Consider the following 57,671-nt stretch of genomic DNA (forward strand, 5'->3'; position numbering starts at 1 on the left):
CTCAGGTAAAATTTTTGCTAATGCCGCCACTGTTTGACTACGATCACTTCCTCCATCGTGCAACAGTACAATATCTCCACTTTTAGCATTTTTCACAACATGATTTACTATGGATTCTGTACCTGGATTCGCCCAATCACGAGGGTCTTGATGCCATGACCATAGAACAATTTGATACCCAGCTCTTTTTGCCGTAGTAAATACAGCATCATTAATATATCCACCTGGTGGACGGAACAATAAAGGTTCTTTCACCCATTTTTCAAAATATTTCTTTCCATTTAAAATATCATGTTCTAATTTTTCATCTGATGAATTACTCGCATACAAATGATTCATCGTATGATTTCCGATTTCATGCCCTTCTTTCAACACTTGCTTTACTAAGTACGGATTACGCTGAACTCGAAAGCCAATCATAAAAAAAGTCGCTTCCGCTTTATATTGACGTAATAACTCTAATACTTGCGGTGTATAAGTTGGGTCCGGTCCATCATCAAATGTAATTGCGATAATTTTTTCATTATTTGGCACTTCCCATGTTACATAGCCAGTTGGCTCTAGCTCTTTTCTTAACAACATTTTAGCTTCCACTTTGTCCACTTGAAATATATGTACTGCACAAATTAAAGAAAAAATTGATAGAATAATTTTTCGTTTCAGCATAGTAGCACTAAAAGTAATGAGGTTGTTGAATTCACAACAACCTTTTTCACTTTTCTATTTGATCTACATTTCGCATAATATTTTGGAGATTACTTTCATATTGCTCAAGTTGTGGACGCTGCGTTTCTGATGCTACTTCAAGTGCATTTTGAATCTGTTCGTACGCCTCTTGCACTTCTTGGCGTAACTCTTTTAAATCATGGCCGTAATTCGGGTCATTTTTCACAATATTATTGAATATATTTTCCGCTTGAACGACCCCTTGCTGCGCGGCCTGAAAAGCCTGTTGCTTATCTTTATGATATGGCATAACACTTTCACCTTCCTATATGAGTTAGTCCTACTTATCTTTACCCGTTTCTCAAAAAACATTCTCGTATAAATTCGCAAACTTCTCTCATTCTAAATAGGGAGAGGAGGTGTAAAATACAATGGGTAAAAACAATAATCAATCTAATCGTCAAAACGAGAAAAAAGGGCAATCTTCTGGACAGCCCGAACCTTTAAGTGGATCTCACAAAGTTAAAAATCGTAATCATTCACGTCAAAAAAATCATGCACATCATGATATGTAAAGCAAAAGCATTCACACACACTGTATCTTTCACATAAAATGTTTATATTTTTCTATTTGTTCTTCACCTCTATTTCATTCATGCATAACATAGTATGAATTGAGATTTTACGGAGGGTGTCTTTCATGGGCAAGAAAAAGAAGGATTGTCTTTTTCATGTTGATGGTTTCGAAGAATGGATGGATCAATTTTGTTCTGATTCTTGTAGTAACTTTAGTTTTCCAAATCAAATTCATATTGACCTTTGTGAAACAGAACAAGAATACATTTTGGAAACAGATGTACCAAATGCAACTGCACAAAATGTACTCATTAAAAAGATGGAGACAGGCCTAAACATTTGTATACTTTATAAAAACACTTCTTTACAGCGGATTGTTCCTTTACCTACTAATATCATTTATAACAAGATGCTAGCCTGTTTAGAGAATGGATATTTAGCCATTCATATTTCCAAAAACGAAGTTGCCAATAAACATGAAAAGAAAGTTCTTTTTTCAAATTAAGGATTACTATAAACACAAACATGAGCCCGAGCAACCTTTTAGTTTGCTCGGGCTCATGTTATTTCGCATGTATTTCTATTTTAGAATTTCTAATATATCTTTTTTTCATTAAACCTTTTGTCACTAAAAGAACTGGGAACGCTACGCTTGAAAATATAGCTAATATTAAAAATACTATAAAGCCATTTTGATATCCATAATGATCGAGAAGTATCCCGCCAAACCAAGGACCAATTACTACTCCAATTCCTGAAAAGCCCATAGCTCCAAAATATGTCCCTTTCAAATGTGAAACAGCTATCTCATCAATAAATACATCTGTCATTGAAAACATTAATACTTCTCCGAATGTAAAAATAATTGTACATATAGCAGCCCCTAACATAGATTCTACTAGTCCAAATCCAAACAATCCCCCGCTCACAAATAACGTTCCAACCATAATAGATGCTAACGGCGTATACTTTTTACACATTTGAATAACAGGGTATTGAATAACTACTACTGTAATCGCATTTAAAGTTAGCATATATGAGAACAACTTTACTCCATCTTGAAATATATGTGCGTTTGCAAAATATTGAGATAGTGTCGTCGTTAAATGTGAAAAACCACTATTACTCAAAATGATTCCGACTAAAGCAACTAAAAATACTATGTCTTTTCGCAAAATCCGAACCGCACTTAACATTGTGACCGGATTTTCTGTAGTTACTTTCTTTTTATCAAGTGGATATTTCTTAAATTGAAACGCTAATATAACTGTATATAAAATGTACACTCCAGCGGCTACTAAAAAAGGAATCGTTGATTTTGCACTTCCAATCTGTAATCCAACAAGTGGACCCATCGCTACTCCAACATTTATTGCACCGTAACGCAAATTATATACGAGTAAACGATACTCTGGTTTCGTTAAATCTGATAATAAAGCTCTTGATGTCGGTTCAAAAAAAGAACGACATAATCCATTCAAAGCGTTTAATAGAAAGAAACTAAAAACATGATCTGCAACTGAAAATCCTATAAATACAAACACCCAAACAATCATGGACCATATTATAATCATCTTTCGACCAAATCGATCCGATAAATTGCCTCCAATAAAACTAGCAAACACTCCAACAAGCGCACTCGTTCCAATGATAGCACCGGTCATTCCAGCCGATACGTCTTTAACAGTCGTTAAATAAATCGCTAAAAAAGGAATGCTCATTGAAGTTGCAAACCTAGCAAATAATGTCCCTATAATGATACTCATTCCAAGTGGATGAATATGCTGTAACTTCCCCTTCATCTTTAAACCTACTCTCCCTTTTCCTACATAAAAAAAGAAAGCAAAGGATCTGCTTTCTTTTTCCTTTTTCTATACTTGAGATGTTTATACCCGAGCTGTTCTCGTTATTTCCATATCAATTCCATATGTAAACTGTAGTTCTTTACAAACATCTTTAATCAAAATAGCTACATTATACTTTTCATTAAATTCTAAAACAATGCTTTCTACTTCTTCATATGTATACTTATATTCGCCAGTAATTACACTTTTTAAATCAAAGCATTCATTAATACAAAGCTGGACGAGTAATTGTTCATACTTCTCTATGACATCTTCTTTTTTCCAAAGTAACTCCTTTACATATAACCGATCAAATTTCACACTTTCTCGATTACAATCCGTTAAAATCCGGGTCATCTCATTTAATTCTCGATATAATTCGGAAATATTTCTGCTTAAACTAAGCAACTTATCTACGCCGTTTTCATATGGCATTTTCATTCCCCCCCGCATTTTCTTCTTATTATAGCAAGAAAATTCTAAAAATAGTTTCTTTCTTCTGAAATATTAGGAAACTAATTTCAATTGCTTTACAATGAAACTAGCTAACACGAAAGGGGAAAGAAAATTGGAGAAAAAATTATATTACATCGACGCTTATAAGAAAGACTTTACTACTAAAGTTATAAAGCAAGATTATTGTACAGAGGGAAACTTATATGTTGTCTTAAATGAAACTGCATTTTATCCAACAGGCGGCGGACAACCACACGACACTGGAACTTTAAATGGTATTCCGGTAAGTAACGTTGAAGAAGTAAATGGAGAAATTCGTCATTTCATAATAGAACAATTACATACGGAAGAAGTAGAGGGTAAAATAGATTGGCAACGTCGTTTTGACCATATGCAACAACATACGGCTCAGCACATTTTATCCGCTGCTTTTTGGGATCACTTTAACATACCGACGATCGGGTTCCATCTTGGAAAAGAAACTATAACCATTGATTTAGAAACTGCCAATCTTTCTACAGAAACTGTTGAGAAGGCCGCACAAATTGCTAATCAAATTGTTTTTGAAAACCACCCTATTCGTATTGAATGGATGAACTTAGAAGAGGCCAAAGCATTACCCCTTCGCAAAGAACCAACTATGACAGAAAATATACGGGTTGTTATCATCGAAAACTATGACTACAACGGTTGTGGTGGAACACACCCGAAACATACAGGTGAAGTAGGCCCTATTCAAGTACTAGGATGGGAGCGCAATAAAGGTGGTATACGCTTAACATTTATCGCTGGTTGGCGCGCTCTTAAATTAATGGGACAACAGCAACAAATTATGAAAGATGTTTCTAAACAATTGAACAGTAGCGACACTGATATTCCAGCAAAAGTAGCACAACTTCTTGCTTCTCAAAAAGAAAACGAAAAAACAATACAAACAATGAATGAAAAATTATTATTTGCAGAAACAAATGAACTATTACAACAGCCTGCAGAAATACACGGTGGAATACTTATTTCTAAAGTATTTACAAACCGCCCTATGCAAGAAATTGCAAAACTGTCTGCTATTATTACAGAACAACAAGAACATGCAATTACATACTTCGTCATTGAAAACGAAGAAAAACTACAATGCATCCTTGCTTGTGGTAAAGCGGTTACACTAAATATGAATACACTTTTAAAAGATGCTCTTCCTTCTATTGAAGGAAAAGGCGGAGGAAATCAAAAGAGTGCTCGTGGCGGCGGTAAAGCGATTATGAGTGGGGATGAGTTTTTAAATCAACTTGTTTCTTCTTTACAATCTATAGTGTAGATTATTTTATGAAGTGGATGTCATTGAACTGTGTGACATCCACTTCTCTTTTTTGCTTCGTGCACGGTAGTACAGTAAATGAAATTATATGAACGACTCTGCAAATAGATCTATCACAACTCGCAATATATCAACGATTCTATAAGAAATACCGATTCACCGACAAAATACGAATATAAACACAACTTATAGAATAAGAGGAGGCTGCTGCACAATAACAGCCTCCTCCTATGTTTACAAACCAATATTTTGTTTTAATCCTTGATAACTCCCTGCATTCAGAAATCCCTCCGATACAAGTTTTATGAAAACCTCTGAAAACCCATAATTACTTAGCTTCTCTATCCCTACCATTTGCACATCATGAATCGGATTATGATCAAACTCGTTAGAAGGTAGCGTAATTTCACCTTCAATCCTTTCAAGCAGAAACGTAATATGCAATAAAGAAGGGCTAACATCCGGTTTATCACAAACATAGAGTAGCTTCTTAATTTTAACTTCTAACCCTGTTTCTTCTCTCATTTCTCGAATCATCGCTTCTTCTAACGTTTCACCATTCTCTACCCTTCCCCCAGGTAAAGACCAATTGCGATTAGCAACTTTTTGTTTTACTAGCAATACTTTTTCATCTTCAATTAAAATTCCCGTAACACGAACTTGCATTACATTTTCCATATGTAATCCCCTCTTCCCATTATATTTACAAATTAATCCTTCCACAAAAAGAACGTATGTTTTATAATTAAAGAAAATTATGGAAGAAAGAAGTTGTTACATCTATGCGTCCACCTTTAACAAATTCTATACCACTTGAAGATTTCCAAAACTATTATTGGTTAAAAGCAGAACTCCAAACATTTTGTCGTGAGCATGGTTTGCCAGCTAGTGGCTCTAAGATTGAAATAACCGAGCGTATCTCACATTATTTACATACTGGTAAAATATTAAAAAACAGCTCTGGTCAAAAGGTGAGTAAAGCTTCCCTCTCTTATAAAGACCTTTCTCTTCAAACGATTATTACTAACAATCACCGCTGCAGCGAAGATGTTCGTGCTTTTTTCAAAGAAAAAATCGGAGCAAACTTCCGCTTTACAGTAGCACTTCAAAAGTTTTTTAAAGAGAATGTTGGAAAAACATATGAAGACGCGATAACGTTTTGGTATGAAGAAAACGAACAAAAAAAAGACCCTACTTATAAAACAACTATTAGCGCGCAGTTTGAATACAATCGTTTTACTCGCGATTTTTTCGAAGATCCAAATAATAAAGGAAAATCAAAAGCTGATGCTATCGCTGCTTGGAACAAAATAAAAGCAAAACCTGGTAGTAATGCTTATGTTCCTCAAAAAGTAGAAAACTAGTCCCTTTCTAGTTTTCTACTTTCTCAAATAATAGCGCAAGCCCTATTCCACCACCAATTCCTAACGTCGTAATTCCATATTTCATATGCTCTCTTTGTGCTTGATAAAACAAACGTGTCACAAGCATAGCTCCAGACGCACCGTACGGATGACCAAGCGCAATCGCACCACCATTTACATTTAACTTTTCATATGGAATTTGTAACTCCTTTGCACAAGCAACAATTTTCGAAGCAAATGCTTCATTTATTTCAAAATAATCGATGTCCTCTACTTTCATATTCATTTCGTTTAATAATTTGTTCACCGCAAATATCGGACCAGTCCCTGGAAGATTTGGATCCACGCCAACTACAGCACTACGAACGAAACGAAGTACAGGCTTGTATCCTAATTTTCGGGCTTGCCCCTCTTCCATTACAAGAACAGCACATGCTCCATCATTTACACCGCACGAATTACCTGCCGTTACTGTACCATTTTTCAAAAATGCGGGCTTTGTTCTTTTAATCATTCTTTCATAATTCATTTCTCGTTTTATAGCTTCGTCAAAAGATCCATTAAACGAAAGTATTTCATCTTGTAAATATCCATTTTCTACTGCTTGCAGTGTCCTTTTATAACTAAGACAAGCGTATTCGTCTTGCATTTCTCGTGTTATATTATAGCGCTCTGCAACATATTCAGCCGCCACTCCCATATTAGGATCACCAATTGTTTCTGGTGAAAATCGCGCTCTATTTTGAAAAAGTGATGTACTTGTACTCTCTACTCCTCCTGCAATATAACAATTACCTGCGCCGCCTTGAATGAAATGACATGCGGTGCGAATCGCTTCCAATCCGGCACCACATTGCCGATCAATCGTTACACCAGGAATATGATAACCAAGTCCTGCCGCTAAAGCAGATAATCTTGCAACATTCCCTCCCGGCCCCACAATATTCCCTAATATGACATCGTCTATTTCTCTCTCAATTCCTTTACTTAAAAACGTAAGAAGCGGCGTTACTAATTGCTGAACTTCATAATCTTTCAACATCCCATTTTCCTTACCAATAGGTGTCCTTTTTGCTTCTACAATAACCGCTCTATTCATATATCTTCTCCCGGTTTTTAATCATATTTTTTGCTGCAATACGAGCGATTTTCCCGCTATTTGTATAAGGTATTTCATCTACAAAATGCCATTCTTTCGGTATTTTAAACGAGGATAATCGTTGTAAGCAAAAACTTTTTAATTGTTGCCTCGTAGCACTTCCTTTTACGATGGCGACAGGTTTTTCACCCCAGTAACTATCTTCTACACCAACCACAACTATTTCTTCAACAGCTGGATGTGTCTGTAATACCCTTTCTATTTCTTCTGGGAAAATATTGATTCCTCCAAATAAAATCATATTCTTCTCCCTACCAACAATATATATAAAGCCTTCTTCATCTTGGTAGCCCACATCTTGCACTGTCATCCAGCCACCTTCGGACAATTGCGGGATTATAGCTCCATCCGATACATAGCCCATAAAAAATTGATCACTTTTCACATACACAGTTCCTATCTCACCTGTCTGTACTTCTTCTCCTGCTTCATTACATATTCGAACTTGTACATTATGACAAGGTTTCCCTACTGAATTCGGTTTTCTTTCACTCTCTTCATCAACCAATGCCGTTACAAAGCTTAGCTCAGACGCACCATAAAACTCATATCTTTTTGCATAAGGAAACACATTCTTCATCTTCTCTTTTGCTTCAGCTTCCCATTTCGCTCCTGACGAAATAATTTTCATTTCACTTTCAATTACTTTATTTTCTTTATACAAAGACTCAAGCATTGTAGGAACTGTATACATTACAGAAATATTCTCTATCCTTATACTAGATAGCACTTGAACTGGTACAAACTTTCTCATTATGTGTACCGTTTGCCCTAAAAACAATGCACTTATTGCGCCGTATAAGAAAAGAGAATGAACGAGCGTCCCAGCTATTAAAATAGAATCTTCTTTTTTCATATGAAAGTCATGTATATTGCAATCAAAACTATGAACCCACGATTGTTGTGCACGTAAAAATGCTTTTGCCTTCCCAGTCGATCCTGATGTAAATCCCATATAAAACGGAGCATTTTGTACACTTTCTACAGGATTATATGTAGGAAGATAGTTCTCTATCATTCTTTTCCACTCATCAATTTCAATTACTCTTCCTTCTTCATCCGGTAGGTCATTTACCTTATATCGCTCTGTCACAATCACATCCGGATTACTAATTGCAATTCTTTCTTTGAGCTCATCCTCTTTCCACTTTATATCTAACGGCACACAAACCCATCCAGCCATCGCAGCACCAGCAAATAGTTGTAAAAACTCCATACTATTTTCTAATACAATTGCTATCGTTTTATTCTGCGATTCTTTTTCATTCAACCAGTTTGCTACTTTACAAACTGACTCCAACCATTCTGTATATGTTAATACTCTATCATTTTCTTTAATCGCTATTTTATTTGGTTGTAAAGAGGCATACTTTTTATATTCTTTTGTAATCCCCATATGAGACGTCCTTTCTTTACAAAATAATAAAAAGAAACACGCAAGTAACGTGTTTCTCCTTTTTCTTACCCTTTCTTACCCTGCATTTGTAATTTTTTTATTCTTCAAAGCAGGCGTAATAATATGTTTCAATGAACGATGTAATTTCGTTACAAGAATTGCTGCTATAGTCGCTTTTATGCAATCACCTGGTAAAAATACGGCACTTACTTTCATCGTCTGCCATATAGAAACATCCATAAAGAAAGCTTGTACAATAATACCAAATACATAAACTACGAAAATACCACCAATTATATTAATACATAATACCTTTATTATAGAAACTTCACGTAAACGCTCAATTAAATAACCAATGACAAACGCTCCAACGATATAACCAAGTAAATATCCTGCACTTGGCCCAACAAATACGCCTGGACCACCGCGTCCACCAGCAAGTAATGGTGCTCCAACTCCAACTATAAGTAAAAAAATAAGCTGACTTAACGCACCAAGACGTGAGCCTAACAACCCACCAGCAAGCATAACACCGAGTGATTGTAATGTAATCGGAACTGGTGTAATAGCAAGAGCAATTGGAGGTATTAACCCTAACACTCCCATAATAGAACTAAATAAAGCGACGAAAACTAAGTTTTTTGTATTCATGTTTGCTTCTCCTATTTGTAAACTTAAATTAGATTTTAGATAACATATTATAGGAGTTATCTTATCTTTCTATCTACTGTTTGTCAACCTTGTCTCCATATAAGTTTACAAACGTAAATTCAATTATTTCTCTTTATGCAAATGCTCAAGTTCTTTCCGAAGCGCCTGCTTTAAAAACTTCCCAACAGATGTTTTCGGAATTTCCTCCATAAATACAATATCGTCCGGTAACCACCATTTAGCAAACTGTGGTTTTAAAAACTCATATATTTCTTCTTTTGTAACCGTACTATTTTTCTTTTGAACAACACAGGCAACTGGGCGTTCTTGCCACTGCGGATGAGGAATTGCAACGACAGCCGCTTCAAATATAGCATCATGTGCCATTAAAGCATTTTCAAGATCCACTGAAGAAATCCATTCTCCTCCGCTTTTAATAACATCTTTCGTACGATCAACAATTTTCACGCAGCCTTCCTCATCAACTGTAACAACATCACCAGTATATAACCAACCGTCTCGGAATCCTTCGACAGTACGATCATCGTTATAATAGCTTTCAGCGATCCAAGGTGCTCGTAAACATAACTCTCCCATCTCAGTACCATCCCACTTCACTTCACCGTTTGTACCGACTACTTTCATCTCTACACCAGGGACAAGATATCCTTGTTTTGAGCGGATTTCTAATTGCTCTTCATATGATAATTCTGTTTCATAACTTTTTAAACGTGCAAGTGTTACGAGCGGGCTTGTTTCAGTCATACCATATGCATGTACGAAAGGAACATTATATTTTTGCTCAAATGCTTTAATAACGCTTTTCGGTGCAGCAGCACCACCGCATAATATTCTCGTTATACTAGATAAATCGTAACTATTATTTTCTAACTCTTGTAATACACCGAGCCAAATTGTCGGCACACCTGCTGCTATCGTTACTTTTTCAGCTTGAATCATCTCTAATAAAATTTTTGGAGTAAACATTGGTCCTGGCAGAACTTGTTTAGTTCCAAACCAAGTAGCTGCAAAAGGAAGCCCCCAAGCATTCACATGGAACATCGGTACAATTGCCATAGCCGCATCACTTTCCGATAAAGCAGCTGTATCGGCTAAACCGAGTGCCATACAATGCAAAACCGTACTACGATGCGTATAAACAACACCTTTTGGATTCCCTGTAGTCGCTGACGTATAACACATACCAGCAGGTGTATTTTCATCAATATCTTTTACAAATTGGAAATTGGGATCGCCTTCTTCTAATAGCTTTTCATAATGATATACAGGATCCAGTGTAGTTTTTGGAAGTTCGTCTTTATCAGTCATAATAATGTAGGCTTGTACAGTTGATAATTGTGATTGAATATTTTCAACAAGTGGTACGAGATCTTCATCAATAAGTAGAATTCGATCTTCTGCGTGCTGAATAATGTATGAAATATGTTGAGGAGATAAACGAATATTAATTGTGTGTAAAACGGAAGCAATACCTGGAATAGCAAAATACGCCTCCACATGTCGATGATGATTCCACGCTAACGTTCCTATACGCTCGCCTTCTTTAATTCCTAATTTTTTTAGCGCACTTGAAAGTCTTCTCGTCCTTTCACCTAACTGCTTATACGTTAACGTCGTAACTTTATCATGTGTCCGTGAAACAATTTCTTTCTTCGAAAACAGTTTCTCTGCTCTTTCCATCATAGAACTAATTGTTAGCGGTACATTCATCATCATATTGGTTATATCCCCCTTTAAAGCGTTTTCATTTTTTGTTTATTATAACAGACTTCTACAAATGATTACGATATTTTTTCTGTATTTTCTGAATTATTTCTTTGGAAATAATTCAGAACGATAAAAAACATGTTTTGAATACATTGATTCGAAACATGTTTTTTATTTTTTATAAACTATCTACCTTTTTTCTTACTTTCTTTTTCATTTTAAAAATAAAACGATTACTGTATTCCTTATTTTCTACTAAAATTCGATACATCTCCCACACTCCTACAACACGAACAAAAAGATAGACTCCAATAGCAATAAGTACAACACAGTACGGATAATACTGCACTAATTCTCCTGAAGTGATATGCTTTTTCTCAAATAAAAATGGTATCGCTCCTGCTGCTATAAAACAAAATCCAACGATCATTACTGCAGCATACTTCTTTTTAATAGTCGCATATCTTTTTGTCAATTCTTTTAAAAAGTTTGGATCAAATAGTAATTCTTCTTTTTTTAATACATTGTATCGACTCTCTTCTATAGTTACAGGTACCATCATTGCTCCAATTCCAAGGACAGCAATGATAATAACAAGGAATGTCGACATTGTTGCATTTTCTTTAAATAATAAATACGGTATTGTCGATAAAATGAGCAAGCTAAATCCTAATGCGATATATTTTGAAATCTTTTGTCCGTACACTATATACCCTTCTGCCATTTCCTTACTTACATAATAACCATGTTCAGTTTCATTACTTTGTTCAGCAGTTTCTTTTAATAAGTAATCAAGAGATACTTCAAATACATTTCCAATCATTATTAGTTTTTCGGTTTCAGGAAAACCTTGACCGTTTTCCCATTTACTAACTGCTTGCCTTGTTGTGTTTAATTTCTCAGCTAATGCTTCTTGAGAAAGGCCCTTTTCCTTTCTTAATTTAAAAAGCTTTTCACCAAATCCCATATGTGTGTCCCCCTTTGTTTTCTTAACTAAATTGTATGCAAACATTGCCCCTATCTCTATCTTCCTGCGGTTGCACTTTGTCAACTTACGGTTGCGATTGTGTTATATAGCGGTTTTCTATACGATTTAGCTAGTTTTCTTCTATGATTGTGGTATTAAGAAAAACAATATTTCTCAATAACCAATTATAACAATTAAAGGTAATTATTGTTATATGTAAAACAAAAACCCCCTTATTCACTTAAAGGAGTTTTCAATATAAAATATTTCATTGATTCATATATCTTTTCCTAGATATACAATACCTTTTCGTATCACGATACTTACCTTTAATGAACAAATCCTTTTGAATTATACAATCGTATTCCATATTCAAACGTTTCATTAATTTTTCAGATGCTTCATTTTCTGAATTACATCCTGCTTCAATACTATTAAGACGTAACTCATTAAAACCATAGCTAAAAAAAGCTGAAGCCGCCTCGGTAGCTAATCCTCTACCCCAATATTTTCGTGATAAGGCGTATGCAATTTCCGCTTTATGTTCAGTTACATCATATTTTATAAATCCACAAGTCCCTATGAGTTTTTGTTCCTCTCTTAATACAATTCCAAGGGGAGCTACTTTTTCTTTCTCATATTGACTCACAATTTCTTCTATATATTTTTGTGTGTCATGTAACGATTGATGAGCATCCCATACTGTATACGTTGACATTTCTTTATCTGAGGCATACTCATATATATGTAAAATATCACTCATATTAATTTCCCTTAATATAAGACGTTTCGTATACAACGCTGGATATGACCACTTCTCAACAATCATAGCGGCTTCTGCTTAAACCTTTCATAATTCCGTACCTTTAATGAAAGGATATTCCCGCAATCTGTACAAATATAAGCATCCACTGGTGAAGATGTGAACATCGTTTCCTTTTTCCGTATTTGTGCATAACCGATAAACTCACCTTCTCCTATGTTTTGAGAACCGCAATGAGAGCATGTCTGCACGTCTTTCTGTTTCATGAGAGCACCACCTTTAATCTGTTTCCACTCCCTTCGACAGTTCGCTTCCATTTCCCTTCCAAAAAACCTCTTATTCTCTTACATTTCAACAGGAATCTCAGAAGAAAAATCGTATATGTACTATGAACTATATTAATTGACGGAGGAATCGTATGAGTACAATTATGACAGTCAATACAGCACAAGAAATTGAAAACGCAGAAATACATATGCTTTCTTCTAGATTAGAGGCACTACAAACAATAAGCGGCAACCCAACGCAAGTACAAACGAAAAAGTTCGGGAGTGCCACTGCCTTTTCATCAAAAGTAATTGCTGGTCCTGCTTTTAACACAGTAAAAGGCGTTACCTTTACAAATACAGATGAGATAGATGAAATCATCTCTTATTATCAATCACTACAAATCCCTTGCCGTTTTGAAATTACACCAGCACAAGGCACAACTGAACTATTTCAATACTTATCTCAAAAAGGCTTTTACCAATCTAGCTTCCATACCGCTTTATATAGTATACCGGGACAAGATTTTTTGCTTCCCCCTTCTAACATTTCAGTACGCAAACTGAAAGAAAATGAGTTTCATACTTTTGCAGATATTTATGTACGTGGATTTAATATTCCATCCTTTACAAAATATGGTGTTCGTCAAAATAATGAAATTCTTTACAATAAACCAGGATGGCATTTTTTCATAGCCGAAGTTCAAAACACTCCTGCTAGTATAGGGGTACTTTATATAAATAAAGGTGTTGCTTCATTAGCTGCTTCTGCTACTTTGCCAGAATTTCAACGTAAAGGTTGTCATACCGCATTAATTCAAAAACGAATTGAGACCGCTGTTGCATCCAATTGCAATTTAATAGTTGGACAAGCAAGATTCGGTAGCGGCAGTCAAAATAATATGGAACGTGCCCATATGAAAATTGCTTATACAAAATCAATATGGACTGCGAAAGACATATAATTAACTTTCTTTTTCTTTCCATTACGAATGTATACATTTTATGACAATTACCTTTCTATCCTGTTACTCATTTGAATATTCAAACTAAATTTGTTACGCTATTACTAGATACATCATTCAACTTGCAATATGAAAAGAGAATTCTACTCAAACTACAAGGAGGAGAAATGTATGACTAAACATGATCATGGTTTAAAAGAAAAAGTAGAAGGTGCTATTGATAAGGTAAAGGGTGAAGTAAAGGAAGTTGTCGGGAAAGTAACTGACAATAAAAAATTACAAGCCGAGGGAAAATGGGATAAGGTGAAAGGCACTGCTAAAGATACTGTCGGTAATGTAAAAGAAAAAGTACATGAATATAAAGAACATAAAGAAAACAAATAAAAAAAGAGCCATCTGGCTCTTTTTACTTCCCTTCATTCTTCTCTAACACATACAAATCTTCTTCAATATTCGTTAATTTCTCACTTACAAGCTTTCTTGCATCTCCAATTGCTTGATTGTATGCAAATGGTCCAACTAATTTAATCATTTCCTCTATTAAACGTTCTGCTTGGAAACGTCCAATTTCATCTAAATCTTCTTCAACGAAAAATTGCTGAATTTGTGCTACAAGCTCTTCTTTTTTATCAGTCGGTATTTTTATGTTCATCATCATTCGTTACTCCTCTATATTTAAGATAATACTTTTCTTAACTCTACCATAGAAAAGCGATTTCCTGGACAAGTTTTTGTAACCCCTTCTAACTCCCTATGGCCGAGTATATTTCCTTTCTCTATGGCAAACTGCTTCATAAATATTTTACATAAAGAATATAATGAATTCATTTGTGCAGTAGTTGGATCATATTTATCAAAATTCCCCGTCATACATATTCCAATTGTATCACTATTATTATCTTTCGCATGTGCTCCAATATGTAAACCTCGTCCTTCGACTACACTTCCATCTTCTTCAATAAAATAATTGTAACCAATCCCGCTCCATCCTCTTACCTTTTGATGAAATTCGTGAGTTTTATACACATCCCAGCCATCTTCTGACGTATGGTGGATGATCAGTTTATTTACTTTTTCTAAAGGAACTAACTCATTTTGAAATGTTAAATTTACACATTTAATTTCCATATGAACATCCTCCTCTTACAAATCGATCATAATAACTGTTTTATCATCTGGTCTTATTCTATTTTCTCCTTCTAACCTTTCAATGATTGCTACATATTCTTTTATACTATTCTTTCTTATATATGCTACAGTTTGTTCTAACGACCACTCTGGGTGAAACAATCCGTCTGAACAAATAAAAACCCCACTTACTTCAGCTACCTGTAATTCACCATATTGTAAATAATCCATAGCTTCTTTCATCCCATTTGCAACTGAGTAGCCGTTTGGCATATTTGCAAGATAGCGATTGTATTTTAACTGCTCCCGAACATCTTGAAAAACGTGTTCCTCAGGTATAGGTAATCCCTTTTCTCTATCTTCCTCTCTCTTCTTTTTTGCACGTTTACTAATTCCTTGAACCGTATCTTTCGTTAATACTCTTATCGCTCCATCCTGAAGTATTGCAACGATCATACAATCACCTAATTGTGCATATTCAAGTTTATCGCCTTCTATTTGAACTGCTGCAATACATGTACACCACAGATGATCTTTTTTTCTCGTATCAACCTTGTACTCTAGCATCTTGTTTTGCAATAATTCATTCGCCTTTGCAACTTCATCTTGTAAACTATTGATCCCTCGTAGCGAAGTAAAATGACTTGCAAATAAATGTGACGCGATGTATGCTCCATTATGTCCTTCTTCATCACAAAATGGAACTAACGGTGTTGCTCCATCGCATACACCGTAAATCATTTTATCTTCATTACAAAAAGATGAATCCTCACACTCTTGTTTTAAAGGACTCTTCTGTTGATACGTCGTTATCTTCATATCTGTATCCCTCCCATTTTTTTCAAATACTCGAACTATTTAGATTAATCTAATTTTCCGAAATAAACTGTTTTCCCCGAAAACTTTCAATTTCATATATAATCTTGAAATAATATGATTATTTAGTGAAGGACGGAAAAGAGATGGTCAGATTTCTTGGTGTTATTTTTGGTTCTATTATTATCGCAATTGCCTTTAATCTTTTCCTTATCCCCCATAAAATTTTAAGTAGTGGAATTGGCGGAATTGCTATTATTTTAGGGATTGTAACCCCTGTAAACACAGGTATTATTAACTTTGTATTGAACTTACCTATCCTTATTTTAGGATACATAGGTCTTGGAAAAAAAGTAATTTTTAACACGGTTGTTTCTGTAATTGTATTATCTGTTGCATTATACTATGTTCCAGTAAAAGTCGTAGCAACAGATCCACTTTTATCATCTGTATTTGGCGGTGTCATCGCCGGAGCTGGTATCGGTCTTGTCTTTAACTGCCATGGTTCAACTGGTGGATTTGATATTATCGGTATGTTGTTATCTCGTAAGCGAGATATTAAACTTGGTGGATTCCTTATTGCATTAAATACTGTTGTTGTTGTCATTGCAGGATTTTTCTTCACTTGGGATGTTGCCCTTACAAGCTTACTTTCAATTTATGTAACTGGTAAAGTAATTGATGCCGTTCATACGAAACATCGTAAAGTTACACTTATGATTGTAACAAATCAAGCAGAAGAAATGAAAAAAAAGCTTCTTTCAACTGTAGTACGTGGAATTACGTTACTTGATGGTGAAGGTGCTTATTCAAACGAGAAAAAACGTGTACTTATGACAGTCGTTTCACGTGAAGAATTAGCAAGTATGAAACTAACGATTTCGGAAATTGATCCTCATGCATTCGTTAATATTACGGAGACTGTTGAAGTATTAGGATTGTTTAGAAAAGTGTAAAAAACTAGGTGGACCTTCACCTAGTTTTTATTTTCCATAAATTCAATTCGATTTCCAAACGGATCTGACACGTAAAATCTGATTACATCTGGTCGCGCATGATCATCTATTACTTCAATACCTTGCTTTATTAACCCTTGTTTAAATTCATTAATTTTCAAAACATAAAAAGCTGGATGCGCTTTTTTAGCTGGATTAAAATTTTGCTCAACTCCGATATGAATCTCTTGATTTCCACACTTAAACCAACACCCACCACGCTTCTTTAATTCCTCTGGCTTTGGGATTTCCTCCATACCAATTTTATCACCATAAAATTCTCGTGCTTCTTCTTCACATCCTACTGGCGCCGCTACTTGTACATGATCAATTCCTTGAATATAATTTTTCATATTCCTTCCCCCTCTTCTATTCTAATGTTATAACGAAAATACATTCATGTAACTTAGAAAATATTAATAAAGCAATATAAGATTCTCTTATTACTACCCTTTTTTACCTTCCACTAAAAATAAAAAAGAAAATTTATTATATAATTTCCATTTTTTATAGAAATACACATTGCACCTATATTATAGTTAGTACTAGATTCATCTTTTTTAGATGCTAGTTGTACGGAGGAAATATTATGAGTCGTAAAAAACATTCATCTACTCAAAAAAAGCGTCACCCAAACGTATCGGAGCGCTTGCGAAACCATATACAAAATCGTTCTTTAGCAGAAATGTATGCATCTCTTTTTGAACATAACCCTGATAGTATTATTTCATTGAATTTAGAAGGAGTTATTTTACATATTAACCCCTCTGCGGAAAGAATATTAGGTTATACTTCTAACGAATTAGAGCGAAAAACAATCACTTCTATTTTAGAAGCACATATTTCTGATCAAGTGCTACAATACATAAAAAATGCTGCAGCTGACAATCAAAAAGAGTATATCGTCTCTATTTATCATAAAGACGGATATTTACTAGATGTCGTAACAAAATTAGTTCCTATTTTTGTTAAAAACCGTTTAACAGGTGTATACGCCATTATGAAACCCCTTGAAAAATCAGAAAGAATTGAGAAAGTATTACAAGAGAGTGAGAAACGATTACGCACATTAATGAATTCAATGCCTGCATTTGTTATTTTTAAGGATCATGAAGGACGCTGGCTTGAAGCGAATGACTATGCGCTTTCTTGTTTCAATTTCCATAACGTTCCTTATCATGGAAAAAGAGATAATGAACTCATTCAATATAACGAAGCATACCGCGAATCTTTTTTGCATTGTGAAGAAGTCGATGAACTAACATGGCAAAAAGGACAAATTCTTCACGGAGAGGAATTTATTATACATAGAAATGATTTCGACCTAGTTTTAAGCATTTCAAAAGTCCCACTCTTCCATCCTGATGGCTCACGCAAAGGTCTTATAGTGATGGGAAGAGACGTTACCGAACTAAAAGAAACTGAAAAGTTATTACGAAAATCCGAAAAACTTGCAGTAGTAGGACAACTGACAGCTGGAATTGCCCATGAAATTAGAAACCCGCTCACTTCATTAAAAGGATTTTTAACGTTATTACATCCAGAAATAAATGAGGAAAATAAATGGTATGTGGACGTTATGTTGAGTGAAATTTCACAAATGGAATCTATAACAAGCCAATTTATGGCGATGTCTAAACCACAAGTGTTATCTATTCATACATGCAACGTACAAACATTAATTGAAGAAGTTGTAACTTTTATTTTACCAACAGCAATTATGCATAGCGTTCATATCATCATGGATCATTTCGATTATATTTCTGACATTCAATGTGACAGTAATCAATTAAAACAAGTTTTGATTAACATATTAAAAAATGCAATCGAGGCGATGCCTGATGGTGGTAACATATTCATTCAAACAGCTTCGTTAGAAAATGATTTTGTTTCAATACGCATTATGGATGAAGGTTGTGGGATTCCTGAAGAGCGCATGGCTCGTCTTGGCGAACCTTTTTATAGCTTGAAAGAAAAAGGAACTGGCCTTGGCTTAATGATGTGCTATAAAATCATTCAAGAGCATCACGGAAAATTATTCATTTCCAGTGAATTAAACATAGGAACAACTGTCGATATCCAATTACCGATTGCTACAGCTCATCCTGTAACAAACTCATAACTATGCTACATTAATATAGTAAAAGACATCTGTTATAAGTAGTCGGGTTATTGTGGAAAACATCTACACTAATACGTTAAAAAGCTCAAAGTCCCTATATGACTCTGAGCTTTATTTTTGTATACGATTTATTTTATTAAACCCACTCTTTTCCATGTTTACGAATAAACTGAATATCATTTTCATAATGTTCAAGATGCCCTTCATCTATCATCTTTTGGAAGTTCACATCGCCTTCTAGTGCTTTTCTTTTCATGTATTTACATAATCCTTCTAATCGTAGAAGTACCATCTCCAAATAATCCTCGGCGATGCCATCACTTTTATAGGACTCAAAAAACAATTTAACTCTTTGCTTTATGCGGTCTGCATGCTGTAATGAATTATAATAAACCGCCGCACCTGTTTCCTTATAATAAACTCTACTTAATGGGACACAAGTGTAAAGAGTATAGGCTATGTCCCAAAGTCTTGGTCCAGGACCAGCAACATCAAAATCAATAATACCTACTGGTTTTTCGTTATTAAAAATAATGTTGTATATTGCAAAATCATTGTGGCATACAACCTCTATTTTATTTGGAGTATTATCCATCGGTTTCCAATCATCTGATAACGGGAAATCACTCACAGCATCATGATAAAGACGGAGCATCTTCGCTATTTCTTTTAAAACATCATTAGACCACATGTACTCTTTTAAAGGGTAATTACCAGCTTCTCCTTCAATAAATGATAATATCTCTCTATCTTTATCATCAATACCTAAAAACTTTGGTGCATAACTAAAACCTTTGTTTTCCAAATGATTTAATAGCTTATGAATTTTGGTACTGCCTTGCTTTAATTCTCGTCGAACAGTATCTTCCGAACGATATACGTTTGAGACATTCCCTCCCGTTAGCATTTCTTCATTTTCGTAGTTTGACATCTAATAGTTCCCCTCCATTATTCTACATTTTCTTTATATTTTAACATAACTTTCCTATTCTCTTTTAACCCCTTAAATTGCAACAAAAAAATCGAGTATAAAATCTTTATGATTTTACACTCGATTTAGTCTACTATTTATGCATGTGAAAATATTTTTTCATACCATTCTGTTGCCTTCTCTACTTCATTCATCGTTAATTGATGTCCTCTATTTTCCCAATGCATTGTTACATTAGCATCTACATTTTCTAATAGCATCTTCAATTCCTCTGACTCAGAAGGTGAACAAATTGGATCATTTGTTCCAGCAGCGATAAATACGAATTTCTCTGCTAAATTAGGTAACTCTATTCCTCTTCTAGGCACCATTGGGTGATGAAGGACTGCACCTTTTAATGCATTTTCGTAATGGAATAATAAGCTCGCCGCAATATTTGCTCCATTTGAATACCCAACAGCTACGATATTATCTCTATCAAATTCATATGTTTTTGCTGCTTCATTTAAAAATTCATTTAATTCCTTCGTACGGAAAACAAGATCCTCTTCATCAAAAATACCTTCTGCTAATCGGCGGAAGAAACGAGGCATCCCATTTTCTAATACATTTCCACGAACACTTAATACAGAAGCTTTCCGATCAATTCTTTCTGCAAGCGGTAATAAATCTAATTCATTTCCTCCTGTACCATGAAGCAATAACAACACTGGTTTTGACGTATCTTTTCCTTTTTGAAAAACATGTTTCATCATATTCCTTTTCCCCTTTCAATCACTTTAATCTAGATTTCTCACTTCAAATGGTAAGAGTGTCTGTTCAATTTGTTTTCTATGTTGTTCATATCGATTCGGTAATTTTAACTCCTCACCCATCGTCTCTAAAGATTCGTCATGGGCAAAACCAGGAGGGTCTGTTGCAATTTCAAATAAGATTTCGCCGTGTTCTCTAAAATAAATTGCGTTAAAATAGTTTCGGTCTTGTACAGGGGTTACACCATATCCAAAGCGAGAAACATGCTCTTTCCAGTCTAATTGATCAGCATCATCACTCGCTCTCCAAGCAATATGATGAACTGTACCAACACCCATTTGCCCACGTCCAATTGTTGATAATCTCAAATCGATAATATTTCCAATATCAGCAGAAGAACGGAACCGCATAAACTCTCCCTCTTCTCCTACTTTCTCAAGACCCATAACATGCTCTAACAATTCAGCAGTTTTTTGAGGTTGTGCAGATAAAAGAACAGCACCGCCAAATCCTTTAATTGCTACTTCTGGCGTAACTTCCCCAAAAGTCCAATTATTTAATTCGCCCTCTTCTCTTTCAACTAATTCTATATGCAAACCATGTGGATCATCAAATTCTATATACTGTTCTCCAAACCGAGTCATTTTTGTATACGGTACGTCGAATTTTTCTAATCTATTTTCCCAAAACTCCATTGTACCTTTTGGTACGACATAAGACGTAATGCCTACTTGACCGTCCCCAATAATACCTTGACGAGCACCTGCCCATGGAAAAAACGTAATAATTGTTCCAGGCTTTCCTCCTGTATTACCAAAATAAAGATGATACGTACCTGGATCATCAAAATTCACTGTTTGTTTTACTAAACGCAATCCTAATACACCTGCATAAAAATCTACATTTTCTTGTGGGTGTCCTACGATTGCTGTAATGTGATGAATTCCCATTGTTTTCTTTTCCATTTTCTCCGCCCCTTTTTATTTCATTTTAAAAACTTTTATACATTAAAATTCATTATTCATTTTGTCCATACTGCAAAGTAAAATCCATCGTTATGATTTTATCTTTAATTCGAGATATAAGCTGTGAAATTACGCATTATCTTCTATATCACTGAATTCATCTCGAATTCGAGATAATTCCAAAAAAATATTTACTCCATCTGAAATCTTTATTCGGAAATAAATTATCTTGAACTCGATATTTATTATAAGTTACTTACTTTTAGTTGTCAATAAGCACTTATTTTCATTTTAAATCAAAAGAGAGTAAATGCTAGTTAGCATTTACTCTCTTCGCTAATTATTTCGTTTCCTCTTCCAACACTGCTTCCATCTCGTTAAATTCACGATGAATTGCTTTCACTGGTTCTTTCGTTAATAAACTTACAACTATAACAGCTAATAAACTACAGAAGAATCCAGGTACCATTTCATACATAGTCGCTTTTAAACTTGGAATTTGTACCCAAGTAATAACAACTACTGCACCTACAATCATACCAGCAAGAACGCCCCATTTGTTCGTTCTCTTCCAATATAAACTTAATAAAATGGCGGGTCCGAATGCTGAACCAAATCCTGCCCAAGCATAACCGACAAGTGTTAAAATTGTATCACTTGGATGATACGCTAAAACAACTGCGATCATAGCTACTACTAATACTGACAGTCTACCGATAAATACAAGTTCTTTATCACTTGCGTTACGACGGAAAAATGTTTTATAGAAATCTTCCGTTACAGCACTTGAAATAACGAGTAATTGCGAGGAAATACTACTCATAATCGAAGCCAAAATAGCTGACAATAAAAATCCAGTAATATACGGATGGAATAAAATGTTTGAGAATGTTACAAAGACCATTTCTGGGTCTTGTAATTTCTCATTATTTTTAGCGTAATAAGCAATACCAATTAGACCAGTAAGCATTGCACCTATAATTGAAATCGTCATCCAACCGATACCGATTCTACGAGAAGTTTTTAAATCTTTAACAGAGGTAATTGCCATAAAGCGAACAATAATATGCGGTTGACCAAAATACCCAAGACCCCATGCTAAAAATGAAATAATACCAAGAATTGTAGTACCTTTAAACATATCTAAATGCGATGCATCAACTTGCTTAATCGTATTGAATGTTTCTGTTACACCACCGACATCTGTAAAAGCTACAATTGGCACTAACACAAGAGCAATAAACATAATACAACCTTGCACAAAGTCGGTCCAACTTACTGCTAAAAAGCCACCGAATAATGTATAAGCAACAACGACACCGACAGTTATAAATAAACCAATTTTATAATCAAGATTGAAAGAATTCTCAAACAAACGTCCACCTGAAACTAAACCAGCTGACGCATAAAATGTGAAAAACACTAAAATGACGATAGCGGAGACAAAACGAAGTATTTTCGTACGATCTTTAAACCGATTTTCTAAAAAATCTGGAATCGTAATTGAATCATTTGCCATTTCTGTATACGTTCGCAAACGCGGGGCAAGAATTAAATAGTTTGCATAAGCACCTATTAATAAACCTATCGCAATCCATACACTTGATAATCCTGTTGCATACATCGCACCAGGTAATCCCATTAGCATCCAACCACTCATGTCAGAAGCACCAGCTGATAAAGCTGTAACTGCTGGACCGAGTCCCCTTCCGCCTAACATATAATCTGATAAATCGGATGTCTTCTTATAAGACCAATAACCGATATACAACATACCTGCCATATAAATAGCAAGCGAAACCATAATCTCAATCTTCACCAAATCTCTCCCTTAGTTATATAAGCCATTCAAAATTTCGAAAAATGACTTTTTCTATTTTCTTGTTTTCGCTTATGGTTCCCTACCTTAACAAACATTTTTTGTTCTTTCAAGTGAACAAGCCCTTTTCACTACATGTGAAAACCTTTATAAACGCCTTTATCCCAGTGGATTACCCGGTTTTTAAAAGAAATTAAAGTAAAAATATTCAGAAAACAAAATAGCGTTTTTTCACACCTTATTTTCATTCGTTTATTAGTTGAATTTTAAAAGAAAAAAGCCATACGAATGTATGACTTTTAATTTATTAAACATAGCTTATCTTCTATTTACTAGTAGGAAACAATTCTGAAAGAGGAACTATCCGCCCCATCTCATCTTTAAACACAATATGCTCTCTCGTTAAATGACGCGGGCTCTTTACCCCTGCTGCTGCCGCTAATGAAAACAAACTATATCTCATACTAATAACATAGTTCATTACTCGCCATTTTTTCTCATACGGATCTAATGCTTTTTGGTAGTGTGGATTCGTAGTTGCAACCCCCGATGGGCATTGCCCTGAATTACATTGAAGTGCCATAATACAACCGCTTGCCATCATAAATCCGCGTGCTGAATTTACGGCATCTGCACCGATAGCTAAAGCAATCGCCACTTTATCTGGCGTGATTAATTTCCCGGAGGCAAACACCTTTAATTTATCCCTGACACCGTAATGATTTGCTGTATCAATAAATGTAAGTAATGCCGGTATAAGCGGAAGCCCCATACTATCTGCCATCGATTTATATGTTGCCCCTGATCCACCTTCTGAACCGTCGATTGTAATAAAATCTGGATAGATGTTTAATTCTTTCATTGCTTTTAATAAATCTTCCAAAGGCTTCTGTTGACCAATTACAATTTTCATGCCCACTGGTTTACCACCGTTTTCTTGTAAATCTTGAATAAAATATAAAGCCTCTGCGGCACTACTAATAAATGAAAAACGATTTGGCGAATTAATCGTTTCTCCTTCTCGTACTTTCCGAACGGAAGCGATTTTCTCATTTACCTTCTGTCCTTCTAAATGACCACCACGTATTTTCGCACCTTGCCCAAATTTCAATTCAAACGCTTTAATATTACTTTCTTTCGCCTTCTCCATAAATTCCTTCATCGAAAAATTCCCGTCCTCGTCACGGTATCCAAATAATCCCGGACCAATTTGGGCAACGATATTTGCACCCGTATGTAAATGTTCCGGTATTACACCACCTTCCCCCGTATTAATCCATGAACCGCCAGCCATCTTCGCGCCAAATCCACTTGCCAAAATATAATTTTCGCCAATCGCACCGTAAGAAGTTGCTGATGCGCCAAACATGCCATACAGTTTCCACGGATATTTGCGGTTTTCACCGACGATAATTGCATCGTCTTCTTCATATAACCAAAGATTCGTTGTATCCGCTGTCAATTTTTCTCTTCGTGAAAATAACCCTTCTTTATGAATCACATACTTTTTCCCTTCACGTTCTTTCGTTACATTCACACTTAATTCATCTGTTAATTTCGGAAATAATGTATTAGCGATATAATATCCAGATGCATCAAAATCTCGTTTTGATCCAAAACCGAGTATTTCTGAACGGTATTTTGCTAGAAACATTACACTTTGAAAATCATAACGTGAAAAGGGCTTTCCATCCGTATCATGATCAAACCAATATTGCCTAAATTCCGGTCCTATCTTTTCAAGTAAATAACGCATCCTTCCTAAGTATGGATGTAACTTTAATATAGAATGATGCGTCCGTTTTTTAATAAAAAATGTAATAATAAAAAAAATGATTAATAGTAACATCAATAAGAGCAATATACTAATAATAACGAGTAGCGTTTCACTCATCCCGCTTCCTCCTATGAAAATCCATAATAAAAGGAGAACACCTGATGTGTTCTCCTTTTATCTTTATTCAAATTAATGTAGCAAGATGCTCTTTCGCGTCATATTCAACCAAACTTTCAGCATTTTTAATTCGCTGAACAAAATCTGGATTAGCGATTAATGGTCTTCCGAACGCCGCTACATCAATTGTTCCTTCTTGCAGTGCTTCTTCTGCCTCTTTCGGATTCAAATTACCTACTCCTACGATAGTACTATCCCAATACTTTCTTACTAATTGATGAAAATTCTTGCCGTCAGCAATAACTTGCGTATAATTCATCGTTGAAGGGTGAATCATCGTTAATCCAACTTCTTTAAACATATTTACAAACGTTTCAATTGCAAGTTCAGGATGTTCCCACATATAAGTAGGATTATCACCTTTAAAGGCAGAGAAGCGAAGAAGCGTTTTATCAGCTCCAACTGCTTCAATTACAGCCTGAACAACTTCTTTCATAAACGTTAACCTTTGTTTTAAGTCACCGCCGTATTTATCAGTACGCTTATTCGCAAATTCATAAGTAAATTGGTCAATTAAATATCCGTGTGCACCGTGAATTTCTACACCATCAAATCCAGCTTCTATCGCATTCTTTGCGGCTTGTGCATATTGACCGATAACTTCTTTTATTTCTTCTATTGTCATTGCTTCTGGTGTATCAAACGGTTTACGAAAACGCGGAACATTCCCCTCCGCAGCAATAGCAGACGGTGCTTGCGGCATTTGACCACCAATTATTTCGTGATGACTCATACGTCCAACATGCCATATTTGAGCAATAATCGTTCCGCCTTCTTTATGTACTGCCTCTGTAACAGGTTTCCAAGAATCAATTTGCGCTTGTGTATAAATACCTGGTACTCCCGGATTCCCTTTTGCTCTCGGGCTAATGACAATTCCTTCTGTAATAATTAATCCAATCCCATCAGCAGCACGCTTTTGATAATACTCTACTACATCAGTACCAACTACCCCAGTCTCATTATTTGCAAAACATCTCGTCATCGGTGCCATCGCTATGCGATTACGAAGAGACCAAGATCCAATTTGAATCGGATGAAATAACTTCGTTTCTTCAATATTTTCAAAAGACCCCCAAGCGTTTATATTTGTTCCTTCATAAATACTTGCCGCTTTATTATTTGAACTTGTCATTTTTCTTCCCCCTAAAAAAATCTAACTATAATCGCATCATACTTACTTTTAGATAGTAACGTCAATTTATACGCTCTTACGTAGGAATATTCGTATAATAAAACTAACCGTTTTTAACTTTAAGGATTCTGAAATTCAGGAATCTACTGTTTATTCTAATGTCCAGTAAGTGGATGAGGAAAATACTTATTAAGTGGATGTTTTCTTTTTTTCTAGTTTTATTACTATAGAATATATCGGTAATTAATTATTTAACTATTCACTAACCAAAAAGAACCTGTTTCCAATGTACTATGTTCAAACTTACACTAACGAGGTTTCAATAATTCATTTGTTTTTTAATTATACCAACGAAATTTTAGGAACTAATAAAAGACTCCTAGATAGTTGAAAGTATTTTTTCTTATTTAATTTTTAGAAAGAAGGATAACAATGAAAACAAAAGCTATCGTTTCTACACCTGAAAAAGATTTTAATATGCAAGAAGTATACTTAAACGATATTAAAGACGATGAAGTATTAGTAAAAATTATCGCTTCGGGTATATGTCATACAGATGCAACAGTTTTAGACGGTACAATGCCAACACCAAAACCAGTTGTTTTAGGACATGAAGGTTCTGGTATTGTAGAAAAAGTGGGAAGTAATGTAACATCGGTTAAACCTGGTGACCATGTTGTACTTGGATTTTCTTACTGTGGTCATTGTGAAAATTGCTTAGATGGTAATGCTGCTGCTTGCGAAAATATGATTGAATTAAACTTCTCTGGAAAAAACAAACGCCATGTAACACCTATACACGATCTTAACAATAATGACATTTCTCAATTCTTCGGCCAATCTTCATTCGCATACCATACCGTTGTTAATGAGAATAATGCTGTAAAAGTACCAAAAGATGTTGATATACGTTTGTTAGGACCACTTGGTTGTGGAATTATGACTGGTAGCGGTACGATCCTAAATTCATTACAGCCAAAACCAGGTAGTAGCCTAGTTGTATTTGGAACCGGTGCTGTTGGCCTTAGTGGCTTAATGGTAGCTAAAATTGCTGGATGTACTACAATCATTGCCATTGATATTCATGATAGTCGTTTAGAATTAGCGAAGGAATTAGGGGCTACACACACGATTAATAGCTTAAACGAAGATCCAGTTGCCAAAATTAAAGAAATTACAAACGGTGGAGCTAATTACTCCTTTGAAACAACTGGCGTAAATACTGTTACACTGCAATCCATTCAATGCTTACGAGTAAAAGGTACAATGGCAACTGTTGCTGTTGGTAAAAAGGATTTAACTTTAAACGTAACAAATGAAATTGTCGTAAAAGCTATTACAATTAAAGGGGTAGTTGAAGGTGATGCAGTACCGCAACTATTCATTCCAAAATTAATTAATTTCTATCAAAAAGGACTATTCCCATTCGATAAGTTTGTACAATTCTATTCTTTTGAAGAAATTGCTCAAGCATTTGAAGATTCTAAAACAGGAAAAACGATTAAACCTATTATCGTAATGGAGTAACATTTGTTTACTTTTTCCCGATAACTAACAAAACAAAAATATCCTGAAATGAAATAAATAAAATTAAAAAGGTTTCCTAAGTAGGAAACCTTTTTTAGTTGACCATATAAGGCTAACAATTCGTTTATCTCTTTTAAATAAAGAAAATAAACAATTATTATCTCCTCACATATGGAAAATCTCTTAACAATAGAAGTGGGAGTGGTTCAGTATTCTTCTAAAAATAATAACTTATATACCTAAAACAATGAAAGCCCTACCTCTCTTTCATCCTTACGGCTCCTCGTCCGTGCCAGTGTGAATCAGGATTGCAAAAATCAAGTAACTATTTTATCGAGTTATTTAATTAAACTTCGAACATTCGTAAAAGAAATTAAAAAATAAAAATGGATTAAATTGTAGTAATAACAAAAGAGGTTAATGCTCTAAAAGTGGTTTGAAAGAGTTGAATGTCTTTGAAATGATTGATTTTCTATAATTATATTCCCAAAAAATTCAAGATCTTTTTTGGGATGTAATACATTATCTACAATGAATCTTAACAAAAGCTTTTTATTTGATTTTCTGTGATACCTTCAATTAATCCCAGCTCACTAATCAAAAATTCATGTGCGTTATCTAACATTTTCTTTTCGCTTGCATTAAGTGCTTTTTCTTTCTGCATACGTAATAAATCACGTACAACTTCAGCACCTTCTTGTATTTTACCCGTTTTTATTTTATCAGTGTTTAATTTATACCTTTGTTTCCACGTAAGTAATCTATCTGATTCCCCATGCTGAAAAATATCTATTATGTTTGTTAATGCCTTTATATCTGTAACTGGTCGTATATTTGAACTCAATATTTTCCCCATAGGAATCATTACTTCCATATTACTAGCCGACATTTTTATAACATAATACTGTCTTTTTTCTCCTGAGATTTCCTTTTCTTCTATGGCTTTAATTATACCTGCTCCGTGCATTGGATAAACGATGTTATCGCCAATTTGAAACAAATAATCCACCTCCATATATGGTAACCTTCTCAATCTTAACACACATTTATTTTTTCAGCAAAATTTTTATAATATCACAAAATTATTTTCTATGTCAATTTATTTACACATAAAAATTCAAGCTGTACAGAAACACTAAAAAACCCGCGATTTTGTTACATTTCTACACCCATTTTCTCCAATTTTATATACCTTGTAAAACAAAAAAAAACACATCACTACATATAAGTAGCGATGTATTTTTATATAATGACAAAAACGGTTGCTTCAAAACTTCACACACGATCCTTCGCTTATATACTAACCTGTTTACTAATCGTTTCTCGCGCTAAAAGAAAACTCATAATCACTTGCGCAGCTACTCTACTCGTCATATCCCTAAAATCAAGAGTTGGATCAATTTCTACTATATCCATCCCTTGAACGAGTGGCTCTTTACCAAGGAATTCAATTGCATCAAGTAAAGTTGTACTATCCATCCCACCAGGGCCAATTGCTGGACAGCCCGGCGCAAACGCTTGGTCTAGTACGTCCATATCAAGAGAAATATAAATAGAAGTCACATCTTGTTTTCTTAATACTTCAATACTTTCTGAAATAAGATCTTTTATTTTTCGCTCTCTTACATCTTTCATTGTATACACTGTCACGCCATGCTCTTTTGCATATTCATGGTACGCTCGTGCATTTGAAAAATTACGAATCCCAATTTGAACGAGCTGTTTTCCTGTAATCACATCATTTTCTAGCAAACTACGGAACGGCGTACCATTTGATGGACCACCATCATCTAAATTACGTAAATCATGATGGGCATCAAATTGAATAATACCGACCTTCCCTTTACTATTTGCAAAACCAGTTATACTCGGAAAACTAATCGAGTGGTCACCACCAAGAACGATTGGTATCATTTTCGGATTTACTTTCGTCAAGTGACCAACTGTTTTCGCAATTCGGTTATGACTCTCTTTTATATCTGTCACATGCATCGTAATATCACCACAATCATGAAGAACACTTTCTTTCATATCGTGTTCTTCTGTAATTGCGTACGTGCTATATGCATCCAACATTGAACGAATTGTTTTTGGTGCAAAACATGCTCCTGAATGGCTAATAGATGGTTTAGAAAGGGGCGCTCCAATTAAGGCAGCACCGAATATTTCCACACCTTCCTCCCAATCTTTAATCATTTCGCTCCATTTCGTCACTTCCCGATCGATAAACTTTGCATTTTTCTTTAAATAGTGGCCGTGCTCCACGATTGTTCACCTCTTGTATATGCGATATTCCCATTCTTCCATACTGTATTTACATGACTTACGCCGTAATGGTACGGTACGTAAGCGTAATTATAAGCATCCCATAAAACTAAATCCGCCTTACGACCAACTCTAATTTTCCCAGCTACATCGCCTCGATTAATGGCATAAGATGAGTTCACTGTTACCGCATTCCAAACTTCTTCTGGTGTCATTTTCAGTTTCAGCATCGCAATGCTCATAATAAGCTGAATGTTTTCAGTTGGACAGCTACCTGGGTTAAAGTCTGTAGCTAAGGCAACTGCAACACCTTCATCAATCATTTTGCGGCCGCGTGCGAAGCTTTCTTTATTTAAATAGAAAGTTGTTCCTGGTAATAAAGTTGCTACTGTATTAGAATTCGCAAGCATTTCAATTCCTTTATCAGAAGCGCCAACTAAATGGTCCGCTGATGCTGCACCAATTTCAGCCGCTGCTTCCGCACCACCAAGAGGGTCGATTTCATCTGCATGAATTTTCACATCAAAGCCAAGCTCTTTCGCTTTTAATAAAAATTCTTTTGATTCTTCTACAGAGAACACACCTGTTTCACAGAAAATATCAACGAACTCAGCTAATTGCTTCTCTTTCATTTCTGGTAATAGATCTAGCATCCATTGTAAAAATTCTTTCGATCTTCCTTTATACTCTTTCGGAACTGCATGAGCACCTAAAAATGTTGAAACTAAATCAATTGGATGCTCTTTTTGTAATTGTGCAGTTGCCTCTAATTGTTTCCATTCTGTCTCATCATCCAATCCGTAACCACTCTTCGCTTCTACAGTTGTAACTCCGAAAGATAGCATACGGTCTAAATGGAATTTAGCTTTTTGAACAAGTTCTTCTTTCGACGCTTGTTTCGTTGCATTTACAGTTGAAAGAATACCTCCGCCTTGTTCTAAAATTTCCAAGTACGGAACTCCTTGTAGTTTTAGCGCGACTTCATTTTCACGAGATCCACCAAATACAAGATGAGTATGCGGATCAACAAGACCAGGAGACACCATTTTCCCGCCGCAATCAATAACCTCTTTCGCTTGTAATCCTTTAGCTTCTTCCGCTGTTCCAACAAAAGTAATTACACCATTTTCAATTCCAACCGCACCGTTTTCAATAACAGGAAGCGTATTCATCGCTTCCTGTCTTAACAAGCCATCTTCTTGATCCATCGTTAGTAATTGACCGATATTTATTAGTAAAGTGTCCAGCATGTTTCTTCCTCCTTATTTCATCATTGGGATGTTAACGCCTTTTTCTTTCGCAGTTTGAACCGCTAAGTCATAGCCAGCATCAACGTGACGAACAACACCCATACCAGGGTCAGAAGTTAATACGCGTTCAATACGTTTTGCTGCTGCTTCTGTTCCATCTGCAACGATAACCATTCCAGCGTGAAGTGAATACCCCATACCAACGCCACCACCGTGGTGAACAGATACCCAGCTTGCACCGTTTACACTGTTAATTAATGCATTTAAAATTGGCCAGTCTGCTACTGCATCACTACCGTCTTTCATAGATTCTGTTTCACGGTTTGGAGATGCTACTGATCCACAATCTAAATGGTCACGGCCAATAACGATCGGTGCTGATAATTCACCATTAGCCACCATTTCATTAATAATGCGGCCAAATTTCGCACGCTCACCATAACCAAGCCAACAAATACGTGATGGAAGACCTTGGAACTCAACTTGCTGACGTGCCATACGGATCCAATTACATAAATGCTCATTATCCGCGAACTCGCGTAAAATAACTTCGTCTGTTTTATAAATATCTTCTGGATCACCAGAAAGTGCTACCCAGCGGAATGGTCCTTTTCCTTCACAGAATAATGGACGGATAAATGCTGGAACGAATCCCGGGAAATCGAAAGCATTTTTTAATCCTTCATCGAAAGCAACTTGGCGAATGTTATTTCCGTAATCAAATGTAATCGCGCCTTTTTCTTGCATTGCAAGCATTGCTTCTACATGTTTTTTCATACTTTCTTTTGATAATTGTACGTAACGTTCTGGATCTTCTTCACGAAGCTTCGCTGCTTCTTCTACTGTGTAACCTACTGGAATATAACCGTTTAATGGATCATGGGCAGAAGTTTGATCCGTAACTAAGTCAGGGATAATATTACGGTTTACTAACTCAGGTAAAATTTCTGCTGCATTACCTAATAATCCAATTGAAATAGGCTCTTTCTTCTCTTTATATTCGTTTGCAATAGCCAATGCTTCTTCTAATGATTCTGTATACTTATCACAATATCTCTTTTCAATACGACGATCGATACTACGCTTATCTACATCAATAGCAATTACAACACCGCCGTTCATCGTTACAGCAAGCGGTTGTGCGCCACCCATGCCACCTAAACCAGCAGTAATCGTTACAGTACCTTTTAATGAACCATCGAAATGTTGACGTGCCGCTTCACCAAATGTTTCATATGTTCCTTGTAAAATCCCTTGTGTCCCAATGTAAATCCAGCTACCCGCTGTCATTTGTCCGTACATCATAAGACCTTTTTTCTCTAGTTCACGGAAGTGATCCCAGTTCGCCCACTTCGGTACTAAGTTTGAGTTCGCTAAAAGAACGCGAGGCGCATCTTCATGTGATTTAAAAATTGCTACCGGTTTTCCTGATTGAACAAGTAACGTTTCATCGTTTTCTAACGTTTTTAATGAATCAACAATTGCATGGTAGCTTTCCCAATTACGAGCTGCACGGCCAATTCCGCCATACACAACTAATTCTTCTGGTTTTTCAGCTACTTCAGGATCTAAATTGTTCATTAACATTCGAAGTGCAGCTTCTTGAACCCATCCTTTCGTTTGTAACTCAGTACCTCTTGCCGCACGAATTGTTTGTTGTACTTTTTCCATTTCAATCTCTCCCTTTTCTCGTTTTATAGTGCTGCATTTACATCCAATCTTTCCTTTATTGAATAATTCGTTTTTAACCAATGCGCGATATTTTCAATATCCGTTGAGAATATACGGTCATTTGTAATAGAAGGCACTTGCTGACGACCTTGATGATAGAACGTTTTTGTAACTGTACTCATGTTTTCAATTCCGCGATATTCTGCTGCTTGCATCGCACAGATCATCTCAATTGCAAGAACGCGTCTTGCATTTTGAATAATTTGATGCGCATGACGTGAAGCGATTGTTCCCATACTTACGTGATCTTCTTGGTTAGCTGAAGACGGAATTGAATCTACACTCGCTGGATGAGCTAACGTTTTATTTTCTGAAACGAGTGAAGCCGCTGCATATTGCATAATCATGGCACCTGATTGAAGTCCTGGTTCTGGACTTAAAAATGGTGGTAAGTCATTTAATTGCGGATTTACTAGGCGTTCAATACGGCGCTCTGAAATATTTGCAAGCTCCGCCATCCCTACTTTTAAGAAGTCCATTGCAAATGCAATTGGTTGTCCGTGGAAATTACCACCAGAGATTACTTTTTCACCGCCATCAAAAATAAGTGGATTATCTGTTGCTGCATTCATTTCAATTTCTAATTTTTCTTTCACATAATTTAAAACTTGCCAAGAAGCACCGTGAACTTGCGGGATACAACGAAGTGAATATGCATCTTGTACACGAAGTTCTCCTTGTTTTGTCACAAGTTTACTATCATGAAGAATATCACGAATTCTGCTTGCCACTTCGACTTGCTCTTTATAACCACGCGCTTTATGAACATTTTCATCGAATGCATCAATAATGCCGCGTAATCCTTCCATTGTCATCGATGCAATTAATTCTGATTGATAAGCACTTGCTTCAGCTTCTATATAAGAAAGAACCCCTTGCGCTGTCATTGCCTGCGTACCATTGATTAACGCAAGACCTTCTTTTGCTTCAAGTTCAATAGGTTCAAGTCCTTCTTCTGTAAGAGCAACCATCGCATGAACTCGTTTTCCTTTGTAGAACACTTCACCTTCACCTAATAAAACGAGAGCAAGATGAGATAAAGGTGCTAAATCACCGCTCGCTCCTAGTGATCCTTGTTGCGGAACGACTGGATGAATTTTACGATTTACAAACTCAAGAAGCATGTTTACAACAAGTGGTCTAACACCCGATACTCCTTTTAACATCGTATTAGCTCGTAAAATTAACATACCGCGTGATACTTCTTCAGGGAATGGATCGCCTATTCCGCACGCATGTGACTGAATTAAGTTGTGTTGAAGTGCTTTTACATCATCTTTTTGAATAAGCACATCACTAAACTTTCCAAATCCAGTTGTAATACCGTAAACGACTTTTCCGTCCTCTACAATTTTCTCGACAACTTCGCGGCACTCTGCCACTTTTTGCATACTAGTTGGGCAAGCTGTTACACCTTCACCTTCAAGTAACAACCTCTTCATTTCTTCAACTGTCAATGTGTGTCCTGTTAACGTAATCATTCTTTTTCCTCCTTATAAAGGCAAAAGGGGACCTTATCTTTTTAAGACAGACTTCTGTCCTAAAAAATAAGGCCCCCTTCTAACTAATAGACTATGGGCAAATCATATGTGATTAATTCCTAAACCAATCGCCTCATGCTCAGATCCTTTTACAGGTGCACCAATCGTTCCATAAAGTGCAACAGCAACCCATTCGCCTTCTTTTTTTCCGTCGTATGGTGTACCGCGCACAATCGCAAAGCGAAGTCCTACTGTACGAAGAACGTCTGCTAACTGAATTTGACCTCTCGTCACTCCGTACAAAGCTTCCATAATTGCATGATAAAGTGCATGTGTTTCTCTGTAAACATCTGTTTCAATAACTCGGTTGCTCTTAGCCGCTGTTTCCATTGCTGCTACTACTTTTTGCGAATTCATAGAACCAACTTTCCCAGTACAATATTTCCAACCTTTCGGAATAGATAATACGGGACTTTCATTCTCATCCGCAAGTGCCAACAGCATGGCCATACGACCAATTCGATGTGTTCCTTGAAGAAGCATGTGACTCTCTCATTTCTTTTGAATTATTTGAATATTACTTAATTTAAGAATATATGAAAACGGTTAAATCGTCAATAGTTTAAAATATTATTCAAGCAATTTTTTATCCCTCTCATACTTGTACTTGTGTACACAATTTATTTACAGATTTTTTTCAGACGTGCTATAGTCTCACTAACAGATGCAAAGGGGCGAAATTTCAGTGGCGAAGCGAAAAGATATTCATTTTCGAATTGAAGAAAAATTACTTACAAGGTTTGAAGACGCACTCCATTACGAAGGTTTAAATAAAACAGATGTATTAACACATGCGATTCAGCAATTTTGCATAAAGGTGGAATGTGAAAAAATGAATGATGTAAAACGCCAATACAACGTAAGTAACCATTTACAAACACGTATCGATACGCATAAACATTACGAAGAAAAACAAGTGAATGTAGATGAAGTCGTCATTGAACATTTACAACTCCAAGGTGAAGAAAAAATATTAGAGGTCGGGTGTGCTAACGGAAAATTTCTTTCCCTTTTGCAAACTAATGGTCATAAAGGACATCTAACTGGTTTTGATCAATCCGAAACTATGCTTTCTGAAGCTGCTATAACGAATAATATGATTGAATGGAAACTCGGTGACGCTAGTAAACTTCCTTTCGAAGCTAATTGTTATGACCTGCTAATCGCAAGGCATATGTTATACCACATGAAAGATGTCGAAAAAACTATTCAAGGATTCCATAAGATAATTCGTCCTGGCGGCGCCCTTTTAGCTACAACAAATTCTAAAGTTTCATTACCTCGTATAGATGAAATGTGTAACAAAATGTTAGTCACATTTGATTTACCAAAAACATCACCGTCAGTAGCTCCATTTTGTTTAGAAAATGGTAAAGATCTATTACACTCTGTTTTTTCAACTGTTGAAGAAACAATTATTCATAATGCACTTGTTTTTCATCATGCCACTCCAATCGTTAACTATATTTCTAGCATGTTCCCGTCGCTGAATATACCTGATAATATGTCCCTTCACACCGAAATGAAGGAATGGCTAAAAGAAGAAATAGAAAATGATTTATCATTTCATAACGGTATATGGCGCGATCCGAAAACGTTAGTGATTTATCGATGTAAAAAAGAAAAGAGCTAGCATTCGCTAGCTTTTACACGTTTTCCGGTAAAAGATTCTCCATCATTTAAATAAAAAATTGCATCCGAACGGCATTCTCTTAATTTATACAATTCATCTTTTAATTCTGTTTCTATACCCCACTCTTTCCCTATCATCTTCGGATAAAAGAGTGTATAAAATTCAATATCTTCTGGTCCACGATCAAAAATCACGACTGAGCTTTTCACATTTTGAAACTCTTTTATTTTTGCTTCAATAAACATTTTTTGATTTGTAATAAACCCCTCTTTTGAGTTCATATATAAATGTAATTCTTTTCTTTTTTCTACAATTGGATATGGATTTTCGTATATAATTGAAAGCTCATATTGCTCTAACCTTTTTGCCAATGTTGTTTTCCCACTTGCCATCGGTCCTTGGAGTGAAATTACGTATGTCATCCCTCTCATTCCCTTGTACTGTATTACATAAATAATAAACAGAATTTTGAAAACTATCAACAAGATATATATCATCTTGTTTCTTATTCTTATCTAACTTATAATAAAAAATAGAGATTATGACGGACGCAAAATAATGTAAGCTTGGAAATCCAAGCTTACATTATTTTTTGCTTTCCCTTTTCTTATAAAAAGAGTATACTAGATTAGAACGTATGTTCTTAATAATTACATACAGTAAGGAGATAGAACAATGGTATACGACACAAAAGCAATTTCTTGGAATGCATCTTTAAAACAACTTCAACGCCGCTATACAAACAAACAAGTTGACCGAAAAGAATTTGAAGATATTGAACTGATGGAATTCTTCCGCGATAACGACTACATTCCTTTACCTACACATATAAGCGGCCTATCAACAACACGTTTTACTTCTTACTCTATTTTCACAACTGAAGATAAAGATCGTAAAGTTGGCACACTCATCATTGAATATGTAGAAAATGACAATGATATTTTATGTGTTGAACAACTATACTTCGTTTAAATCACAACGCTTGGTCAAAATGATCAAGCGTTCTTGCTTTCTATGAATCTCATTGCTTATAATATAAATAAAATACAAAATATTGCTTTCGTTAAAGGAGGGCATACAATTGCTTGAAGGATGGTTTAGTTGGTTTATAGTCGTTTGGACTGTTGTATTATTAGGGCTTATGTCCATTGGTGGATATTTCATGTTCAGAAAATTCCTAAAACGATTGCCAAAAGAAGACGGTATGTCCATTTTGGATTGGGAAGATCACTATATTAATAAAACAAGACACTTATGGGCTGACGAACAAAAACAATTGTTAGAAGAACTAGTAAGTCCCGTTCCGGAATTATTTCGCGATGTTGCTAAGTCAAAAATTGCTGGCAAAATCGGAGAACTAGCATTACAAGAAAATGCCTCTAAAATTACACAAGATTTAATTATTAAAGGATATATCATCGCCACACCAAAGCGTGATCATAAATTTTTAGTTAAGAAACTACAAGAAAAAGAGATTGATTATTCTAACTATAAAACTTTACTTGCAAAGTAAGCCCATTATTCCTTATAAAAAAGATTGCTATTTTATAGCAATCTTTTTTATAAGCTCAACTTACAGTTACTGATTTTGTAGCAATTAATCTCGCTTTCGCTAAATCTATCTGTAACCCTACAGCACTCGTATAAATCGTATCACCAGTACCTGTAATATTTACAGAGATATATGTTGTATTCGCAGCAATTCATCCTGTTGCATTTATATTTGCAATATTAGATTCGGCTCAAGACACTTAAGCTAAGCGAAATTTCGTCATTAACATTCCACTTTCATGTTGTATCAGTACCATCAAGTGGAGTAATTGTTAATGAAGGAACGTCTCCTATACGATCCAACCTAATCTAACTTAGCCACCAATTACCGGTGATAAAACTTCAAACCAAATAGTATTCCTTATATCGGTCCATTCATAACGTCAAACTTAAATTGCTTCTTCGATGGTCGACAATTTATACATCACAACTAGAATTGAGGAAGTTACCTTTCAGTGATTAACAAAAAACAACGTCTAATCAGACGTTGTTTCTTTATACATATAACACTCTTTACGTTAACTTCATATCTTTTTCATTATAAAAACCGTCTTCTTTTTCCATTTCCTTCTGTAATTTCGTAAAGGAACGGTACATTGCAATTCTCCATGAAACGATCATTGCAAACGCAAGTAAGAAGAACATGCCACTAAGTTGTCCTAAATCAAGAGATTGGCTTAAGTATGTTTTAAATACAATCCGCACGACAAGTAATCCAATTAGTATAAAAACAAATGCTTTTGAACGCTTCAAATAAATCTCTTGTCCTCTAATTTCAAATTTAGATGTTTTAATAAGAAAAATAGAGAAAAACAAACCGACGCCAATTGCTTCTAACATTTCTGCTGGAGTTAATCGAAATTCAGGAAAAACAAACATCAACGCTCCCGTGCTCATAAAGAATGGGGGAAGTATAATTTTTTTCAATGTTGCAGGTTTCTTAGCTGCTTTTAAACGAATAAACATCGCACCGACAGCCATACAAACAGCAACGATACTTGATAACAGAACTATGTTCATATTTTCTCATCCTTTTTTATGGCTATATGCAAAATATAATTTTATTATATGCTTTTCCGTTAGTATTTCCAACATTTTCACAGAATAATACTAAAAACCGGTAAAACCACCAAATAAACTTGAGAAATATACGATAATTTTCGTCATCCAGTTAAAATATAGGAAGATACCCATGACAATCATAACGTATCCTCCAATCTTCATGAATTTCATACTATTTCTTTTAATCCAAGACATTTTCGTAATAAAGAATGAAAGTACGAAAAACGGGATAGCAAATCCAAGTATGTAAGCAATCATATAAATCATTGCCGATTCTGGATTTGTTGCTGCTAATCCAATGACAGACACTAATATAGGCCCAGTACAAGGTGTCCATCCAGCAGCAAAGGCCAACCCAATTAGAACGGATCCAAAATAGCCACTCGGACGATTTTTAAACGTAAATTTACGGTCTTGCATTAAAAACTTCGGCTTAAATACACCGACAATAATAAGACCAAACACGATGATAAATATACCGCCTAACTGTCTAATTAAATCTTTATAATTTGTAAAGATGCCTCCAATAAAACTTGTACCAAATCCAATTGCAATAAAAATAATTGAAAAACCAAGTAAGAAAAACGCTGTATGTATCATACTTCTTTTGCGAAGCATTGCATTTTCTTCTTTCAATTCAGAAACCGACATACCTGTTATGTATGATAAAAATGCCGGATAAAGCGGTAAGCAACATGGGGATATAAATGATAAGAACCCAGCTCCAAACGCTAAAAAAATACTAATATCTTGCATTATTCCACTCCTCTCCTCTTCAATATTGTAGCAAAAACAATTGAAAATACTATGGACATTTCATGAATTCACTTTTCCAACATGACAATAAGAAAAACTACCCTTTCACACATTTTCTAATAAAACGTTTTCATTCCCTTCTATTATATAGAAAAATCTCAATTGAATTATGAAACTCTTTCTAATTGTTACTAACATAACAAAGGTTCCACAGTTTCTCAAATGATTAGCACATTACAATTGACTTCACACCTATTGACCTTAAAAATTTTTTTCAAATGCTGTCTTTATACAACATAAAGCTGATTTTACAATACTTTAATTATTATTAATTTCAAGATTATGCATAAATATCATACTTTTATTATTATTCTATAAAATTTTGCACTTTTCTTTCATTTGACCCTTCATTTTTAATTTTGTATACTTCCCTCTAGTTATATATGTCCGTTACGGAACAATTTCATATAGATGGGAGGAATTTTTCATGCTTCGTTATTCTCTTTTAGTTTTATTAGGAGCGTGTAGTTATGGGGTTTTAGCTATTTTTGTTAAACTTGCATATGCAGAAGGGTTTTCACTTGGAGAGGTAATTGGTAGCCAGTATTTGTTCGGTTGGATTATTTTACTTGCTATTACACTTCTATTTTCTAGACATCGTGTTCCACTAAAACAAATGTTAATTTTATTCGTCGCAGGAACGTCTGCAAGTTTTACTGGAATTTTTTATTACGCTTCTTTAAAAACTGTACCAGCTTCTATTGCAATTATACTTTTATTCCAGTTCGTTTGGGTTGGAATTATCATTGAAGCAGTCGCAACAAAAACATTACCTTCAAGAGAAAAAGTTATTTCAGTAATCTTCTTACTTGCAGGTACATTTTTATCAAGTGGGTTATTAGAAACATCAGCTGGTGATTTCGATACGACTGGAATCATTTTAGGCTTATTATCTGCTATTACATTTGCAACATACATTTTCGTAAGCGGGAAAGTTGCCGTTGAAGTACCTTCTTTACCACGTGGTGTCCTTTTAATGGCTGGCGCTTTAACTTTAGTCATGATCGTATTCCCGCCAACATTTATTTTTAACGGGGCGATCTCTCAAGGCCTTTGGAAATACGGCTTAGGATTAGGAATATTTAGTATCGTTATTCCGTCCATTGCCTTTACAATTGGCATTCCAAAAATCGGTTCTGGATTAGCAACTATTCTTGGTGCAGCAGAACTACCAGTTACAACTATTATGTCTGTATTCGTTTTAAAAGAAGCTGTACTATCTTCACAATGGTTCGGTGTATCACTTATTTTAATCGGTATCGCAATCCCGCAAATTGCATACGCAATGCGTGGGCGTTATCGAAAACAGCATACTCATAAAAAAGTTGCAGCATAAAACGAGAGAGGATTTTCATTTGAGAATCCTCTCTTTTATTATTGTATAATTAATACAAATACTTCACTTAAGAAAGAGGGCATAATAAGTGGCATCTATTCCTGATCAATTAACAGAAAAACTTATTTCCATTCGTCGGCATTTACATGAAAATCCAGAACTATCATACGAAGAATTTGAAACGACAAAAGCGATAAAAAATTGGTTAGACGAGGCCAATATCACTATTATTGATTCCAATTTAGAAACAGGAGTTATCGCTGAAATTTCTGGTAATAAAAACGGACCGGTTGTAGCGCTTCGTGCTGATATCGATGCCCTTCCTATCCAGGAAGAAACTGACCTTCCATACACTTCAAAAATACAAGGTAAAATGCATGCTTGTGGGCATGATTTTCATACAGCTGCTGTATTGGGTGCGGCTTACTTATTAAAAGAAAAAGAAGCTTCTCTTAATGGAATTGTCCGCCTTATATTCCAGCCAGCTGAAGAAAGTAGTAATGGTGCTTGCAAAGTTATTGAAGCTGGGCATTTACGTGGCGTGCAAGCTATTTTCGGTATGCATAATAAACCTGATTTACCAGTAGGTACAATCGGTATTAAAGATGGGCCACTAATGGCCGGAGTTGATCGATTTGAAATTGAAATCCATGGTGTTGGTACACATGCAGCTGTGCCTGATGCCGGCGTCGATCCTATCGTTGCATCATCTCAAATCGTTATGGCACTTCAAACGATTGTAAGCCGAAATATTAGTTCTTCTCATAACGCTGTCGTAAGTATAACAAACATTCATTCAGGGAATACGTGGAACGTTATTCCCGAAAAAGCAATATTAGAAGGAACTGTCCGTACATTCCAAGCTGAAACACGTGAAAAGATTCCGGCATTAATGAAACGTATCATTAATGGCGTTTCTGATGCATTAGGTGTAAAAACAGAATTCCGATTTTATCCAGGTCCTCCTGCTGTTCAAAACGATAAAGTACTCACTGATTTTTCTATTCATATTGCAGAGAAAATGAATCTAAACGTTATCTCTCCTACACCATCAATGGCAGGAGAAGACTTTTCTTTTTACCAACAAGAAATACCAGGTTCATTCGTCTTTATGGGAACAAGTGGTACACATGAATGGCATCATCCAGCTTTTACAGTAGATGAAAAAGCATTGCCTATTAGCGCAGAGTATTTCGCCCTATTAGCCGAAGAAGCTATTCATCAATTATTACAAACAAAAAGCCGTTAAGTTACCCTTAACGGCTTTTGCTTATGCTGTTAAATCTCGTTTTATAAATACAGTATAGGAAACCCCTAAAAATACAGCTAAGTATAGAAGAAGCATACAAGAAGCAAATGGGAATGTTACTCCATCAATAAAGCTTCCACCCTTTAAAAGCCCATATAAATCTGTATTCGCTGGTAATAAATATTTCGCCCATTCATATCTTGCTGCCGGAATTAGCGCTATTCCCCCTGATAATGCAAGAAATAAAGAAATCCCGATTGCACCTCCGCTCGATCTCGTTAAAACGGAAATCATAAAGGCAAATGCAGCATACACAAGAGTTGGTAACCAAGATAAAATATAATATTTACTTGCTTCTACGAAAATATTTTGTTTTATTATATTTCCATTTTGAACGACAAATTCAGCCCAAGCTGGTTGTTGGAATTTATAAATAATCAACCCGCATAATACGGAAAAAATCATATTAAATATAAATAATAATGCCGCAAATATAACGATTGCCAAAAACTTAGATGTTAAAATTTTAAATCGGCTCGCTGGACGAATTGTTAAAAATTTATATGTTCCCCAGCTATATTCATTCGCAAAAATCGTACTCGCATATACGAGAATAAACGGAAGTAAAATTGGAAATACGATAAAACCTGTATCTCTCATAAATGAAAGCGGAGAACTACTTGCTGGCGCTGTATTCGTATCTAAATGCTTCATTTTAAGCTGGTATTCCTTTACAAGCTCGTCTCCTGACTTTTCTGTTAAAATATCCTCTTTTTTCATGCCGAGCTTTTTCTCAATTTCTACAGTGCGTTCTGTATAATCCGCTTTCCACCCTTTTGTTTCTGGCTCTAAATATTTTACCGTAACCCATCCTAATCCAATAATTAATACCGCAATAACTGCAAAAGGAATAATTGTTCGCTTTCGCTTAAATATTTTATACAGCTCGTTATAAACTAAATTAAACAATATCTTTTCCTCCTGTTAATTCTAAAAACTGCTCTTCTAGCGTTTTTCTTTCTTCATATACACGATAAACTTGAATGTTTTTCTCCATCAATGTACGAAGAATATTTGGAACTTCTTCATCTTTCACGTTTATAATTAATTCGTTTTCTTTTACTAAAACATCGTATTCTAAAACCTCTGCCGCTTTATTCGCATCATCTACACGTATATGTATTTCTTCTTTTTCTTCCTTTTTATCACTTTGAATATTTTGTGTTGCGACATATTCTCCATGCTGAATAATAATAACCCTGTCACACATTAATTCAACTTCTGAGAGTAAGTGACTAGAAACAAGAACAGCTTTTCCTTGTTCATGCGCAATTTTCTTTATGTACATCCGCATTTCATGTATACCACTAGGATCTAATCCGTTCGTCGGTTCGTCTAGTATTAATACATCTGGATTATGTATAAGTGCCTGAGCAATTCCTAAACGCTGTCTCATACCGAGTGAATATGCTTTTACTTTACGGTCAATTACTTGTCCCATTCCTAACAATTGCACTACTTCATCGATACGCTCTTCAGTCACATTCCCATTCATTCGTCCGAAATATGTTAAATTTTCATAGCCGCTTAAGAAAGGATAAAATTCTGGTGTCTCAATTACAGCACCAATTTTCGCAGCAGTTTTTTCAAATTGCTGTTTTACAGATTGACCATCAATCCATACTTCGCCTTCTGTCATACGAATCATTCCGACCATCATTCGCATTAATGTCGTTTTTCCAGCACCATTTGGTCCTAATAAGCCAACTACTTCACCTTTTTTCACTTCAAAACTAATATTTTCTACTAAAGTCTTTGAACCAATTCGCTTTGTTAATCGATCAACTTTTACGATCGCTTGCTCATTTATCATTCCATACAACCTTTCTTCTTAACTCTTTTTTTCAGTTCTTCCCACTGTATCATGATTAATAACATGTGTAAAATGAAGAAAAAGCCATGATTTCTCATGCCTTTCTCCTCGTTTCATATGACTTTTCACCCTTTAACCTTTGTGTAAACCTACAACATTGCCACATTGATATTATAATGACGGTTATCATAACAACTGCTGTTATCACTACCGCATACATCGTAATCGGTGCATTGGTTATCCCTTGGATTCCTACTGCTTTCATAAAAATAATAATAAATAATTTCAAAAATAACATACCATGAATTAATCCGAAAACAAAAGCTCCTCCGTAAGTTAATAATTGCTCCTGACATAATAAACATAACATTTCTTTTCCTGTCATATGCATCACTTCATTCGATGTAAACTCCTCTTTTCTTATCTGTAAAAGAGAAGCTGTCATTTTATATGTAATGAAAATACACACAAAAACTATAAATAGAAACATAGCATAAAACCACTTTACAAATATAGGTGTATATTCCGCTTTACTTATTACAACTTCATTGAATCGGAATGATATCATAAAAAAACAAAGCATTGTATTCATAGCAATCCACATAAATTGTTTTAACCTTTGGGCAGCAAATGTTTGTATATTTTTTCTCGCTAACCGAAATAAAGACATAATTTCCCCCTACCTTGCTTCATAACATACGCATTCTATACTACTAGTGTATAAAAATATGACATTTTAAACATCGCACTTCAATCGGAATCTTTACTAAGCCTTTAGTCCTAGAAACCACGCATATTGATCTCCTTAGCATTGAATAAAAAACAAAAAACGGAAATGCACTTTAGTTACATTTCCGTTTTTTGTTTAATGAGGTGAATATTTATATAACTTAATTTTCATGACTACCTTGTAACTTCATCAACTATTCAGCCTTCGCATCTTCCACTTCAATCCTTTTTTTCTCTCTTGCAATTTTCAAAAACTCTAACAACTCTGGATTGTTATTCATTTTTTTATAAGCCACTGACATTTCTGCAACAAAATTAGAATCACATAACTCTTTATATACAACTTCTGTTCTATACAATTTATTTGCGGATACAGGTATTACCGTAATTCCAATACCTGCCGCTACAAGCCCCATAACAGTTTGATACTCCGTTGCTTCTTGTACAATGTGCGGACTAAAGCCTACATCACGGCAAAGCGATAAAATTGTATCATATAACGCTGGCCATACTGGTCTCGTAATAAATACGAACGGTTCATCCCTTAAATCTTCGATATGTATTTCGTCCTTTTCAGCAAGAGGATGTGCCTTCGGTAAACATAACGTACATGAAAGTTTTTGAATTGGTTCTAACTCAAGTAATTGCGTTGGAATTGGCGGACGTAAAAATCCAATATCAATTCGATTATCATGAAGTGCATGCACCTGATCCGGTGTGGACAATTCATGTAATGCTACAGACACTCTCGGAAATTTCTTTCTATACTCTCTGACGATTGACGGTAAAATATCATATATCGCCGCACCTACAAAACCAATTGAAAGTGATCCAACTTCTCCCCTTTGAGCACTTTGTGCAACTTCTACTGCTTTTTCAATTTGTTCAAACGCTTTTTTTACTTCTTTTAAAAACATTTCTCCTGCTTCTGTTAATTCAACCTTTCTCTTCGTTCTTGAAAATAACATAACTCCCATTTCTTTTTCTAATTGCTGAATTTGTTGACTAAGCGGCGGTTGTGTCATTTGTAAACGAGCAGCTGCTCGTCCAAAGTGTAATTCCTCTGCCACTACAACAAAATATTGCAAATGCCGTAATTCCATTTTGGACACCCTTTTCACTTTCGATTAATACATCTAATATATTAATAACATATAATTTATATATTAGACAAATATTTCGAATGAACGTATAGTAGAAATTGTTAATTCTTTTTTACAATTTTTATGTAAAAAACAAAGAGGTGGTTACTGTATGAAATGGTGGAAGTTAAGCGGACAAATTTTATTATTATTTTGTTTCGCTTGGACAGGTGAATGGATTGCAAAACAGGCACACCTCCCAGTTCCAGGAAGTATAATCGGTATTTTTTTATTGTTAATCTCATTAAAATTTAATATAGTGAAAAAAGAATGGATACAAGACGGTGCAGACTTTTTATTAAAAGAACTTATTTTATTTTTCATCCCTTCTGCAGTCGCTGTCATTCGTTACAAAGATACATTATCACAATATGGAATCGATCTCATTTTAATTATCGTGATTAGTACACTTTGTGTTACTCTCGTAACAGGACTTTTAACAGAATTGCTATTAAAGCGGAAAGGATCAACACAATGATCGGCTTTCTTTGTTTACTATTAACACTATTCACATATTGGGTATCTAAAAAAATGTATCAACGCTGGAATTGGAGTCTGCTTTCTCCCCTTCTTGTATGCCCAATCATTTTAATAGCTTTATTACTTGGATTAGATACACCATACGAAACCTACGAATCTGGTAGTCATTGGCTAACAGAATTATTAAAACCTGCAACAGTTGCTTTCGCATGGCCAATATATAAACATTTTGATCTATTAAAAAAACACGGCACTGCTATTTTAATTAATGTCATTGTCGGTTCTTTTCTATCTGTTATTACTTCCGCACTACTAGCTAATTTTTTTCAAATTGACTCTACAATAGAACAAAGTTTAGCACCGCACATTGTAACAACACCTATTGCAATGGCTATTTCAGAAATGATTGGCGGCATGTCACAATTAACAGCAGTTTTCGTTGTATTAACTGCCTTAACTGGAGCGTTATTCGGTCCTACACTCATACGCATATGCCGTATTAAAACAGCGCTCGCAAAAGGTATAATGCTAGGTACTAGCGCGAATGGGACCGGAACATCAAAAGCATTTGAAATCGGTCCTGTAGAAGGTACAATTGCAAGTTTATCAATGCTTTTAACAGCTGGAGCTAGTTTAGTTATCGTTCCACTTTTCTTATCTTGGATACACTAAAAAGCAAGTATTTACACACTTGCTTTTTTATTTACATATCGGTATATTAGCTCGTAATCCTCTGGAAAAGCTAATGATAATTTTCCAACTTCATGTATCCCTTTCCAATCAATCTCATGTATTAACTCATCCGGATCTTGGATTTTCATATTACCGCCTATTTTTTTAACAAAGTAATAATGAACATACACCGGAATCCCGTATGTAATACCTTCTTTTTCGTATATTTTATTTACAACCTCCACATTGTAGCCTGTTTCCTCCCAAACTTCCCTGATACAACATTCTTCTAGTGTTTCTCCCTTTTCAAGTCCTCCACTTGGGACAGACCACCTTTTTTCTTCCCCTTCTTTTCCTTGCAATACCATTAAAATTTCATTTCTTTCATTCATACAAATAGCTGCCGTACCTATCCATCTCTCCATATACATCCCTCCCCTACTAAAATTCACCTTCTTTTTTATTTCCCCTTTGAAAAAAAGAGGAAATAAGTAAAAAGATGCCGAAAGTTTACATCAACTTCATGAGCAGTCCCTTCTTAGAAATTCAAACCGGAAGGATGAAATTATGATTTCTAAATATGTTGTGGAATGTGTTTTTTGTGAAGAAAACCGAAAACCTCGGCAAGCCATTGTCACAGTGCCTGCTACTTCTCAGCTACTAGCCATTCAAAAAGTACGAGCTGAATGTAAACGTCGCTTCGGAAAAACTTTATTATTGCAAACAGAAATTAAAGAAGACTTACTCATTGAACAAAAAGAAAGCTGACCATAAATTGGCCAGCTTTCTTATCCGATCATATTTTCACATGAAGATTAGGGGCATCCTCTTTAAGGATCGGGATTTACCCATTATGTGCGTTCCATAATGGTCATCGAACAATATATTTCTATACAATAAACTATTGAATAGAATAGGGCAAAACTTGTTCGCATTTTTAGAAAAGGGATAGGGATATAATTCAAGTAATACTTCGAATACTCGAACTTTATACTCATTATATTAAAGCAAATCCTTTTATATGAGAAATATGAATTACTTACATAATTCATTCGTAAAATATATTAATAGATTTCTATATATTCTCTTTAATCTACTAACAACATACATCCAGCTAATATTGGTGTCATAATCATCGAAAATCTTAGAAGCATGCGAGGTGCATAATTTGTAAACTTAGCTCCTATATATGCTCCTAACATTGTCCCGATTAAAACTTGTACTAATAATACATAATCTAAATACCCTTCCGAACTATATCCAAACCCACCTCCAATTGCGATTGGTAATATAACGAGCATTGTCGTCCCTACAGATTGACGGATTGTTAAACCTAATAGAACCATTAATCCGAGTTGGATAAAAGGTGCTGAGCCAATACCAAATGCACCTGCTAAAATTCCAGTCACCAATCCGAGGAATATACATTTAATCACGTTATCTTTCGAAAGTTCTTTATGCCCTTTTAAAGACGACTGTGATCTTTTTTGAAACATAATCAACCGAATAAACATAAAAATTGCCGATAAAAATAACATACCAGCTGTAAACCAATGCAACAGATGTGCTGGTATTAACGAACCAAACTTTGAACCAATAAAGGAACCAATCGCGCCAAATCCCCCAACAACTCCGCCTATTACAAGCACAACATTCCCTTCTCGGTAATGACTTACTACTCCAGATAATGTCGTAAATGCCATCGCAGTTAAAGATGTTGCAAGAGCAACATGAATAGGGATATGGAATACTAGAGTGAGTATCGCGATGATAAATCCTGCTCCCCCCGCTCCGACAAATCCTAATAAAACTCCCATTAATAACATTGTTATAATAATTGCCACATAATTCCCCTCCAATATCCCAATTATCTATCATATACACACTTCCATACAAACAAAAAGCACCCTAAGCGGATGCTCTGACTACTTTTCTTTATTGATAATATGTACTTAATCTTGATTAATTAAAATAACAGCTGGACCAGAAACAACTACTCCGGCCACTTCTATCTTTTCAAATTCCATCACTGTAATAGATATAACCCCTTCTCTTTCCATCAATTCCTTACTCAGGACTTCAGTCGGTATTGATTTCACCGTCCTACCTCCTTTTCATTTTATACAAAATTACAAAAAACTACCCAATGCATCTAAATATATGCATCACCTCCGCTTTCATTCCTTATTCCAGTCAAAATTCACATCACCTTTCTATAACATATTGAAAAATAAAAAAGCACTCGCCAAAGCGAATGCCTTTCCATTATTTACTCTCTATTACTTTTAACATTCTATTAATAAATGCTGCCGATTCCCCACGTGTTGCAGAACCTTTTGGCATAAACTCATTATTCTCATTCCCTTTTACGATACCTAACCCATAAACACGTTGAACCGCCTGTTTATCATACGCTAAATTTTGATCCGTAAATGGTAATGGAACTAAATTACCTTTAATATTTTTGAATTGCAATGCACGATCAATCATAATGACAGCTTCATCACGTTTAATCGTATCATTCGGAGCAAATATATCATTTCCTCGTCCACTTATAATCCCAGCACTAGCTGCACGATTAATACCATCTACTAGCGATGGATGAGCTGTGCTTAAATCTTTGAAATTCGATTTCCCCTCTGGTAATTGCAATGATCTTGAAACTAAATTCGCAAATTCACCACGTGTTACAAGACGTTCTGGCCAGTAAGAACCCTTCCCGTCTCCAACCATAATACCTCTTTTATCTAATTCACGAATATCTGCTTCATACCAACCGCCAGTTATATCATCTTTATGATTCGCATCATAATAAGCTTTCGTTCCCTGTAAAAATGGCTCCCACGCATTATTCCTTATCATAATGGCCGGACAATTCTTTCCGCTCCAAAATTGATGTTTTTTTACATTTTCTAAAGGAATATTTAATTCCCCCATTAAATAGGCTGCTAGTTTGCGAGCATTTTCCACAGCTTTATTATAATCACCATCTTGATTGACAGCAATTTCAATTGCAATTGATTCTCTGTTACCGCTTCCTTCTGATCCATCTCCAGCATGCCAACCATTTTCATTTAATGGTAGATGTTGATAAATTTCTTTATCATCTACTGTAAAATGCCAAGATGCTGAACGATCAGTCGTTCCTGTTGCTTGACTGTATAAATATTGTGCATGGTTTCTAGCATTTGCTCCAACACTATAATTATCTGTCTCATGAATTGTAATGTATTTTGGTTTCATCGCATAACCTGGACGAATATTTTCATTACCTGTTGGTACAATCATTTCCTTTAATGGTACACCGTAAATATCCGTTGTTTTCTCTTCTATTGGTGCAGTATACATAACCGCTGCACGTTTCGTACGAGTTGGAGTTGTGCTTTGAATAAGAGATGCTTTTGTACCCTCAAATTTTGCTGAAGGTGCATAAATCCATTTCACCTCATTATCTATTTGGACTTGGAACCACTCTCCAACTTGTCCAATTGCAATAATTGTTTGCGGTTGTAACACTTTCTCGTCTTTATATGAATTAAATGGTGCGGAATATGTAGCTGTCTCTTCATTAATTACTAATTTTTCGTTTGCCAAGTGATAAACTTCCTTAACCTCTACATTTCCTTCACTACTTTGTATCCACCCAGCTCCAGATTCTGTTTGTATATAGTAAGCGTTTCCTTTTTGTTTTTCGGCTTTCACTACTTGATTAGAAAGCTGAACACCTGTCGCTTTTTGTAACTCAGCAGAATCAAATAAAGATGCTGAACCTATTATATGTACAAAAAAATCTCCTTGTACTTCATTTGTTATTCCTTTGCTCTCTCCACGTCCATCTTCATCTTTCATATGGCTTTCAATACTTTTTAATGCTTGCTCGTCTGTTGAAATTGTTACGGTCTTTTCTACTGTGTCTGCATAGGAAAAACTTGGAATCGTTACCATACTAAATACAATTGATGCAGCTAAAACATTATAAAATTCTTTTTTCATACTAATTATTTAACACGTTTATATCTTAATTCGTGTTAACTTCCCTCCCTAATCTAAAATATTTAAGGCTATCTAGCAGACTTCTAAACTAAATAACCCTTTACAATATAACAAACTCTATCTCATTCGTATAGATAGGAATGACTACTATTTGCCTAATTTTTCTATATTGGAATATAGAAAAGAAGCTATAAAAGATATAGCTTCTCCTCTCACTATTTCAATCTCGTTGTACCTTATACTCTATAACTCTACCATCTTTATCAAATTGCAAAACAAGACATTCACTATCTATAGGAATGAAACCACGTTCATTCCCAAGATAGTATAGTGTAGTAATTCCCGTTTCCAAACTGCTTGTTTTCGTAGGGGCCCCTAACAATTTTGTAATTTCCTCGTTTGATTTCCCTATCAATTTATGCTCCTGTAATAGGTCATCTACCATATGTACTCGTTTTTCTTCATAATTTAACCACCGATCCTGATTAAAATTTGAAGTGTATTTATTTATACTTAATTGTACGGTGCATACTAGCAATGGAATGAGACCTACCATCATTATAGTGAACAGTTGTTTCTTACCTTTATCACGTCTTGCCGAAACATGTAAGATAGACTTTTGAATAATAACTAATAAAATAAAAGGCATTACTACCACCAAAATACTCATTACACTCAATGACACATGAACCATATCAATAACGAAAATAAACGCAATGTACATTAATATATGCAAACAAATATAAATGTACAACATTCCCCACAATATAGAGCTTTTACCTTTCTCCACCCAAATAACACCTACTTTATCCCGCTATTTGCGGGCAGTTAGACTCCCACCTCAAAATTCGGCTGTAAAGGGTAGAAGTCGGGTTGCCCATAAACCCCCACTAATTAAAGTTTTACTTTATTTTTCACTTCGCAACATAATTCATCTTGCCAATCATATCTCTAATCTTTTGTAGTTCTCGTGCTGTATATATTACTTTACTTGTTAAAACTTCATTTCTGAAAAACGTTACAATTTGCTCTCTATCTTTAAATCTCGGCAATTCTTCATTAGAAAGATCAATAACTTCTTTTCCACTCTCATTTTCAAAATATACAATTGGTTTTACTTTTTCCTTTACAATATCTACTTGCATTTCTTCCAAACAATTATATAAAGTTTGAGATAGCATTTTCGCTTTATACGCTGGATTCCCTTCATTTCTTACTTGCAAAGTTAATGAAGTTCCATCCGTAATAAATTCAAATGTCTCTTCTTTTTCAATTTCATGTTGATACTTACCAATTTCCTCAATCATAAATGAATATATACCCGCATTTTCTCTCGTTAAGCCATGGATTAATTTCCCGGTCCATTCTTTCGTCTCAAGTAGATAAATACCAGTTTTACATAAGATAAGGTGATGAATTCGATTATCATTTATGTCACGTTTATCTCTATATTTATTGCGTATCATAAAAACGTTCGGTATAATATGAAACTCTTCTTCTAGTATTATTCCTTGCTCAACGAAACCTCGCTTCATATAATGTAATGTTTCATGCGCATTCATTTCAGCACCATTTTTGGTATATTCTCGTAAATCCGCAATTAAATTTTGAAACATATGTATTTCACTACTATGCTTATCTTGCATTTCACTACGTTCTTTACTATGTTGAACAGCCAATTGATTTTTCATCATACGCATATTTTCAAGTTCTCTAGCTGTATTCACTTGTAAATCATTATATTTTTTCTGTTCCATATTCTTTAAAGTATCCTGTTGTTCTTTATGCCCTGTAATCGTAGCTGCAATCTCATTTTCATACGTTTCAATCGCTTGTTTCTTTTCAAACTCTACTTGCTGACTCTCTGATTCTAACTGTTTATTTTTATAAAACAGTACAAACACTACAGCTAATAATATTAAAACCCCACCTATTAGCACATACTCCATATTATTACTCCTTTATTTCATTTCCGATTATTTTTAAACATATATCAATTACATTATACTATGTTATCAATATATACTTTGTAAAAATTATATATTTTTCATAAAAGGCACCTCAGTCGAGATACCTTTTAGATTCACTTTATTGTACACCATACTGAATATAACTTGAATCATAGTATACCCATTGATTTGTCCCTAAGCAAAGCCATCCATCTTGCTTACTCCATACTCGATATGATTCACCATGATGTAACTGTCTTATAACATTCCCGTTTAATGATGGAGCATCTCGCAGATTCACATTATCGCCAGTAATAGTTGCTACATAATGTTTATACTGAATATAACTTGAATCATTATATACCCACTGATTTGTCCCTAAGCAGAGCCATCCATTTTGTTCTCCCCAAACTTCATATGATTCGCCACGATTCAATTGGCGAATTACACTAGACTGTAAAGATGGTCCACTTCGTAAATTCACATTATCTCCATTAATTACAGCAACTCCGTATACTGGAGTCGCATTATTAGGCGTGGAAACATTCCCTCCACCACTTGCTCCATTTCCTTGTAAAGCTTCTAATGAAACAGCTGCTGATACGTCACAATTTCCTACACCTGAAATTTGCCCAGAATCTGTGTACTGCCATGCTGTCCACTCTGTCCATCCACCAGCATCAGCAGGCGGTATACTAGAATATTTGGAAATCCAAAGTGGAATGTCACTTAACCCGCTAATTCCAAATTCATTAATATACCAAATTCCTGTATATAACATTACATCTTTCCCAGTAGCTTGTTTCACATAATTTACGAAACTTCTTGCCCAATTCGATATAGTCGCACCCGTTAAACTACTATTGCTAGTATCCGTTGGCGATTCTAAATCTAAAACAGGAATTAAGTCCGTCTGATTACTCTGTAATATACTCACAAAATATTTCGCTTCTGAAATTGCATCATTTTGTTCTGGATGAGCAAAATGATATGCACCAATTAATACATTCGCATTTCTCGCAGCTTGTACATTTTGAACGAAAGTGGGGTCAATATAGTTCACACCTTCCGTCGCTTTTGCGTACGCCGCTGGAATGCCAGATGACTTCACAGCATTCCAATTAATGTTTCCTTCCCAATGAGACACATCAATAAACGTAATATTTGAACTGGATCTATTTTGCATATAAAAGCTCCTATCAAATTTTGTTATTCTATATACAATATGTACAACTCTAGTTAAAGGACACGACAAACCTCTCACATATTTCGAAAATTTTATTACATTTTAATATCTGAGAGAATAGAAAAAAGACCTTGTAATTCTACAAGGCCTGTTGCAAACTCCCTTTATTTTGTAGCAAGTACATATTGTAGTAAAGTCCTTGTTTACTAAGTAACTCTTGATGTGTTCCGCTTTCTACAATTTCCCCTTCATGCATAACAAATATTTGATCCGCATCTTGGATTGTAGACAATCTGTGCGCAATCGCTATCGTTGTTCTACCTTTTCGCATTTGCTGCAATGCCGTTTGGATAGCCTCCTCTGTTTCTGTATCAATATTTGCCGTCGCTTCATCTAACACTAATACTTTCGGATTGGTTGCTATCGTTCTAGCAAAAGCAATTAATTGCCTTTGACCACTAGAAAATGCAGCTCCTCTTTCGACAACTTCTGTATCATACTGCTCTGGTAATTTTTCAATAAACGTATTCGCTTGCACAAACTTTGCCGCTTCCTCTATCTCTTCATCCGTAATCTCTTCATTATACATACGAATATTTTGCTTTACATTTCCAGCAAATAAAAATGCATCTTGCAGCACAAGACCAATTTTCTTTCGAATTTCTTGTTCTTCGAACTTCTCTAAATCTACTCCATCTATTACTATATTTCCTGATTTAATATTGTAAAATCTCATTAATAAATTCATAATCGTACTCTTTCCGCTACCAGTATGCCCTACGAAAGCAACCGTTTGCCCTGACTTTACGTGAAAAGATACATTTTTTAAAACGTCACGCTTTCCATCATATGAAAAAGTAACATCTTTAAACTGAATTTCCCCGTTAGCTACTCGTGGCTGTTCACTCCCCATTTGAACAGGAGCTAAATCTTTATCATCCATTAAATGAAATACACGCGATGATGAAACAAGCGCTTGCTGGAAGAAAGATAGTTTCATCATCATCTCATTTACCGGCTGGAAGAAACGATGAATATAGTTAACGAAAGCATATAAAACCCCTACTTCAACAGGACTCTTTAAAGCATCGATTCCGAATAAACCAAGTACTAACGCAATTGCCACAATATGAACAAGATCTGTTGCTGGACGTAAAAGTAATGCATCTAATTTCAAAGTACGACGTCCAGCACTAAAATGTTTATTGTTCACTTCTTCAAATTCTTTTCTCATCCGCTTTTCTTGCCGGAACACCTGAACAATATTCATACCTTGAATGGACTCATTTAACTTTGCATTTAATATACTCAGCTGATTACGTACCTCTAAATAAAAAGCTGCACTTTTCCGTTGATACAACACCATAATTGCAAACATTACCGGAATTAATATGAGCGAAAATAGCGCTAATTTTACATCTAATAAAAACATCGCTACTAAAATCCCTACTAAAAAGACTACATTTTTCACGAATGTTGATAGTACACTAACATAAAAATCCTTAATCGCTTCTGTATCATTCGTTATGCGAGATACGAGCGTACCAATCGGCGTACGATCAAAGAAGCTTAATGACAATTTTTGAACATGTTCATACACTTCAACTCGCATATCTTGGACAATCTTAAAAGCGATATTTTGAAAGTACAATAAGTCTAAATAAGTAAATAATACTTTTAATAAATGAGCAATAATATACACTACAAATAGGGTTACAAGTGCTGATTGTTCAAAGTTACCTGGCACTAAGTGTTCATCAAGAAATTGCTTAATTAAAAAAGGACCCATCATTTCAGTTACAGTTGCACCAACTAGAAATAAAAATGCTAACGCCAATAACCCTTTATAGGGCCTCATATAAGAAAGCAACCTTCTTAAATCACTCCGTTTTTTCTCAGCCATCATACGCCTCCTTTCTCTACTAATGCCTCTAACTGCTGGCTTTCGTACATTTCTTTATACCAACCATTTTCTTTCATTAATTGCTCATGTGTCCCTCGCTGCATAACCCTACCTTCATCAATAACAAGAATAAGATTTGCATGCTGAATAGCACTTAAACGATGGGCAGTAATAATCGTCGTTTTCTCTGCCCTTTCTCGTTTCAATGCAGTTAAAATAGTTTCTTCTGTTTTTGCATCTACGGCTGATAAACAATCATCTAATATTAAAATTTCAGCATTTGTTAATAATGCACGCGCAATAGAGATTCTCTGTTTTTGACCTCCTGATAGTGAAACGCCCCTTTCACCTACTACAGTGTCATACCCTTCTGGAAATTGAAATATATCATTATGAATACAAGCAATATCAGCAGCTCGGCTAATTTCTTTATATGTAGCATCGGCCTTTCCAAAAGCAATGTTCTCCCCAATACTCGCTGAAAATAAAAAGTGATCTTGCGGTACATATGAAATTGCAGAACGCACACCGTGAAGTGTTAAATCTCGAATATCCCGCTCCCCAACTTTTAATTCACCATTAAAATGATCATACTCTCGAATTAAACATTTTAATAACGTCGTCTTCCCTGCACCGGTACGCCCTACAACTCCTAACGTTTCACCTTTTCTTAAGTTAAAGTAAATATCTTTTAAGTTTAATAGTTCATTCTTTTTATAAGAAAACGAATCAACAGCAAACGAAACATCACCACTTGCTATAGCATGTATAGCATTTTCCTTATTCACTACATCTGAAGTTTGTGAAAATATTTTCTCCACACGATCATACGAAGCACGTCCACGCTCCATAATATTAAATAGCCATCCAAAAGCTAACATTGGCCATACAAGTGTCCCTAAGTACGTTGTAAATGTTACTAATTCCCCTACAGTTAATTCACCTCGTACGACTAATAATGATCCGTAACAAATTGCGATCAAAAATGAAAATCCGACAATTAGGGAAATCGTTGGATCGAATAACGAGTCAATACGTGCAACTAGCAT

At 35.1% G+C, this 57,671-nt stretch carries 60 protein-coding genes and 1 pseudogene (2 of these 61 only partly in view); 17 read left to right on the top strand and 44 right to left on the bottom strand.

Annotation, left to right across the window (positions count from 1 at the left end; genetic code table 11):
• Both pdaB and QCI77_RS18115 read right to left on the bottom strand, forming a co-directional pair.
• On the bottom strand, positions 1 to 666 hold the 5' portion of the coding sequence (pdaB, locus tag QCI77_RS18110) for a polysaccharide deacetylase family sporulation protein PdaB (protein ID WP_080019777.1). Its footprint begins 60 nt before the window's first position; 666 of the gene's 726 nt are visible here — the first part of the coding sequence; its start codon is at positions 664 to 666; its stop codon lies beyond the left edge, outside the window.
• A gap of 46 nt (positions 667 to 712) precedes the next feature.
• Positions 713 to 976 (bottom strand): hypothetical protein, encoded by a 264-nt coding sequence (locus tag QCI77_RS18115; RefSeq protein WP_002014282.1) that lies wholly within the window; start codon positions 974 to 976, stop codon positions 713 to 715.
• Positions 977 to 1,097: 121 nt separating this feature from the next.
• Between QCI77_RS18115 and QCI77_RS18120 the strand changes: the two genes are divergently transcribed.
• Together QCI77_RS18120 and QCI77_RS18125 are read left to right on the top strand one after the other, a co-directional pair.
• Entirely contained in the window at positions 1,098 to 1,241 is a 144-nt protein-coding gene (locus QCI77_RS18120) for a small acid-soluble spore protein P (protein WP_002014281.1), read from the top strand.
• A 125-nt stretch (positions 1,242 to 1,366) separates the two neighbouring features.
• Complete coding sequence (locus QCI77_RS18125; RefSeq protein ID WP_002087791.1) at positions 1,367 to 1,747, top strand: Hsp20/alpha crystallin family protein; 381 nt, start codon at positions 1,367 to 1,369, stop codon at positions 1,745 to 1,747.
• A gap of 58 nt (positions 1,748 to 1,805) precedes the next feature.
• Here the strand turns inward: QCI77_RS18125 and QCI77_RS18130 are convergent, their stop codons facing one another.
• A complete protein-coding gene (locus tag QCI77_RS18130) occupies positions 1,806 to 3,044 on the bottom strand; it encodes an MDR family MFS transporter (RefSeq protein WP_113769588.1) in 1,239 nt (412 codons plus the stop codon).
• Positions 3,045 to 3,128: 84 nt separating this feature from the next.
• A complete protein-coding gene (locus QCI77_RS18135) occupies positions 3,129 to 3,521 on the bottom strand; it encodes a hypothetical protein (RefSeq protein ID WP_002137716.1) in 393 nt (130 codons plus the stop codon).
• Between the two features lie 133 nt (positions 3,522 to 3,654).
• Between QCI77_RS18135 and QCI77_RS18140 the strand changes: the two genes are divergently transcribed.
• A complete protein-coding gene (locus QCI77_RS18140; RefSeq protein ID WP_353825317.1) occupies positions 3,655 to 4,857 on the top strand; it encodes an alanyl-tRNA editing protein in 1,203 nt (400 codons plus the stop codon).
• Between the two features lie 234 nt (positions 4,858 to 5,091).
• Here the strand turns inward: QCI77_RS18140 and QCI77_RS18145 are convergent, their stop codons facing one another.
• On the bottom strand, positions 5,092 to 5,535 hold the full coding sequence (locus tag QCI77_RS18145) for an NUDIX hydrolase (RefSeq protein WP_353825318.1): 444 nt from the start codon (positions 5,533 to 5,535) through the stop codon (positions 5,092 to 5,094).
• Between the two features lie 104 nt (positions 5,536 to 5,639).
• On the opposite strand from QCI77_RS18145, the gene QCI77_RS18150 reads away from it, so the two are divergent.
• Entirely contained in the window at positions 5,640 to 6,221 is a 582-nt protein-coding gene (locus tag QCI77_RS18150; RefSeq protein WP_060750810.1) for a DUF6434 domain-containing protein, read from the top strand.
• A gap of 7 nt (positions 6,222 to 6,228) precedes the next feature.
• Here the strand turns inward: QCI77_RS18150 and QCI77_RS18155 are convergent, their stop codons facing one another.
• The 7 genes from QCI77_RS18155 to QCI77_RS18185 form a co-directional block, all read right to left on the bottom strand.
• Positions 6,229 to 7,320, bottom strand: a complete 1,092-nt coding sequence (locus QCI77_RS18155) for an acetyl-CoA C-acyltransferase (protein WP_353825319.1) — start codon at positions 7,318 to 7,320, stop codon at positions 6,229 to 6,231.
• Positions 7,313 to 8,776, bottom strand: a complete 1,464-nt coding sequence (locus QCI77_RS18160) for an acyl-CoA synthetase (protein WP_060750812.1) — start codon at positions 8,774 to 8,776, stop codon at positions 7,313 to 7,315. The genes QCI77_RS18155 and QCI77_RS18160 overlap by 8 nt, the downstream gene beginning before the upstream one ends.
• 75 nt (positions 8,777 to 8,851) lie before the next feature.
• Complete coding sequence (locus QCI77_RS18165) at positions 8,852 to 9,427, bottom strand: biotin transporter BioY (RefSeq protein ID WP_060750813.1); 576 nt, start codon at positions 9,425 to 9,427, stop codon at positions 8,852 to 8,854.
• Between the two features lie 123 nt (positions 9,428 to 9,550).
• Entirely contained in the window at positions 9,551 to 11,164 is a 1,614-nt protein-coding gene (locus tag QCI77_RS18170) for a long-chain fatty acid--CoA ligase (protein ID WP_353825320.1), read from the bottom strand.
• A gap of 169 nt (positions 11,165 to 11,333) precedes the next feature.
• On the bottom strand, positions 11,334 to 12,122 hold the full coding sequence (locus QCI77_RS18175; RefSeq protein ID WP_131245310.1) for a helix-turn-helix domain-containing protein: 789 nt from the start codon (positions 12,120 to 12,122) through the stop codon (positions 11,334 to 11,336).
• 268 nt (positions 12,123 to 12,390) lie between these two features.
• Positions 12,391 to 12,951, bottom strand: coding sequence for a GNAT family N-acetyltransferase (locus QCI77_RS18180; protein WP_353825321.1), 561 nt, complete (start codon positions 12,949 to 12,951; stop codon positions 12,391 to 12,393).
• Positions 12,948 to 13,151 (bottom strand): hypothetical protein, encoded by a 204-nt coding sequence (locus tag QCI77_RS18185; protein ID WP_033708017.1) that lies wholly within the window; start codon positions 13,149 to 13,151, stop codon positions 12,948 to 12,950. The genes QCI77_RS18180 and QCI77_RS18185 overlap by 4 nt, the downstream gene beginning before the upstream one ends.
• 152 nt (positions 13,152 to 13,303) lie before the next feature.
• Here QCI77_RS18185 and QCI77_RS18190 point away from each other — a divergent pair, with 152 nt between their 5' ends.
• The gene (locus QCI77_RS18190) at positions 13,304 to 14,116 is read left to right on the top strand and encodes a GNAT family N-acetyltransferase (RefSeq protein WP_353825322.1); all 813 of its coding nucleotides are present in this window, start codon (positions 13,304 to 13,306) and stop codon (positions 14,114 to 14,116) included.
• Positions 14,117 to 14,287: 171 nt separating this feature from the next.
• Positions 14,288 to 14,500: a CsbD family protein gene (locus QCI77_RS18195; RefSeq protein ID WP_000160409.1), complete on the top strand. Its 213-nt coding sequence runs from the start codon at positions 14,288 to 14,290 to the stop codon at positions 14,498 to 14,500.
• Positions 14,501 to 14,522: 22 nt separating this feature from the next.
• Here the strand turns inward: QCI77_RS18195 and QCI77_RS18200 are convergent, their stop codons facing one another.
• Genes QCI77_RS18200 through QCI77_RS18210 form a run of 3 tightly spaced genes read right to left on the bottom strand, consistent with a single transcriptional unit; the run spans position 14,523 to position 16,063 of the window.
• Complete coding sequence (locus QCI77_RS18200; RefSeq protein ID WP_002087817.1) at positions 14,523 to 14,774, bottom strand: DUF2164 domain-containing protein; 252 nt, start codon at positions 14,772 to 14,774, stop codon at positions 14,523 to 14,525.
• A 17-nt stretch (positions 14,775 to 14,791) separates the two neighbouring features.
• Positions 14,792 to 15,244, bottom strand: a complete 453-nt coding sequence (locus tag QCI77_RS18205) for a peptidoglycan recognition protein family protein (RefSeq protein WP_060750817.1) — start codon at positions 15,242 to 15,244, stop codon at positions 14,792 to 14,794.
• Positions 15,245 to 15,259: 15 nt separating this feature from the next.
• Positions 15,260 to 16,063 carry a protein phosphatase 2C domain-containing protein gene (locus tag QCI77_RS18210; protein WP_060750818.1) on the bottom strand — a complete coding sequence of 268 codons (804 nt, stop codon included), beginning with the start codon at positions 16,061 to 16,063 and terminating at the stop codon, positions 15,260 to 15,262.
• A 143-nt stretch (positions 16,064 to 16,206) separates the two neighbouring features.
• On the opposite strand from QCI77_RS18210, the gene QCI77_RS18215 reads away from it, so the two are divergent.
• Positions 16,207 to 17,016 carry a YitT family protein gene (locus tag QCI77_RS18215; RefSeq protein ID WP_000251329.1) on the top strand — a complete coding sequence of 270 codons (810 nt, stop codon included), beginning with the start codon at positions 16,207 to 16,209 and terminating at the stop codon, positions 17,014 to 17,016.
• Positions 17,017 to 17,036: 20 nt separating this feature from the next.
• On the opposite strand, the gene QCI77_RS18220 is transcribed toward QCI77_RS18215, so the two are convergent.
• The gene (locus tag QCI77_RS18220) at positions 17,037 to 17,408 is read right to left on the bottom strand and encodes a VOC family protein (RefSeq protein ID WP_353825323.1); all 372 of its coding nucleotides are present in this window, start codon (positions 17,406 to 17,408) and stop codon (positions 17,037 to 17,039) included.
• A 236-nt stretch (positions 17,409 to 17,644) separates the two neighbouring features.
• Here QCI77_RS18220 and QCI77_RS18225 point away from each other — a divergent pair, with 236 nt between their 5' ends.
• On the top strand, positions 17,645 to 19,177 hold the full coding sequence (locus QCI77_RS18225) for a BA3702 family sensor histidine kinase (protein ID WP_113769579.1): 1,533 nt from the start codon (positions 17,645 to 17,647) through the stop codon (positions 19,175 to 19,177).
• Positions 19,178 to 19,313: 136 nt separating this feature from the next.
• Here QCI77_RS18225 and QCI77_RS18230 read toward each other — a convergent pair whose 3' ends face one another.
• The 6 genes from QCI77_RS18230 to QCI77_RS18255 form a co-directional block, all read right to left on the bottom strand.
• Complete coding sequence (locus tag QCI77_RS18230) at positions 19,314 to 20,108, bottom strand: phosphotransferase (RefSeq protein ID WP_353825324.1); 795 nt, start codon at positions 20,106 to 20,108, stop codon at positions 19,314 to 19,316.
• Positions 20,109 to 20,245: 137 nt separating this feature from the next.
• On the bottom strand, positions 20,246 to 20,860 hold the full coding sequence (locus QCI77_RS18235; RefSeq protein WP_353825786.1) for an alpha/beta hydrolase: 615 nt from the start codon (positions 20,858 to 20,860) through the stop codon (positions 20,246 to 20,248).
• Between the two features lie 27 nt (positions 20,861 to 20,887).
• A complete protein-coding gene (locus QCI77_RS18240; RefSeq protein ID WP_012261418.1) occupies positions 20,888 to 21,826 on the bottom strand; it encodes a ring-cleaving dioxygenase in 939 nt (312 codons plus the stop codon).
• Between the two features lie 340 nt (positions 21,827 to 22,166).
• A complete protein-coding gene (gene putP / locus QCI77_RS18245; RefSeq protein WP_353825325.1) occupies positions 22,167 to 23,645 on the bottom strand; it encodes a sodium/proline symporter PutP in 1,479 nt (492 codons plus the stop codon).
• 325 nt (positions 23,646 to 23,970) lie between these two features.
• A complete protein-coding gene (locus tag QCI77_RS18250) occupies positions 23,971 to 25,539 on the bottom strand; it encodes a glutamate synthase-related protein (protein WP_353825326.1) in 1,569 nt (522 codons plus the stop codon).
• A gap of 67 nt (positions 25,540 to 25,606) precedes the next feature.
• Positions 25,607 to 26,734: an alkene reductase gene (locus QCI77_RS18255; RefSeq protein WP_353825327.1), complete on the bottom strand. Its 1,128-nt coding sequence runs from the start codon at positions 26,732 to 26,734 to the stop codon at positions 25,607 to 25,609.
• A gap of 432 nt (positions 26,735 to 27,166) precedes the next feature.
• Here QCI77_RS18255 and QCI77_RS18260 point away from each other — a divergent pair, with 432 nt between their 5' ends.
• A complete protein-coding gene (locus QCI77_RS18260; protein ID WP_353825328.1) occupies positions 27,167 to 28,261 on the top strand; it encodes an NAD(P)-dependent alcohol dehydrogenase in 1,095 nt (364 codons plus the stop codon).
• A gap of 538 nt (positions 28,262 to 28,799) precedes the next feature.
• On the opposite strand, the gene QCI77_RS18265 is transcribed toward QCI77_RS18260, so the two are convergent.
• The 6 genes from QCI77_RS18265 to hutP form a co-directional block, all read right to left on the bottom strand.
• Positions 28,800 to 29,261 carry a CarD family transcriptional regulator gene (locus QCI77_RS18265; RefSeq protein WP_170935206.1) on the bottom strand — a complete coding sequence of 154 codons (462 nt, stop codon included), beginning with the start codon at positions 29,259 to 29,261 and terminating at the stop codon, positions 28,800 to 28,802.
• Between the two features lie 293 nt (positions 29,262 to 29,554).
• A complete protein-coding gene (gene hutG / locus QCI77_RS18270) occupies positions 29,555 to 30,526 on the bottom strand; it encodes a formimidoylglutamase (RefSeq protein ID WP_033709347.1) in 972 nt (323 codons plus the stop codon).
• Positions 30,505 to 31,776, bottom strand: coding sequence for an imidazolonepropionase (hutI, locus tag QCI77_RS18275; RefSeq protein WP_002190400.1), 1,272 nt, complete (start codon positions 31,774 to 31,776; stop codon positions 30,505 to 30,507). The genes hutG and hutI overlap by 22 nt, the downstream gene beginning before the upstream one ends.
• Positions 31,777 to 31,788: 12 nt before the next feature.
• Positions 31,789 to 33,447, bottom strand: a complete 1,659-nt coding sequence (hutU, locus tag QCI77_RS18280) for a urocanate hydratase (protein WP_002033512.1) — start codon at positions 33,445 to 33,447, stop codon at positions 31,789 to 31,791.
• 23 nt (positions 33,448 to 33,470) lie between these two features.
• Entirely contained in the window at positions 33,471 to 34,988 is a 1,518-nt protein-coding gene (hutH, locus tag QCI77_RS18285) for a histidine ammonia-lyase (protein WP_002033511.1), read from the bottom strand.
• Between the two features lie 102 nt (positions 34,989 to 35,090).
• On the bottom strand, positions 35,091 to 35,531 hold the full coding sequence (gene hutP, locus QCI77_RS18290) for a histidine utilization transcription antiterminator HutP (RefSeq protein WP_000926519.1): 441 nt from the start codon (positions 35,529 to 35,531) through the stop codon (positions 35,091 to 35,093).
• Between the two features lie 181 nt (positions 35,532 to 35,712).
• Between hutP and QCI77_RS18295 the strand changes: the two genes are divergently transcribed.
• Positions 35,713 to 36,681 (top strand): class I SAM-dependent methyltransferase, encoded by a 969-nt coding sequence (locus QCI77_RS18295; protein WP_085960791.1) that lies wholly within the window; start codon positions 35,713 to 35,715, stop codon positions 36,679 to 36,681.
• Positions 36,682 to 36,725: 44 nt separating this feature from the next.
• Here the strand turns inward: QCI77_RS18295 and QCI77_RS18300 are convergent.
• A pseudogene (locus tag QCI77_RS18300) lies at positions 36,726 to 37,103 on the bottom strand (AAA family ATPase); the annotation flags it as partial.
• Positions 37,104 to 37,356: 253 nt separating this feature from the next.
• Here QCI77_RS18300 and QCI77_RS18305 point away from each other — a divergent pair.
• Both QCI77_RS18305 and QCI77_RS18310 read left to right on the top strand, forming a co-directional pair.
• On the top strand, positions 37,357 to 37,653 hold the full coding sequence (locus QCI77_RS18305; protein ID WP_002033506.1) for a hypothetical protein: 297 nt from the start codon (positions 37,357 to 37,359) through the stop codon (positions 37,651 to 37,653).
• A gap of 109 nt (positions 37,654 to 37,762) precedes the next feature.
• On the top strand, positions 37,763 to 38,194 hold the full coding sequence (locus tag QCI77_RS18310; RefSeq protein WP_088293336.1) for a DUF2621 domain-containing protein: 432 nt from the start codon (positions 37,763 to 37,765) through the stop codon (positions 38,192 to 38,194).
• 551 nt (positions 38,195 to 38,745) lie between these two features.
• Here the strand turns inward: QCI77_RS18310 and QCI77_RS18315 are convergent.
• Positions 38,746 to 39,252, bottom strand: coding sequence for a CcdC family protein (locus QCI77_RS18315; protein WP_002014224.1), 507 nt, complete (start codon positions 39,250 to 39,252; stop codon positions 38,746 to 38,748).
• Between the two features lie 90 nt (positions 39,253 to 39,342).
• Positions 39,343 to 40,050, bottom strand: a complete 708-nt coding sequence (gene ccdA, locus QCI77_RS18320) for a cytochrome c-type biogenesis protein CcdA (RefSeq protein WP_001152684.1) — start codon at positions 40,048 to 40,050, stop codon at positions 39,343 to 39,345.
• Positions 40,051 to 40,537: 487 nt separating this feature from the next.
• Here ccdA and QCI77_RS18325 point away from each other — a divergent pair, with 487 nt between their 5' ends.
• Both QCI77_RS18325 and QCI77_RS18330 read left to right on the top strand, forming a co-directional pair.
• On the top strand, positions 40,538 to 41,446 hold the full coding sequence (locus QCI77_RS18325) for an EamA family transporter (RefSeq protein ID WP_002128551.1): 909 nt from the start codon (positions 40,538 to 40,540) through the stop codon (positions 41,444 to 41,446).
• Positions 41,447 to 41,534: 88 nt separating this feature from the next.
• Entirely contained in the window at positions 41,535 to 42,695 is a 1,161-nt protein-coding gene (locus QCI77_RS18330; RefSeq protein WP_113769573.1) for a M20 peptidase aminoacylase family protein, read from the top strand.
• A 21-nt stretch (positions 42,696 to 42,716) separates the two neighbouring features.
• On the opposite strand, the gene QCI77_RS18335 is transcribed toward QCI77_RS18330, so the two are convergent.
• The 4 genes from QCI77_RS18335 to alsR form a co-directional block, all read right to left on the bottom strand.
• The gene (locus QCI77_RS18335) at positions 42,717 to 43,664 is read right to left on the bottom strand and encodes an ABC transporter permease (protein WP_002128553.1); all 948 of its coding nucleotides are present in this window, start codon (positions 43,662 to 43,664) and stop codon (positions 42,717 to 42,719) included.
• A complete protein-coding gene (locus QCI77_RS18340; RefSeq protein ID WP_002167820.1) occupies positions 43,657 to 44,568 on the bottom strand; it encodes an ABC transporter ATP-binding protein in 912 nt (303 codons plus the stop codon). The genes QCI77_RS18335 and QCI77_RS18340 overlap by 8 nt, the downstream gene beginning before the upstream one ends.
• 94 nt (positions 44,569 to 44,662) lie before the next feature.
• Complete coding sequence (locus tag QCI77_RS18345; RefSeq protein WP_002185137.1) at positions 44,663 to 45,238, bottom strand: FtsX-like permease family protein; 576 nt, start codon at positions 45,236 to 45,238, stop codon at positions 44,663 to 44,665.
• A gap of 253 nt (positions 45,239 to 45,491) precedes the next feature.
• Positions 45,492 to 46,400: an acetoin biosynthesis transcriptional regulator AlsR gene (alsR, locus tag QCI77_RS18350; protein WP_002128558.1), complete on the bottom strand. Its 909-nt coding sequence runs from the start codon at positions 46,398 to 46,400 to the stop codon at positions 45,492 to 45,494.
• A 151-nt stretch (positions 46,401 to 46,551) separates the two neighbouring features.
• On the opposite strand from alsR, the gene QCI77_RS18355 reads away from it, so the two are divergent.
• Together QCI77_RS18355 and QCI77_RS18360 are read left to right on the top strand one after the other, a co-directional pair.
• Positions 46,552 to 46,917, top strand: coding sequence for a CidA/LrgA family holin-like protein (locus tag QCI77_RS18355; RefSeq protein ID WP_000872360.1), 366 nt, complete (start codon positions 46,552 to 46,554; stop codon positions 46,915 to 46,917).
• Complete coding sequence (locus tag QCI77_RS18360; RefSeq protein WP_002137763.1) at positions 46,914 to 47,591, top strand: LrgB family protein; 678 nt, start codon at positions 46,914 to 46,916, stop codon at positions 47,589 to 47,591. The genes QCI77_RS18355 and QCI77_RS18360 overlap by 4 nt, the downstream gene beginning before the upstream one ends.
• 11 nt (positions 47,592 to 47,602) lie before the next feature.
• On the opposite strand, the gene QCI77_RS18365 is transcribed toward QCI77_RS18360, so the two are convergent.
• Positions 47,603 to 48,016, bottom strand: a complete 414-nt coding sequence (locus tag QCI77_RS18365) for an NUDIX hydrolase (protein WP_002137764.1) — start codon at positions 48,014 to 48,016, stop codon at positions 47,603 to 47,605.
• Positions 48,017 to 48,158: 142 nt separating this feature from the next.
• Between QCI77_RS18365 and QCI77_RS18370 the strand changes: the two genes are divergently transcribed.
• Positions 48,159 to 48,359: a DUF3903 domain-containing protein gene (locus QCI77_RS18370; RefSeq protein ID WP_002137765.1), complete on the top strand. Its 201-nt coding sequence runs from the start codon at positions 48,159 to 48,161 to the stop codon at positions 48,357 to 48,359.
• 320 nt (positions 48,360 to 48,679) lie between these two features.
• Here the strand turns inward: QCI77_RS18370 and QCI77_RS18375 are convergent, their stop codons facing one another.
• The 8 genes from QCI77_RS18375 to QCI77_RS18410 all read right to left on the bottom strand — a co-directional run.
• Complete coding sequence (locus tag QCI77_RS18375; protein WP_002137766.1) at positions 48,680 to 49,435, bottom strand: sulfite exporter TauE/SafE family protein; 756 nt, start codon at positions 49,433 to 49,435, stop codon at positions 48,680 to 48,682.
• Positions 49,436 to 49,543: 108 nt separating this feature from the next.
• The gene (locus QCI77_RS18380) at positions 49,544 to 49,690 is read right to left on the bottom strand and encodes a BC1881 family protein (protein ID WP_002014405.1); all 147 of its coding nucleotides are present in this window, start codon (positions 49,688 to 49,690) and stop codon (positions 49,544 to 49,546) included.
• 166 nt (positions 49,691 to 49,856) lie between these two features.
• Positions 49,857 to 51,584, bottom strand: a complete 1,728-nt coding sequence (locus tag QCI77_RS18385) for an S-layer homology domain-containing protein (protein ID WP_353825329.1) — start codon at positions 51,582 to 51,584, stop codon at positions 49,857 to 49,859.
• 220 nt (positions 51,585 to 51,804) lie between these two features.
• Positions 51,805 to 52,374 carry a hypothetical protein gene (locus QCI77_RS18390; RefSeq protein WP_113769570.1) on the bottom strand — a complete coding sequence of 190 codons (570 nt, stop codon included), beginning with the start codon at positions 52,372 to 52,374 and terminating at the stop codon, positions 51,805 to 51,807.
• A 124-nt stretch (positions 52,375 to 52,498) separates the two neighbouring features.
• A complete protein-coding gene (locus QCI77_RS18395; protein WP_113769569.1) occupies positions 52,499 to 53,533 on the bottom strand; it encodes a nuclease-related domain-containing protein in 1,035 nt (344 codons plus the stop codon).
• Between the two features lie 139 nt (positions 53,534 to 53,672).
• The gene (locus tag QCI77_RS18400) at positions 53,673 to 54,719 is read right to left on the bottom strand and encodes a GH25 family lysozyme (RefSeq protein ID WP_002142760.1); all 1,047 of its coding nucleotides are present in this window, start codon (positions 54,717 to 54,719) and stop codon (positions 53,673 to 53,675) included.
• 139 nt (positions 54,720 to 54,858) lie between these two features.
• Positions 54,859 to 56,622: an ABC transporter ATP-binding protein gene (locus QCI77_RS18405; protein ID WP_060750835.1), complete on the bottom strand. Its 1,764-nt coding sequence runs from the start codon at positions 56,620 to 56,622 to the stop codon at positions 54,859 to 54,861.
• Positions 56,622 to 57,671: the 3' portion of an ABC transporter transmembrane domain-containing protein gene (locus tag QCI77_RS18410; RefSeq protein ID WP_002033485.1), read on the bottom strand. 702 nt of this gene lie beyond the right edge of the window; only the last 1,050 of its 1,752 coding nucleotides appear in the window; the start codon falls outside the window, past its right edge; its stop codon occupies positions 56,622 to 56,624. The genes QCI77_RS18405 and QCI77_RS18410 overlap by 1 nt, the downstream gene beginning before the upstream one ends.

The organism is Bacillus cereus group sp. MG9, from assembly GCF_040459995.1.
Lineage (GTDB): Bacteria > Bacillota > Bacilli > Bacillales > Bacillaceae_G > Bacillus_A > Bacillus_A mycoides.

Bases quoted from the DNA above. Each gene is read 5' to 3' on its own strand.
- QCI77_RS18115 (WP_002014282.1), bottom strand. From the start codon at position 976: ATGCCATATCATAAAGATAAGCAACAGGCTTTTCAGGCCGCGCAGCAA.
- QCI77_RS18120 (WP_002014281.1), top strand. From the start codon at position 1,098: ATGGGTAAAAACAATAATCAATCTAATCGTCAAAACGAGAAAAAAGGG.
- QCI77_RS18125 (WP_002087791.1), top strand. From the start codon at position 1,367: ATGGGCAAGAAAAAGAAGGATTGTCTTTTTCATGTTGATGGTTTCGAA.
- QCI77_RS18130 (WP_113769588.1), bottom strand. From the start codon at position 3,044: ATGAAGGGGAAGTTACAGCATATTCATCCACTTGGAATGAGTATCATT.
- QCI77_RS18135 (WP_002137716.1), bottom strand. From the start codon at position 3,521: ATGCCATATGAAAACGGCGTAGATAAGTTGCTTAGTTTAAGCAGAAAT.
- QCI77_RS18145 (WP_353825318.1), bottom strand. From the start codon at position 5,535: ATGGAAAATGTAATGCAAGTTCGTGTTACGGGAATTTTAATTGAAGAT.
- QCI77_RS18150 (WP_060750810.1), top strand. From the start codon at position 5,640: ATGCGTCCACCTTTAACAAATTCTATACCACTTGAAGATTTCCAAAAC.
- QCI77_RS18155 (WP_353825319.1), bottom strand. From the start codon at position 7,320: ATGAATAGAGCGGTTATTGTAGAAGCAAAAAGGACACCTATTGGTAAG.
- QCI77_RS18160 (WP_060750812.1), bottom strand. From the start codon at position 8,776: ATGGGGATTACAAAAGAATATAAAAAGTATGCCTCTTTACAACCAAAT.
- QCI77_RS18165 (WP_060750813.1), bottom strand. From the start codon at position 9,427: ATGAATACAAAAAACTTAGTTTTCGTCGCTTTATTTAGTTCTATTATG.
- QCI77_RS18170 (WP_353825320.1), bottom strand. From the start codon at position 11,164: ATGATGATGAATGTACCGCTAACAATTAGTTCTATGATGGAAAGAGCA.
- QCI77_RS18175 (WP_131245310.1), bottom strand. From the start codon at position 12,122: ATGGGATTTGGTGAAAAGCTTTTTAAATTAAGAAAGGAAAAGGGCCTT.
- QCI77_RS18180 (WP_353825321.1), bottom strand. From the start codon at position 12,951: ATGATTGTTGAGAAGTGGTCATATCCAGCGTTGTATACGAAACGTCTT.
- QCI77_RS18185 (WP_033708017.1), bottom strand. From the start codon at position 13,151: ATGAAACAGAAAGACGTGCAGACATGCTCTCATTGCGGTTCTCAAAAC.
- QCI77_RS18190 (WP_353825322.1), top strand. From the start codon at position 13,304: ATGAGTACAATTATGACAGTCAATACAGCACAAGAAATTGAAAACGCA.
- QCI77_RS18195 (WP_000160409.1), top strand. From the start codon at position 14,288: ATGACTAAACATGATCATGGTTTAAAAGAAAAAGTAGAAGGTGCTATT.
- QCI77_RS18200 (WP_002087817.1), bottom strand. From the start codon at position 14,774: ATGATGATGAACATAAAAATACCGACTGATAAAAAAGAAGAGCTTGTA.
- QCI77_RS18205 (WP_060750817.1), bottom strand. From the start codon at position 15,244: ATGGAAATTAAATGTGTAAATTTAACATTTCAAAATGAGTTAGTTCCT.
- QCI77_RS18210 (WP_060750818.1), bottom strand. From the start codon at position 16,063: ATGAAGATAACGACGTATCAACAGAAGAGTCCTTTAAAACAAGAGTGT.
- QCI77_RS18215 (WP_000251329.1), top strand. From the start codon at position 16,207: ATGGTCAGATTTCTTGGTGTTATTTTTGGTTCTATTATTATCGCAATT.
- QCI77_RS18220 (WP_353825323.1), bottom strand. From the start codon at position 17,408: ATGAAAAATTATATTCAAGGAATTGATCATGTACAAGTAGCGGCGCCA.
- QCI77_RS18225 (WP_113769579.1), top strand. From the start codon at position 17,645: ATGAGTCGTAAAAAACATTCATCTACTCAAAAAAAGCGTCACCCAAAC.
- QCI77_RS18230 (WP_353825324.1), bottom strand. From the start codon at position 20,108: ATGTCAAACTACGAAAATGAAGAAATGCTAACGGGAGGGAATGTCTCA.
- QCI77_RS18235 (WP_353825786.1), bottom strand. From the start codon at position 20,860: ATGAAACATGTTTTTCAAAAAGGAAAAGATACGTCAAAACCAGTGTTG.
- QCI77_RS18240 (WP_012261418.1), bottom strand. From the start codon at position 21,826: ATGGAAAAGAAAACAATGGGAATTCATCACATTACAGCAATCGTAGGA.
- QCI77_RS18250 (WP_353825326.1), bottom strand. From the start codon at position 25,539: ATGAGTGAAACGCTACTCGTTATTATTAGTATATTGCTCTTATTGATG.
- QCI77_RS18255 (WP_353825327.1), bottom strand. From the start codon at position 26,734: ATGACAAGTTCAAATAATAAAGCGGCAAGTATTTATGAAGGAACAAAT.
- QCI77_RS18260 (WP_353825328.1), top strand. From the start codon at position 27,167: ATGAAAACAAAAGCTATCGTTTCTACACCTGAAAAAGATTTTAATATG.
- hutI (WP_002190400.1), bottom strand. From the start codon at position 31,776: ATGCTGGACACTTTACTAATAAATATCGGTCAATTACTAACGATGGAT.
- hutU (WP_002033512.1), bottom strand. From the start codon at position 33,447: ATGGAAAAAGTACAACAAACAATTCGTGCGGCAAGAGGTACTGAGTTA.
- hutH (WP_002033511.1), bottom strand. From the start codon at position 34,988: ATGATTACGTTAACAGGACACACATTGACAGTTGAAGAAATGAAGAGG.
- hutP (WP_000926519.1), bottom strand. From the start codon at position 35,531: ATGCTTCTTCAAGGAACACATCGAATTGGTCGTATGGCCATGCTGTTG.
- QCI77_RS18295 (WP_085960791.1), top strand. From the start codon at position 35,713: ATGCAAAGGGGCGAAATTTCAGTGGCGAAGCGAAAAGATATTCATTTT.
- QCI77_RS18305 (WP_002033506.1), top strand. From the start codon at position 37,357: ATGGTATACGACACAAAAGCAATTTCTTGGAATGCATCTTTAAAACAA.
- QCI77_RS18315 (WP_002014224.1), bottom strand. From the start codon at position 39,252: ATGAACATAGTTCTGTTATCAAGTATCGTTGCTGTTTGTATGGCTGTC.
- ccdA (WP_001152684.1), bottom strand. From the start codon at position 40,050: ATGCAAGATATTAGTATTTTTTTAGCGTTTGGAGCTGGGTTCTTATCA.
- QCI77_RS18325 (WP_002128551.1), top strand. From the start codon at position 40,538: ATGCTTCGTTATTCTCTTTTAGTTTTATTAGGAGCGTGTAGTTATGGG.
- QCI77_RS18340 (WP_002167820.1), bottom strand. From the start codon at position 44,568: ATGATAAATGAGCAAGCGATCGTAAAAGTTGATCGATTAACAAAGCGA.
- QCI77_RS18345 (WP_002185137.1), bottom strand. From the start codon at position 45,238: ATGTCTTTATTTCGGTTAGCGAGAAAAAATATACAAACATTTGCTGCC.
- alsR (WP_002128558.1), bottom strand. From the start codon at position 46,400: ATGGAATTACGGCATTTGCAATATTTTGTTGTAGTGGCAGAGGAATTA.
- QCI77_RS18355 (WP_000872360.1), top strand. From the start codon at position 46,552: ATGAAATGGTGGAAGTTAAGCGGACAAATTTTATTATTATTTTGTTTC.
- QCI77_RS18360 (WP_002137763.1), top strand. From the start codon at position 46,914: ATGATCGGCTTTCTTTGTTTACTATTAACACTATTCACATATTGGGTA.
- QCI77_RS18365 (WP_002137764.1), bottom strand. From the start codon at position 48,016: ATGGAGAGATGGATAGGTACGGCAGCTATTTGTATGAATGAAAGAAAT.
- QCI77_RS18370 (WP_002137765.1), top strand. From the start codon at position 48,159: ATGATTTCTAAATATGTTGTGGAATGTGTTTTTTGTGAAGAAAACCGA.
- QCI77_RS18385 (WP_353825329.1), bottom strand. From the start codon at position 51,584: ATGAAAAAAGAATTTTATAATGTTTTAGCTGCATCAATTGTATTTAGT.
- QCI77_RS18395 (WP_113769569.1), bottom strand. From the start codon at position 53,533: ATGGAGTATGTGCTAATAGGTGGGGTTTTAATATTATTAGCTGTAGTG.
- QCI77_RS18400 (WP_002142760.1), bottom strand. From the start codon at position 54,719: ATGCAAAATAGATCCAGTTCAAATATTACGTTTATTGATGTGTCTCAT.
- QCI77_RS18405 (WP_060750835.1), bottom strand. From the start codon at position 56,622: ATGGCTGAGAAAAAACGGAGTGATTTAAGAAGGTTGCTTTCTTATATG.